Raw genomic sequence first — 56,100 nt, 5'->3', positions numbered from 1 at the left:
ATGCCCACTCCGCAGCCACCCGGCCTGGCCGCGCAGTGATCCGGCTGCTGGAAAACGCCACGGGCCGGCTGCAGCTGATCCGCCGGGCGGCGGGCTATGAGAAAGACGTGGCCGCGGGGCGCAGTTTCTGGTCGGTTATGGCTGAGCGCTACGGGCTGACCCTGGATGTGATCGGCGGTTCATTGGGCAATATTCCCGAAGACAAGCCTCTGATCCTGATTGCAAATCACCCTTACGGCATTCTCGATGGGCTGATGATGGGGCACATTCTGGCCGAAACCCGGGGGGATTTCCGGATCCTGGCGCATCAGGTGTTCCGCAAAGCAGAAGACTTGAACAAGGTGATCCTGCCGGTTGCCTTCGATGAGACCAGGGACGCCGTGCGCACCAACCTGGAAACCCGAAAGGAAGCTCTGCGGTACCTGGGGCAGGGCGGCGCAATCGGCATCTTCCCAGGAGGTACCGTGTCAACAGCAGTCAAACCCTTCGACCATCCGATGGACCCGGGCTGGCGCGGCTTCACAGCACGGATGATTGCGAAATCGGATGCCGTGGTAGTTCCGGTTTTCTTTGATGGCCACACCTCCCGTCTGTTTCAGATCGCCAGCCATTTGCACAGCACGCTGCGCATGGGGCTGCTGATCAAGGAGTTCCGCAAGCGGGTCGGCACCTCCGTGAAAGTGGTGATCGGCGAACCGATCACCCGCGATGTTCTTGCCCCGCTTGAAAAAGACTCCAAAGCAATGATGGATTTCCTGCGCAAAGCCACGTATGACCTGTCACCGGTACCGCTCAAATCCTATGGTTACGGGTTTGAGTTCGAGGAAAAACACCGCGTGTGAGAGAGCTTTATGGCTGTTGGCATCTTTGATTCAGGACTGGGCGGGCTGACCGTCCTCAACGCGGCGCAGGCGCGCTTGCCGGATGTGAACTTCCTGTATTACGGCGACAACGCCCGCGCGCCTTACGGCGTGCGCGATGCTGAAGATGTCTATCAGCTGACCAAAGCAGCTGTTGAGAGCATGTGGGACAAGGGCTGCGATCTGGTGATCCTGGCCTGCAACACCGCGTCTGCTGCGGCTCTGCGCCGGATGCAGGAGGGCGGCCTGCCCAAGGGCAAGCGTGTCCTGGGAGTTTTTGTGCCATTGATCGAAGCGCTGACTGAGCGGCAATGGGGCGACAATTCGCCGCCGCGGGAAGTCGCAGTGCAGCATGTGGCGCTGTTTGCCACCCCGGCCACCGTGGCCAGCCGGGCGTTTCAGCGGGAACTGGCCTTCCGGGCGATCGGGGTGGATGTCGAGGCGCAAAGCTGCGGCGGCGTGGTGGATGCCATTGAAGACGGCGACCTGATCCTGGCCGAGGCGCTGGTGCGCAGCCATGTGGATGCTCTGAAGCGGAAGATGCCGCATCCCGAGGCGGCCATCCTGGGCTGCACCCACTATCCTTTGATGGAGCAGACCTTCCAGGAAGCCCTGGGACCGGATGTCCAAGTGTTCAGCCAGGGCAATCTGGTCGCAGAAAGCCTGGCGGATTACCTGCAGCGCCATCCGGACATGTATGGCGCGGGCGAGGGCGGCTATTTCACCACCGGTGATCCCTCTCGCGTCAGCGACCGGGCGACCCAGTTTCTCCGACGGGAAATGACCTTTCAGGCGGCCTGACAGTTTTCGGCCTGTAACATTGTTCCAGGTCAAAGTGCGCCGCCCCGCACTCCATTACTTCTCTCCGCAGATGGCTGCGGAACCGGCATATCATATGAAAGACGAGGTCTGACATGACCCACAAAGTGGCTATCCTGGGCGCATCCGGCTACACCGGCGCCGAACTGGTGCGGCTGATCGAACAGCATCCGAACATCGAAATCGCAGCGCTGTCGGCGGAGCGCAAGGCGGGCATGACCATGGCCCAGGTGTTCCCGCATCTGCGCCATATGGAGCTGCCGGTTCTGTGCAAGATCAATGAGATCGATTTCTCCGGCATCGACCTGTGCTTTTGCGCGCTGCCGCATAAGACCAGCCAGGAAGTCATCGCGGCGCTGCCTAAAACCCTGAAAATCGTCGACCTGTCGGCGGACTTCCGGCTGCGCGATCCGGCGGAATACGAAAAATGGTACGGCAACCCGCATGCCGCACTGGACCAGCAGGAAGAGGCGGTCTACGGCCTTACCGAGTTTTACCGGGATGAGATCAAGTCAGCGCGGCTTGTTGCCGGCACCGGCTGCAATGCGGCGACCGGCCAGTTTGCCCTGCGGCCGCTGATTGAAGCTGGCGTGATCGATCTGGATGAGATCATCCTGGACTTGAAGTGCGCCGTCTCCGGCGCAGGCCGCTCGCTCAAGGAAAACCTGCTGCATGCAGAACTGAGCGAGGGCTACAACGCCTATGCCATCGGCGGCACCCACCGGCATCTTGGCGAATTCGACCAGGAGTTCAGCAAGCTTGCCGGCCGCCCGGTGAAGGTGCAGTTCACTCCGCATCTGGTGCCGGCCAACCGGGGCATTCTGGCCACCGTTTATGTCAAGGGCGATGCGCAGGCGATCCATGATGCGTTCGCCAAGGCGTATGCGGATGAGCCCTTCATCGAGCTTCTGCCCTTTGGCGAGGCGCCCAGCACCCATCATGTGCGCGGTTCGAACTTCTGCCATATCGGCGTGGCGCAGGACCGGATCGACGGCCGTGCCATCGTGATCGCAGCATTGGATAACCTGACAAAAGGTAGCAGCGGCCAAGCCTTGCAGAACGCCAACCTGATGTTAGGTGAGGAAGAGACCGAAGGCCTTATGATGGCGCCGCTGTTCCCGTAACCGGGGGCGGCGCTGGCTAGGGGCTGAAATGAGGACACCATGAAGAACCTGAAGAAACAGCGCCGTATCCAGGTCATCGCGGTTGCCGCGGTGGCCCTTGTCGTAGCCACGTCTTTGATCGGTTATGCCATGCGGGACGGGATCAACTACTTCCGCTCGCCCAGCCAGGTGGCCGAGGCGCCGCCGAAACCATCCGAAGTGTTCCGTATCGGCGGGCTGGTTGCTGAGGGCTCGCTGCAGCGGGGCCAAGGTGAGACCGTGCGCTTTGCAGTGACCGATGGCGGGGCAACGGTTCAGGTCGCCTACACTGGCGTTCTGCCGGATCTGTTCGAAGAAAACCAGGGCATGGTCGGCACCGGACGTTACGTGGATGGGGTTTTCGAAGCCTCTGAAATCCTGGCAAAACATGACGAGACCTATATGCCGAAGGAAGTCATGGATGCACTGAAGGAACAGGGAGTCTATCAGGAACCCGAGACCTGAGATACCTTTTGCAAAAGGTGCTCCCGCCCCAAGAACGCCTCCCTGCCGGGAGGCGTTTTGCGTTGGGCCCGGCGCCGCGCGTTGCGCGGCGCTGCAGCGCACTTCACAAGGCGTTGCGCATCCGGCGTACGGCGGTGCCGCCCGATCTTAGCACTTTTCCGGCAGGGTTGCGGGGCTGAAAACGGGTGAGATGCGATGCTGAGTGTGAAAGAAATCGCCGCGGAGATCGTGGCGCGCGAAGGCGGTTATGTGAATGATCCGGATGATCCCGGCGGCGCCACAAAATACGGTGTGACCATTGGGACCTTGCGGCGGCTGGGACTGGACCTGACCGGTGACAGCCTCATCGACACCAGGGATGTGCGGGCGCTGAGCCGGGACCAGGCGTCGGATATCTTCATTCGCCATTACTTCGAGGCGCCCAGGATCGCCAGCCTGCCCCCGTGCCTTCAGGCGACGGTGTTTGACATGTACGTCAATGCCGGCGGCAATGCGGTGCGGATCCTGCAGCGGCTGCTTCGGGAAATGGGCTATGCGGTTGCGGTTGACGGCGCCATCGGGCCGCAGACCGCCGCAGCCGCGGGGCAAGCCGCACGGGTCGGCGGGGAGGCGCTGTGCGATGCTTACGGGATTGCCCGGCGCAACTATTACTTCCGCCTGGCGGACCGCCGTCCCGCCAGCCGAAAATATGCCCGCAGCCGCAGCGGCGGCAAAGGCGGCTGGATCAAACGGGCGGAAGAGTTCATTTCGTCCGGATATCATCTGAGCCCGCAGGAGTTTCAACAGAGGACCGCGTCATGGGGCTGATTACCGATGTTATGGCGCTGATTTTCGGCAGCCGCCGCAATGTGCTGCGCGAAACGGTTGAAGTGTTCCGGGAGAACTCCGAAGCTGGTGCCGCGCGGGCGCATGAAGTCCAGATCGCTGCACTGAGCCAGCTTGGCGCAGAGTTTCAGCAGCCTGAGAAAAGCCGCTTCGACCGCTTCATGGACGGGGTGAACCGGCTGCCGCGTCCGATGCTGGCGTTGGGTACGCTGGCTCTGATGGGGGCAGCACTGACCGACCCCGTGTGGTTTGCAGCGCGGATGCAGGGGCTGGCATTGGTGCCCGAACCGCTGTGGTGGCTCTTGGGGGTGATTGTGTCCTTCTATTTCGGCGCCCGGCATCAGTTGAAAACGCAGGAATTCCAGCATGGCCTGGCTGCCAGCATGGCGCGGGTGCCGCAGGCGGTAGAGAATATCTCGGCTTTGAACCGGCTGCGGGCGGAAACTCCTGGAGCGGCCTCCGCCGGCACCGATGCCTCTGCTCTGCTGGAAGCAACCGAAAGCGGCAGCAACCCGGCGCTGGAGGATTGGAAAAGCCGCCGGGGCTGATCACATTTTGCCCTCTGCGGCGGCTTGGCGCGGGGATTGCCATTGGCGCCCCGCGCGGACAGGCGTATATGGGGCTTATGATTACAGAGCTCGGCCATTTCGCCCTTATCCTCGCCTTCATGATTGCGATCGTGCAGGCCGTTATCCCCTTGATCGGCGCACAGAAACGCTGGCCCGGCTGGATGGCCGTGGCTGAGCCTGCGGCGCAGGCGCAATTCCTGTTCACGGCGTTCTCATTCGGAGCGCTGATGTGGGCCTTCATCACCTCGGATTTCTCGCTGAAGCTGGTGACGCTGAACAGCCATTCCGCCAAGCCGATGCTTTACAAGATCTCGGGCACGTGGGGTAACCACGAGGGCTCGATGCTGTTGTGGGTGCTGATCGTCAGCCTGTTCGGGGCGCTGGCCTCGGTGTTTGGCGGCGGGCTGCCGCCCACGCTGAAGGCGCGGGTTCTGGCTGTGCAAGCGGCCATTGGAGTGGCGTTTTTCGCTTTCATCCTGTTCACGTCCAATCCGTTTCTGCGGCTCACGGTGCCGCCGTTTGACGGGCAGGATCTGAATCCGCTGCTGCAGGACCCGGGCCTCGCCTTCCATCCGCCGTTCCTCTATCTCGGCTATGTGGGCCTTTCGATGGCATTTTCCTTTGCCGTCGCCGCCCTGATCGAAGGCCGGATTGATGCCGCCTGGGGCCGCTGGGTGCGGCCTTGGACGCTGGCGGCCTGGATCTTCCTGACGATCGGGATCGCACTGGGCTCCTGGTGGGCCTACTACGAGTTGGGCTGGGGCGGCTTCTGGTTCTGGGATCCGGTCGAGAATGCCTCTTTCATGCCCTGGCTGCTGGCGGCTGCGCTGCTCCACTCAGCCATCGTGGTCGAAAAACGCGAGGCGCTGAAAAGCTGGACGATCCTGCTGGCAATCCTTGCCTTCGGTTTCTCTTTGGTCGGCACCTTCATCGTGCGGTCCGGCATCATCACCAGCGTGCATGCCTTTGCCAATGATCCGGAACGCGGGGTGTTTATCCTGTTCATCCTGGCCTTCTTTACCGGCGGGGCGCTGACCCTGTTTGCAGCCCGGGCCCAGGCGATGGAGGCCAAGGGCATCTTTGGCGTTGTCAGCCGCGAAAGCGCGCTGGTGGCCAATAATATCCTGCTGGCGGTGAGCTGCTTTGTGGTCTTCTTCGGCACCGTTTGGCCAATTGTGGCCGAGATGGTGTTTGACCGGAAACTGAGCGTCGGTCCGCCGTTCTTCAATTCCGCTTTCACGCCGTTCATGGTGGTTCTGGGGCTGCTGCTGCCGATCGGCGCAATGCTGCCCTGGAAGCGCGGCCGGATCGGCCGGACGGCCTGGCAGCTGCGCTATGTGTTCCTTCTGGCAGTCTCGCTCGGTGTGCTGGCCTGGTCGATGCAGACCGGCCGTTCCGCCCTGGGGCCGGTGGGCCTGTTTCTGGGGTCCTGGGTTGTCTTTGGTGCGCTGGCCGATCTGTGGCTGCGCAGCGGCAAGTCCGGCCGCCTGCAGCGGATGCTGCGGCTGCCCCGCGCAGACTGGGGCAAGGCGACGGCACATGCCGGTCTTGGCATCACCATTTTTGCCATTGCCGGGCTGACCGCGTGGGAACAGGAAGACATCCGTGTTGCACGGATGGGTGAACCCTTCCAGGTCGGCGCCTTTACCTTGGTGCTGAAGGACGTGAGCCGAGAGCAGGGGCCGAACTACTTTACCACCAAGGGCCGGGTCGAAGTGACCCGCAATGGACGCCCTGAAGCCGTTCTGTTCCCCGAAAAACGCGACTATCCTGTGGCACGGATGCCGACCACCGAGGCCGCAATCGACTACCGCGTAACCCGCGACCTCTATGTGGTGCTGGGCGATCAGCAGGCGGATGGCGGCTGGACCATGCGGACGTATATCAAACCCTTCGCCAACTGGATCTGGGCCGGCTCGATCCTGATGGCGCTTGGCGGGCTCCTCAGCCTCAGCGACCGGCGGTTCCGCGTGGCAGCGGGTGCGCGCAAAACGCCTTCAGCGGGAGTGCCTGCCGAATGAAACAGATCCGTGTTCTGATCGCTGCCCTGGCCGGGTTGATGGCTGTTTCGGCCTTTGTGCCGTCCATGGCTGTGGCCGTGGAGCCTGACGAAGTGCTGGAAGATCCGGCGCTGGAGGGCCGTGCGAGGGAGCTGTCCAAGGACCTGCGCTGCCTGGTCTGCCGGAACGAGAGCATCGACGAGTCCAATGCCGAGCTGGCGCGCGACCTTCGGGTGCTGCTGAGAGAGCGGCTGGTGGCCGGCGACAGCGACCGGGAAGCGATGGACTTCATCGTGGACCGCTATGGCGAGTACGTGCTGCTGCGTCCGACGGCCAGCGGAGCCAACTGGCTCTTGTGGGCAGCGGGGCCTTTGATGCTTCTTGCAGCCTTGCTGATTGCGGCGCTGTACGTGCGCGGCCGGGCCCGGGCGCCCAAAGGGGCTGAGCAGGGCTTGAGCGCGGAAGAGCAGGATCGTCTCCGGAAAATCCTGGAGGATTGACGCCGGGTCTGCCTTTCCGGCGGAGCGGCTTTGCGTCACGATGCCTGGAACCGGGCGGGCAACGCCTTTAGCACAAGTTACGTGAGGCAATCCCATGGAATATAAGGAAATCCTGTTTTCGCTGCAAAGCGGGCTGGCGGTCATCACCCTGAACCGGGAGGAGCGCAAAAACGCGCTGACCAGCCGGATGCGCGCGGAAATCACCCATGCGATGCGCCTGGCAGCTGCAGAAGCGCGTGCGGTTGTTCTGACCGGCGCCGGAGATGCGTTCTGCTCTGGCCAGGATCTAAGCGATGCCGCCAGTGCAGGAAGCCTGGATCTGGAGCGCACGCTGCGGGATGAATACCTGCCCATGCTGCAGGCGATTTATGACTGCCCGGTGCCGGTGCTGGCCGCAGTGAATGGTGCGGCTGCCGGGGCCGGGGCCAATCTGGCGCTGGCGGCGGACGTTGTCATAGCTTGTGAAAGCGCGTTTTTCATGCAGGCTTTCACCAAGATCGGCCTGATGCCGGATGCCGGCGGCACGTGGTTCCTGCCGCGCCAGATCGGCCTAGCCAAGGCAACGGGGGCGGCGCTGTTTGCCGACCGGATCACCGCCCGGCAGGCAAACGATTGGGGCATGATCTGGGAAGCTGTTCCCGATGCCGGTTTCGAGGACCACTGGCGGGAACGTGCAGCCTATCTGGCGCAGGGGCCCAGCAAAGCGTTTGCAGCCACTAAATCGGCACTGCGGGAAAGTTTCGGCAGAACCCTGGCAGAACAGCTCTCGGAAGAAGCGCATATGCAAGGGCAATGCGGCAAAACACGGGACTTCCTGGAAGGCGTCACCGCCTTTATGGAAAAACGCCCCGCGAAGTTCGAGGGACGTTAAATCAATAAGCTCCGCGCAACCGTTTTGCGCGGGGCTTGGCTAGATTTCTGCGAAGGATGCGACGGCTCTGACATGCACGTCGACGCTTAAAGTCCCGCCTGTGCCATTGATCCGCATGATAGCAGAACCATCGGCATACAAAACTGAATCCTGGCCGCCTGATCCGTTGTCTTCGATTTCCACTGTCAGTTCAGGTGCGCCCTCGGCTTCCGGGTAGTAGTAAAGCAGCGCGTCTTCATCCAAATCAAAGTCGGTCACAACCGCGGCGGTGTTTCCTTCAGCCCAATAGCCCGTCACAAAGTCATTGCCGCTTCCGCCGCCGCCGGTCAGCACATCACCGTCTCCCGCGATCAGGGTGTCAAGGCCGTCTCCGCCGACGAGCGTATCACTGGCACCGTCATCTGACACCGAAGAAAACTCGGGCGTGAATCTGACATCCAGCCCGCTTTGAAAATCATCCAACGCATCTGCGGCCTGATCCTGCGGAACTTCGTACATCAGACCGCCGGACAAAAGGTCATCGCCAGCGCCGCCGCGCAGCCGCTCGTCTCCGTTTCCAGCACTGATCGCATCATCGCCAGCACCGCCCTGAATCGTGTCGTTCTGGCCGGTTCCGGTCAATTCCTCCTGATCATCGGTTCCAGTGATGCTCTCGCCTTCAGGCACCACCGTCATCATCACTCAATGCAACAGCGCCGATGGTGAGGCCTAAGCCAAGCAAGACTAAAAATTCCATAAATGAGTCCCAATGTATCAGGCCACTAGAGCAGCAAGGACTAAGCCCTGAACCCCGTGGCTGCAAATAGCGTTAACAATTCCCCCCTATGTGGCTGAAGAATTTGAGTCAAATTCGTCAAGATAATGTTTCCGCCATTGAAACCGGAGAAAGCCCGCGGCGGAATTGTTTCCAAAGACTTCGGGAAACGGGGTCACGTGATCGGAACTGCGCTGTTTTCCACGCAGCCCAAATGAAAAACGCCCCGTGAGGACGGGGCGTTTCAGTCTATTTCAGAGCATTGGAAGGTCAGCGCTTTTCGATGTCTGTGTAGTCGCGCATGGTCTCACCCAGATACAGCTGGCGCGGGCGGCCGATCTTGTTCTGAGGATCGGCGATCATTTCTTTCCACTGCGAGATCCAGCCGACGGTGCGCGACAGCGCAAAGATCGGGGTGAACATCGAGGTCGGGAAGCCCATCGCCTCCAGGATGATGCCCGAATAGAAGTCGACGTTCGGGAACAGCTTCTTCTCAATGAAATAGGGATCGTTCAGAGCGGTCTGTTCCAGCTCCTTGGCAACCTGCAAAAGCGGGTTGTCTTCGACGCCCAGCAGTTCCAGCACTTCATCCGCGGACTGCTTCAGCACTTTGGCGCGCGGGTCGGTGTTCTTGTAGACGCGGTGGCCAAAGCCCATCAGGCGGAACGGATCGTTCTTGTCCTTGGCGCGTTCGATGAACTCCGGGATGCGGTCGACGGAACCGATTTCCTTGAGCATTTCCAGGCAGGCCTGGTTGGCGCCACCGTGGGCAGGGCCCCAAAGGCAGGCAATGCCGGCCGCGATACAGGCAAACGGGTTTGCGCCTGAAGAGGAGGCGAGGCGGACGGTCGAGGTCGACGCATTCTGCTCATGGTCGGCGTGCAGGATGAAGATCCGGTCCATCGCGCGGCTCAGGATCGGGTTCACATGGTATTCTTCGGAAGGCACCGAGAAGCACATGTGCAGGAAGTTTGCCGAATAATCGAGGTCGTTCTTCGGATACACAAACGGCTGGCCAATCGAGTATTTATAGGCCATCGCGGCGATGGTCGGCAGCTTGGCGATCAGGCGCACGGCGGCCACTTCGCGCTGCCAGGGGTCGGTCACGTCCAGCGAGTCGTGATAGAAGGCCGACATGGCGCCAACCACGCCCACCAAGGTCGCCATCGGGTGCGCGTCGCGGCGGAAGCCGCGGAAGAAGTTGTGCATCTGCTCATGCACCATGGTGTGACGGGTCACACGCGTCTCGAAGTCTTCAAGCTGGGCTGCGGTCGGCAGTTCACCGTAGAGCAGCAGGTAGCAAACCTCGAGGTAATGGGATTTCGACGCCAGCTGGTCGATCGGGTAGCCGCGGTGCAGAAGCTCGCCCTTGCCGCCGTCGATATAGGTGATGGTGCTGTCGCAGCTGGCGGTCGAGGTGAACCCCGGATCGTAAGTGAACACACCTGCCTGCGCATAGAGCTTGCGGATGTCGAGAACATCGGGCCCGGCCGTTGGCGAGAAAATGGGCAGCTCATAGGTTTCGCCGTTCAGGCTGAGCGTGGCAGATTTCTGTGTCTCGGTCATGGATGTCCCTTCCTGTTACAGGCACGAAAGCTGCCGCTCGGGGCCTCTTCATGCGGGCAGCACCTGCGCGAGTTCGCGCAGGGGTTGTCGTATCAAAACAGGCTTACCCGGGAGTTAATGACCGGTTTCAGCCCGTTGCGTCTGCGAGCCGGGCCAAGGTTTCCTCGCGGCCCAGAATCAGCATCATGTCAAACACCGAAGGCGTTACTGCGCGGCCCGCGAGCACAGCCCGCAAGGGGCCGGCCAGCTTGCCGAACTTGGTACCCTGGGCTTCCGCGAACTCGTTCAGAAGCGCCTCCAGATCGTCTCGGACCCAGCTAGCATTTTGCAGCTGCGGCGTCAATTCACCCAGTATACCATCGGATACAGTAGACAGGGCTTTTTCTGCCTTCGCATCCCGGTCAATTGGCCGTGAAGCAAGGATAAAATGCGCTTTTTCAAGCAGTTCAGGGAAGGTGCGGGCGCGGTCCTTGAGGCAATACATCGCAGTTTCCAACCCCTGTGACTGCGCGTCATTCAGACCGTCCTGGCCAGCGGCCGCCAAGTAGGCCTCAATCTCTTGCCGCAGTGCGGCGTCGTCGCTAACGGCGATATGCTGGCCGCAGAGGTTTTCCAGCTTCTTGGTGTCGAAACGGGCCGGGCTTTTGCCGATACCGTCAAAGTCAAACCACGCTTTGGCCTGTTCGTCCGTAAAAAATTCGTCATCGCCGTGGGACCAGCCGAGGCGGGCCAGATAGTTCCGCATACCGGCAGCCGGATAGCCCATTGCCTGGTATTCCTGCGCCCCCAGCGCGCCATGGCGTTTGCTGAGCTTTTTGCCGTCCGGCCCATGGATCAGGGGGATATGCGCCCAGACCGGCACGTCCCAGCCCATCGCCTCATAGATCATCATCTGCCGGGCGGCATTGTTCAGGTGATCGTCGCCGCGGATCACATGGGTGACGCCCATATCGTGGTCGTCCACCACAACCGCCAGCATGTAGACCGGCGTGCCGTCCGACCGCAGCAGGATCATGTCGTCCAGCTGCTCATTCTTAATGGTCACATCGCCCTGCACCTGATCTTTGATAACGGTAACGCCGCTTTGCGGCGCCTTGATGCGGATCACATAAGGCATGTCAGGATGGCTGGAGGCATCCGCGTCCCGCCATGGCGAACGGTAAAGGGTGGATTTTCCCTCGGCCTTGGCCTGCTCGCGGAAGGCGGCGATTTCGTCCTGGGTGGCAAAGCATTTGTAGGCTTTGCCCTCGGCCAGCAGTTGTTTAGCCACTTCGGCATGGCGGTCCGCGCCTTCGAATTGGCTGATCACGTCACCGTCGTGGTCCAGACCGAGCCATTCCATGCCTTGCAAAATCGCCGCGGTGGCTTCCGGAGTGGAACGCTCCCGGTCGGTGTCTTCTATGCGCAGCAGGAACTTGCCGCCGCGGCCGCGGGCAAACAGCCAGTTGAACAGCGCGGTGCGGGCGCCGCCAATGTGCAGAAAGCCGGTGGGAGAGGGCGCGAAACGGGTGACAACCGGTTGGGTCATGTGCGGGATTTACCTTTTGGAAACCATCAGAGGCTTAGTGTTTCCGCCTGTCTACCGGGCCAGAAGGCGGGGGGCAAGCATGCGGCTCAGCGCAACCATCGCAGACTCGCTGCAGACGCAGCGGGGGTATTTGTTTCCGTGGATTCCGGTGTTTCTCGGCGCCGGGATCGGGGGCTACTTTTCTCTGAAATCCGAACCGGGTATCGCAGCCTTTGCCGCAGCCGCAGCGGTTTCGCTGCTGTGTGCATTCTTTGCGTTGCGGCCCCGGCCTTTTGCCTTTCTGTGCTGGGCGCCTGCTTTTGCGGCTGCCGGGCTGTGCCTTGCCGGCGCGCGCGCGCATTGGGTCGCGGCACCAGTCCTGGACTTCCGCTACTATGGCCCGGTTGAAGGACGGGTCGTGTCGGTGGACCGGTCACCGACCGATACACTGCGGCTGACACTTGACCAGGTCCGGCTGGCCCGGGTGGCGGCTGAGGACACACCTGCCCGGGTCCGGATTTCGCTGAAGGGGCCGTCCGAGGTGCCGCCTCCTGGCGCATGGGTAATGACCACGGCGCATCTGCTGCCGCCGCAAGGGCCTGCAGAGCCTGGCGGCTTTGATTTCCGCCGTCATGCCTGGTTCAAGCAACTGGGCGGCCTTGGCTATACGCGGGTTCCGGTTCTGCTGAGCGAGGCGCCTGGGGACGGGATGCCCGTCGAACGCCTTCGGCGCAGTTTGGCGCAGTACTTGCAGCATCGTATTCCTGGCGACACAGGCGGCTTTGCGGCAGCAATTACCGCGGGCGACCGCAGTGGTGTCGGCGACCAGACACTGACAGCGTTGCGGCAAAGCAACCTAGCCCATCTGCTGGCAATTTCCGGCCTGCATATGGGGCTGCTGACTGGTTTTATCTTTGCCGCCGTGCGCGGTGCGTTTTGCCTGGCTCCACCGCTCGCCCTGCGCTGGCCGGTAAAGAAACTGGCTGCCCTTGCAGCACTGGCCGCAGGAGCCGGCTATTTGGCACTATCAGGCGGGAATGTCGCGACTGAACGGGCCTACATTATGGTGGCTGTGATGCTGGGAGCAGTGCTTTTGAACCGCCGGGCCATCACCTTGCGGGCAGTCGCGGCGGCGGCGGTGATTGTCTTGCTGCGGCGGCCCGAAAGCCTGTTGAGCCCAGGATTTCAGATGAGTTTTGCAGCTACTGCTGCCCTTGTGGCGGTCTTTGCCGGGTTGCGTGACAGTGATGTTCCGCTTGGACCGCGCTGGCTGCGTCCTGTCACCGCTTTGGTGATCTCATCAGCAGTGGCCGGCGCGGCAACAGCCCCCTTTGCGGCAGCCCATTTCAACACCATTCCGCACTACGGGCTGCTGGCCAACTTGCTGGCGGTGCCGGTCATGGGGTCTGTTGTCATTCCGTCAGCTGTGCTGGCAGTATGTCTCGCGCCCTTTGGGCTCGAGGGCATCGGCCTGAAAGTGATGCAATGGGGTTTGGACTGGATCCTAGGTGTGGCGCGCTTTGCCTCCAGCCTGGATGGCGCCTTGTCCCATGTGCCGGCGCCGGGCATCTGGGTGCTGCCGCTGCTTACGTCGGGCGCGCTGATTGCCGTGATCTGGCAGGGACGGCTGCGCGCGGCGGGCCTTGTGCCTGCGGCTGCTGCTCTGGCTGTCTGGGCAGGCGGCGAGCGGCCGGACGTTCTGATTGCCGACTCCGGGGGCCTGATCGGGGTGATGGAGGCGGACGGCCGGGCCCTTTCGCGGGCAAAAGGGCAAGGGTTTACAGCAGGAATCTGGCTCGAAAATGATGGGGATCCGGCCATCCAGGCAGATGCTGCCGCGCGCTGGCAGGGTTTCGCAGCAGAATTGCCCGCGTGGCAAGGGCCGGGGTTTCAGCTGATTCACGCGCCAGGAGAGCGCAAGCTTTCTGCCATAGAAGATTGTAAAAACGAAGAAATAATCGTTTCGACTGTCGAGGCAAAGCAGCTCCAGGACTGTCTGATACTCACACCCAAAGTAATGTGGCAGACAGGCAGCATTGCGCTGAGCAGGAACGCCGGCATGCTGACGGCCCGCGATGTTGCAGGGGAGAGATTATGGACGAACTGGCAGCCGGAAGGCGAGAAGATCGCCCGCCTTCGAAGGCTGTTCCGCCGTCCGGGAAACTCACGTCAATAGGTTCGGATCAAACCGACAAGACGGCCCTGAACCTGAACTTTGTTCTCGGGGTAGCGGCGGGTTTCATAGGCCGGGTTGGCGGCCTGCAGTGCGATCGTGCCGCCTTGACGGTGATAATATTTCAAAGTGGCTTCCTGACCCTCTACCAGGGCGACAACGATATCACCGTTGTCTGCTGCTCCGGTTTCCCGGATCACCACGATGTCGCCGTCATTGATCCCGGCTTCGATCATCGAGTCGCCCTTCACTTCCAGCGCAAAATGCTGGCCATTCGGGGCAATCATACCGCCAGGCACGGCCACCTGATGAGAGACCTGGCTGATTGCCTCAATCGGCACGCCAGCGGCAATCCGGCCCATCACCGGAAGTTCCACTGCAGCCTGGCGCATCGGATCCGAAGCGGCCGGAGCAGGGGACATGCCTCTGCTTTGTCCGCCGTCGACTACCTTTGGGGAGAACCCTTGCGCTTCCGGATCGCCGCCTAGGCTTTCGGGCAGGCGGATGATCTCAATGGCACGCGCCCGGTGCGGCAGGCGCCGAATGAAACCGCGTTCTTCCAAAGCGGTGATCAAACGGTGGATGCCCGACTTGGAGCGCAGGTCCAATTCGACCTTCATTTCATCAAAACTGGGCGGAACACCGTCGCGCTGCAGGCGTTTATGAATGAATTCCAGCAGTTGAAGTTGCTTTTTTGTGAGCATCGCCGCTCCCTCCAGGCCTCAAGTTTTCTTTTGTTCTACGCATGTTCACGTTTTGTGTCAATATGGAGGTATCATGAAGCCGTTATCAAGCGGCGCACGAAAGTGCACGCACGCGAAAGAGTGCAAATTCGCACAGCAAAACCTGGGCTAGATAGGGATGTATTGCACTTCTTCGCCTGCTTCGCGTGCAGGATCGTTGGGCGGGCGGATCAGCAGGGCATTGGCGCTGCTCAGCACCGTGAGAAGCGAGCTGTCCTGATTGGCGAAGGCCTTGATAGATCCAGCTTCAGCCAGTGCCCGCATGTAATGTTCCCGAGGACCATTTGCAGCCAGGGACTCCGTCAGGATTGCTGTCCTTGGGTGCTGGTCTTCAGCAGCCAGCCCGAGCAAAGCGCGGATCATAGGAGCGAGGAAAATGTGGCCGCAAACCATCGCCGACACCGGATTTCCGGGAAGCCCGGCCATGGCTGCACCATTGAGCCGGCCCGCCATCAACGGCTTGCCGGGGCGCATGGCGACCTTGTAGAAACTGCGCTCCATGCCCAGATCCGCCGCAACTTTTCCAACCAGATCATGATCGCCGACGGAGGCACCGCCAATCGTCACAATAAGGTCGGCACCTTCGGCGAGTTCAAAGGCAGTGCGCAACGAACTCTCTGTATCGCGCGCGATCGGCAGGATGCGGGCACGGGCGCCAAGGTCTTCCAGCATCGCTTTGAGGCCGAACGTGTTGGAGGCGATGATTTGATCCGGGCCAGGCGTGCCGCCAGGCATCACCAATTCGTCGCCTGTGGAAATCAGGGCGACTTCCGGGCGGCGGGTAACTGGAACTGTGGCGATGTTCATGGCAGCGAGAAGCGCCACATCAGCCGGGGCCAAAAGCTTGGGGGCGCCAATGATCTGGCCGTCCTGAAAATCACCGCCGCGGGGACGGATGTTGGTGTTTGCGCCGGGCTCATCCGTGATGGTGATCAGGTCGCCGCTGCGTGTCACATCCTCTTGAATAACAACAAAACTTGCGCCTTCCGGTACGGGTGCGCCAGTAAAGATCCGTACGGCTTGCCCTGCGCCGATCTTGCCCTCGAACCCATGCCCGGCGGCAGCTTCGCCGATCACCTTGAACATCGCGTGCAGCTCGACCTCGGCGGCATTCACCGCATAGCCATCCATGGCAGAAGCCGAAAACGGAGGCTGGTCGCGGCGGGCTTGCACATCGTGTGCCAGAACACGGCCGGAGGCTTCGGCCAAGGGAACATCTTCAGTTTCCAGCCGCTCAACAAGCGATAGAAGATGCGCGCGGGCTTCGCTGACCGGAATCATTTATGCCTCGTACCTGCCTGATTTTCCGCCATCTTTTAGGGTGACGCGAATGCCGCCGATCTGCATGGCCTTGTCCACGGCCTTGGCCATGTCATAAACGGTCAATGCAGCGGTTGAGACCGCAGTGAGCGCTTCCATCTCCACGCCGGTCTGGCCAGTGGTTTTGACGGTGGCTTCGATCCGGACTCCGGGAAGATCCGGATCCAGTGTCAGTTCGACCGCTACTTTGGTGACCGGCAACGGATGGCAGAGGGGGATCAAATCGGGTGTTTTCTTGGCCCCCATGATGCCCGCCAGCCGTGCAACCGACAGCACATCGCCTTTCTTGGCGCGGCCTTCGGAGATGATCGCATAGGTCTCCTGTGCCATGGTGACATGGCCCTCTGCGGTCGCGATGCGGGAGGTCACGGCCTTGTCAGAGACATCAACCATATGGGCGTCGCCCTTGGTGTCAAAGTGGGTGAGGCTCATGGCCTAACTCCTTGAATTACATTGCGCCGGGCATCAGTGGGTTGGCCAGCAACGAACGGGTTGCGCCGGCCACGTCATCCTGGCGCATCAGGCTTTCGCCGATCAGGAAGGTGCGGGCGCCGTAGCGGGCCATATCGCTCAGATCCTCTGGCGTGAACAAGCCGCTCTCGCAGACAATGGTGCGGTCTGCGGGCACCATGCGGGACAGTTCGCGGGTGGTGTCCAGCGTGGTCTCAAACGTTTTGAGATTGCGGTTATTGATCCCCATCAGCGGCGACTTGAGGGCGCAGGCGCGCTCCAGCTCTTCGGCGTCATGCACTTCCAGCAGCACATCCATGCCCCATTCAAACGCGCTGGCCTCCAGTTCCTGAGCCTGTGCGTCGGAAACCGAGGCAAGAATGATCAGAATGCAATCGGCGCCCAGGGCACGGGCTTCCGCGACCTGGTAGGTGTCATACATGAAGTCCTTGCGCAGCGCAGGCAGGGCGCAGGCTTCACGGGCCTGGGTGAGGAAGTCCTTCGCCCCTTGAAAGCTGGGGGTGTCGGTGAGGACCGAAAGGCATGTGGCGCCGCCGGCCTCATAGGCTTTGGCCAGTTCTGCGGGTTCGAAATCGGGCCGGATCAGGCCTTTGGAGGGGCTGGCCTTTTTGATCTCGGCAATCAGCCCGTAGCCATCGCGGCTGGCCCGCATCAGGCTTTCGGCGAAGCCGCGCACGGGCGAGGCTTCGCGGGCTTCCGCTTCCACCGCTTCAAGCGGTTTAGCGGCCTTGTCTGCGGCCACTTCCTCAAGCTTGTAGGCCTTGATCTTGTCCAGCACATTTTGGGTCATGCCAGTGCCTCCGTTCATGCGTTCCAGTCTATGGCAGTTTCACCGCGGGCGGCGAGCCAATTGTTCACTTTTGAGAAGGGCCGGGACCCGAAGAAACCGCGCCGCGCCGACAAGGGCGAGGGATGCGCGGTTTTCAGGATCAGGTGATCGCCCGGTTTGATATGTTTTTCAAGCTTCTGCGCCGCATTTCCCCAGAGAATAAATGCGGTGGGGCGCTCTGAGGTCAGTTCCAGAACCTGATGCACCAGGTGATGCCATCCCAAATGTTTGTGCCCATTGGCCTCGCCGGCGGGAACCGAAAGCGCCGTGTTGAGCAACAGCACGCCCTGACGGGCCCAGCCGCGGAGATCGGCGTTAGCACGGATAACGCCAAGATCTTCTTCCAGCTCTTTGTAAATGTTGGATAAAGAGCGTGGGAACGGCCGCACATCCGGTTCCGCTGAAAAGGCAAGCCCATGGGCATGGCCCGGCGTCGGATAGGGGTCTTGTCCCAGAATGACCACGCGGGCATTTTCAGGCTGCGTCAATTCCAGCGCTGCAAATCGCTGGTGTTCGGGCGGCAGGATCTCCCGCGGGTCATCCTGCAAAGCCAACCGGATCCCAGGCCATTCACGGGCAAAGAAGGGCAGGCCGGACCAAGCGCCCAGCCCGGGAGGAAGATCAGTCATGCGGCGGAAGTGATCCTGGCGAGCGCCTCGACCTTCGCCTTGGCAGCACCGCTGTCGATAGCCTCTGCTGCTTGCGCGACACCTTCCTTAAGATCAGACGCTTTACCGGCAACCAGCAGAGCGGCGGCCGAGTTCAAAAGCACTGCATCGCGGTAGGCGGACGGGGTGCCTTGCAGAAGCACCCGGAACGCCATGGCGTTTTCCTCGGGTGTTCCGCCGACAATCATGTCGAAGGGATGAACCGGAAGGCCTGCGTCTTCGGGGTGAATTTCCATGTCGCGGACATCCCCGTTTTCTTCAAGTGCCGAAACCCAGCTGACGCCGGTGATTGTCAGTTCATCGGTGCCATCGGACCCGTGCACAAGCCAGGCGCGGTCGGAGCCCAGTGCATTGAGCGTCTCTGCCATTGGCCGGATCATCTTGCGGCTGAAGGCGCCAGTGAGCTGGCGTTTCACGCCGGCCGGGTTCGTCAGCGGGCCGAGGATGTTGAAAATGGTGCGGGTGCCCAGCTCCTGCCGGGTTGGCATCACATGCGCAACAGCCGGGTGATGCATCGGCGCCATCATGAAGCCGATACCGGCCTCATTGATTGCCTTTTCAACCACTTCCGGGCCAACCATCACGTTGATACCCATCTGCGATTGCATATCCGCAGTGCCGGACTTGGAGCTAAGGTTGCGGTTGCCGTGCTTGGCCACGGTCACTCCGGCACCTGCAACAACAAAGGCTGTTGCGGTGGAGATATTCAGCGTGTTCTTACCGTCGCCGCCAGTCCCTACGATATCCATGGCGCCTGCCGGGGCCTTCACCGGGTTGCATTTGGCCCGCATCACGGCCGCCGCCGCGGCAAATTCGTCGACGCTTTCGCCCCGGGTGCGCATAGCCATCAGCAGGCCGCCGATCTGACTGGGCGTGGCTTCACCCTCAAACAGAAGGGTAAAGGCGGTTTCGGCTTCCTCACGGGTCAGCGGGCGTTCGGCAGCAGCTCCGATGAGCGGCTTCAGCTGGTCGCTCATGCGGGCACCTTCATGACATCAAGGAAGTTTTTCAGCAGCGCGTGGCCATGTTCAGAGGCGATGGACTCAGGATGGAATTGCACCCCGTGAATGGGCAGCTCCTTGTGCTGCAGCCCCATGATGGTGCCGTCTTCCAGCTCGGCAGTGATTTCCAGGCAATCGGGCAGCGTTTCGCGTTCGACAACCAGGGAATGATACCGGGTAGCGTCAAAAGGCGTTGGCAGCCCCTTGAAAACACCCGTATCCTTGTGATGCATTTTACCCATCTTTCCGTGCACGATTTCGTGGCAGCGGATCACCTTGCCGCCAAAAGCCTGGCCGATGGTTTGGTGGCCAAGGCAGACACCCAGCAACGGTGTGCCGGTTTCGGCTGCGGCTTCGGTCAGGGCAAGGCAGATGCCTGCCTGATCGGGGTCGCACGGGCCGGGCGACAGCAGGATGCCGGAGGGGTTCATCGCCATCGCTTCCTGCACATTTATGGCGTCGTTTCGGTGCACTTCCATTTCCGCACCCAGCTCGCCCAGGTAGTGGACAAGGTTGTAGGTAAAGGAATCATAGTTGTCGATCAGCAGCAGCATCGGGACGGGCTCTTTTAAGGGTGGCGGGCAGGATGCGCGCCGCAGTATAGTGGTCGCAACATACATGTTCAGGGATACGGGGCAGCGTCAAGGGCAGGAGAGGCGATTGCCTGGGCAAGACCGCTGGAGGCGGCGTTCAGGCAGGCCGGATGACGCAGCACGGCAGATAGGATTTGAGAGGCAAAACAGGCATGCGTGGATTTCTGGGCGGCGTGAGTGTCGGAGCATTGCTGGCTGCTGGCGGGCTGGCGATGTGGTCTTTGTCGGTGCCAATGCAGCCGCCGGCTCCTGAACCTTCGAACGAAGCAGCCGAAGACGGGGTGCAGGCAGCTGTGCAGCCTGAACAGGTGGATCCCGGTGCGGCGCCGCAGATGCCCAACGGCGGGGAGGAAGCTTCGGCGGCACCCGGGAGCGATCCGGGAATAGATGCGGATCTGGTTGAAGCGCAGCCCTATGCGCCCGAAACGTCGAACGGCAGCGACGATCTGAGTGCTTTGGCTTCCGCGGACACGGACCCGGCGCGGAAACCGGATGTCGGGCTGGAAACTGCCGGCGCCGGCTCCGATGGCCCCGTCAGGGCTGAAGCGCCGGGACTTGTGCAAGCAGGCAGCGAAAGCCAGCCCGCGTCGCAGCAGCCGCTGGTGCCGGAAGCGCCGGGTGCAGAGGATGCCATCGTCGCGGCTACGGAGCCGGCAGCAGCACCGGAAGAGCCTGCCGAAACGGCCTCTGCAGAAATTGCAGCTGGCACGGATGAATCCGAACCGCAAGTGCCCCTTCAGGAACAAGCGGAGGCACCTGGCACTGCGTCCGCTCTGGTGCCGGATATCGGCAGCGCACCGCAGGCAACCACCCTGCCGGTGATTGGCACCGTGCCCGCACTGCCGGCTGCTGCTGACGGGGACGGAGCGGAAGGTGCTGAAGACATCGCTGCGGCTGACGAACCTGAAGCCGCGGCAGACGCCGGGCAAGAGGAGGCCCTGGCACCTCAAATCGGAACTCCTGTTGTGCCTCTTACCGAACGGGACAAGCCCGGGAATGCAACTCCGTCCCCGGCAGGGCTGGCGGAGAGCCGTCCCTTTGCGGACTTTGCCGAGCCCTTTGCCAACCCGGATGGCCGCCCGCTGATGTCGATTGTGCTGATTGATGATGCCGGCGCCGTCGGAGCCGAGGCGCTGGCAGAGTTTCCTTACCCTTTGAGCTTTGCAATCGACCCGGAAGATCCGGAAGCGGCAACCAAGATGGCGGCGCGGCGTTCGGCCGGGTTTGAAGTTCTGCTGCTGGCGGATCTGCCGCGCAGCGCCTCGCCTCAGGATGCTGAAACAGCGCTTGAGGTCTGGCGCGGCAAACTGCCAGAAGCCGTAGCGATCCTGGAAGGCGTCGAGAGCGGTGTGCAGGGCAACCGGCCGCTTGCGGACCAGGTGTCCGCGGTGGCGGCTTCGGCCGGGTTCGGTCTGGTCACGCAGAACAGCGGTCTCAATACCGTGCAGAAACTGGCGCTGCGTGACGGCGTGCCTGCAGGCGTGGTGTTCCGGGACTTCGACGGTGCCGGCCAGAACCCCAGGGCAATCCGGCGCTTTCTGGACCAGGCAGCCTTCCGGGCCGGGCAGGAAGGTGCTGTGATCATGCTGGGCCGGCTGCGGCCCGACACGATTTCGGCGCTGCTGATCTGGGGCTTGCAGGACCGGGCCTCCCGCGTTGCACTGGCGCCGGTGTCGGCAAGTTTGGAAGCCAAACTGCCCAAGTAACAGAAACGGCGCCCTGAGCGGGCGCCGTACCTCCGGCGGGGGTATTTCTGACCAGAAAGAAGCCGTTAGGCTACTGGCTTCATGTCAGCGGTTGCCGTTGCCGGTGAAGCGGGCGGCGTCGGCAGCAGCGCGGCGGATGGCATTGGATTTATGGACGGTCTCCATATATTCCGCCTCCGGGTCGCTGTCGTAAACCACGCCGCCGCCTGCCTGGATATAGAGGTTCTGATCCTTAACGATGGCCGTGCGCAGGGCAATGCACATGTCCATGTCTCCGCCTGCCGAGAAATAGCCGACGCCGCCGCCGTAGATGCCGCGTTTTTCCGGCTCCAGCTCGTCGATGATCTCCATCGCCCGCACTTTTGGAGCGCCGGAGACAGTGCCTGCGGGCATGCCCGCAAAGAACGCATCCAGCGCATCCTTATCTTCGGCCAGTTCGCCGACGACGTTGGAGACGATGTGCATCACATGGCTGTAGCGCTCGATGATGAACTTTTCTGTCGGGCGCACAGTGCCGATTTTGGCAACCCGGCCGGTGTCGTTGCGGCCCAGATCCAGCAGCATAAGGTGTTCGGCCAGTTCCTTTTTGTCGGCCAGCAGGTCGGCCTCAAGCGCCTTGTCCTCTTCCGGCGTGGCGCCGCGGGGGCGGGTGCCGGCAATCGGGCGGATGGTGACTTCCTGGCCGAAGACCCGGACCAGGATTTCCGGGGAAGCACCGACCACCTGGAAGCCGCCGAAGTTGAAGTAGAACATGAAGGGCGACGGGTTGGTGCGGCGCAAGCTGCGGTACAGCGCAAAGGGCGGCTCGCGGAATTCCTGGGTCCAGCGCTGTGCCGGCACCACCTGGAAGATGTCGCCTGCGCGGATGTATTCCTTGGCCTTCTCCACGGCCGCCTTATAGCCGTCCTTGGTGAAGTTCGACACCGGCGGCGCAACTTCGTGCGCTTCCCCGAGGTCGCGGCTTTCTGCAGGCATGGCCCGTTCCAGATCGCGCACCGCGTCCATCACCCGCTCAGCAGCCTGGGCATAGGCGGCCTTGGCGGTCTGCCCGTCGCTGGACCAGACAGGAGAGACCACCGTTACCTCGCCCTTGACCCCGTCCAGAACGGCGATCACCGAAGGGCGGAGCATCAGCGCGTCGGGCAGGCCGAGCGGATCCGGATTCACATCAGGAAGATGCTCCACCAGGCGGATCATGTCGTATCCGAGGTAGCCGAACAGGCCCGCCGCCGCCTGCGGCAGATCATCGGGCAGGTCGATTTTGCTTTCGGCAATCAGTTTCCGCAGATTGTCCATTGGATTGCCAGGCTGCGGAGTGAAGTTCTCAGCGTCGAATCGCGCCGTGCGGTTCAGCGATGACTGTTCGCCATGGCAGCGCCAGACCAGATCCGGTTTCATGCCGATGATCGAATAGCGCCCGCGCACCTCGCCTCCGGTCACCGACTCCAGCATGAAAGCGTCTTTTTGCGCTCCGGTCAGCTTAAGCATCAGTGACACCGGCGTGTCGAGGTCCGCGGCAAGGCGGGTATAGACGACCTGATTTTCACCAGCCTCATAGGCCTTGGAGAATGTGTCGAAATCGGGGGTCAGGGCCATGGGTGCTTGCCTTGATTATTGGAAGTTTGCATGCGCTGCGTTCAGCGCCTGCTGGTCAATGCGGGGTTCGGCCCGGGCCTGCACGTCCTGGATATAGGCCTGGAACAGTGCCTGAGCCAGGGTTTGGTCCATCTGCGCCTGCAAAGCTTGTGTGAGCAGCTTCATGTCGTCGCTGTCTTCCGGCGCCAGGATCGCGTCGAGCCGGACAACAACAGCGGAGTCTGCATCCTGCACCAGGCGGAATGCGCCATCTTCCATCTCGAACACCTGGGTGACCAGTTCCGCCGGAACCGTGTCGATATAGGCGGTACGGGTTAGGCCGGTTTCAGTCTTGACCTCTGCACCTTCCGGAAACCCGCCTGCGGCTTCTGCTTGCGCCAGCAGCTCTTCCCCCTGAGTGCGCAACGCAGTGGCCAGCCGCTCGGCCTGCCAGGCGGCAAGGACCTTCTCCTTGGCGTCAGTAAAGGGTTCAGGACGTTCAGGAAGCGTTTCGTCGAGACGCAGAGCAAACAGGCTGCCATCATCCAGGAAATCCACGGCAGGGAAATCATCGGCAGAGACGGACGCAGCCGCAGCGCGGAAGCCTTCGTAAGCAGCAATGCCGCCGCTGGCTTCGCTGGTCCAGTTGATCTGGGCAAGCTCCAGCCCGCTTTCGGTTGCCAGCTCCTCAAGCGTGGCACCGCCTGCCAGCAGGTCGTCGATGTCTTCAGCCTGGGCTTCGACCATACGACGGGCGCGGTCGGAGGCAAGTTCGTCGCGCAGCTCTGACTTGGCCTGTTCAAAGGTGGTGATCTGCGCCTCCAGGCGGCCGTTCACCCGGAAAAGCGCGGGGCCAAGATCCGAGGGCAGGGGGCCGGCCACATCGCCAACCTGCGCGGTAAAGACGGCAGTGCCGGCAGCACCGAGATCGCCCATGGTCACATCGCCCAGGTCAATGTCCTGCAGAGTCAGCCCACGGTCGTCGACCAGGCTTTCAAATGTCGCGCCGCCGGTTTCCAGCTGCGCCTTGGCGCTGGCAGCAGCGTCCTCGTTCGCGAAAACCAGACGCTCAACCAAACGGCGCTCGGGCACCTGGTATTGGCTGGAGCGGTCATCAAACAGCTGGCGCAGCTGAGTTTCGTCAACCTCCACTTCGTCCAGCAGCATCGACGGCCGGAGCGCGGCATAGGTGATCACCTTGGCTTCAGGCAGCAGGAACTGGTCCTGGTTGTCCTCGTAAAACGCCTGCAGATCCGAATCCGAAGGCACCTCCGCGGTCAAGGCAATGTCCCCGGCGGCGATCTGCACGTAGGAGAAACTGCGGCGGGCGCCTATAAAACCGGTCAGCGTGTCTGTCAGCGTCTGCGGCATTTTGGTGCCGGCAAGCACGGCATTCTGCACGATCGTGCGGGCGGCCTCGCGGCGCAGGTCTTCTTCGAACTGTTTCTCCGACATACCCGCATTGCTGAGTGCAAACCGGTAGGCTTCGCGGTCGAACCCGCCGTTCACGCTTTGGAATGCGTCAATGGCGGAAAGCTCCTGGATCAGGTTTTCATCACCGATAGACAGGCCCAGATCCTTTGACTCATGGTCCAGCGCGGCAATCGAAATCAGGCGGCCCAGGACAACACGGTCGAGGCCAAACGCTGTCAGTTGCGACATCGGCATGGTTTGGCCGGTCTGCGCTTGCAAGGCGCGCTGTTCGCGCTGCAGTTCACGGACATAATCTCCGATGCTGACTTCTTCATCGCCGACCTGGGCAACAGAGGATCCTGAACTGGTGAAATTCACCGCGCCAAACCCGGCAAGGCCGACAATCAGCATCCCCATCAGGATCCAGACAAATGTTTTTGATAGCTTCTGCATGCCTGCGGCCATGATGCCCTCTTTATTGTTCTGCCGCGCGGGGCCAAGGCCCGGCGGCGGGAAATGCCGCTGACTGAATACGCGGCTGCCCGCAGAGGGGCAAGACGGTTGCGGATCAAACCGCTGGATGTTCAGGGATTAAAGGCGGTCAGGCGTTCGAATAGCGTCTGAATGCCTGCCCGGTCCACATTGGCAAAGGCAATCCGGAACTGGCGCGCGCCTTCGGGGTCGCCCTCGGGCATGAACATGGAGCCTGGCAGCATCAGAACAGAAGCTTCGCTTACCAGTTTCCGGGCCACGTCCTCTGATGCGAGATCAAAAGGATGCTCCACGTAGGCGAAGTAGGCGCCGCATCCGAGCAGCCGCCAGCCTTTTGCCGCAAGCGCCGGAAACCCCTCTTCGATGGCGGCCCGGCGGTCAAGGATTTCAAGCCGCTCGCCCGCCAGCCACTCCTGCAGATTTTCAATTCCCCAAAGAGCCCCGGCCTGGCCAAGCTGCGAGGGGCAAATTGTAACAGTGTCGAGAAACTTCTCCATTTCGAACATCATTTTTGGGGAGGCAGCGATGGCGCCGACCCGGTGCCCGGTCAGACGGTAGGCCTTGGAGAAGGAATAGAGGTGGATCAGGGTTTGATCCCAGTCTGCGGTCCGGAATAGATCATGCGGCGCGCCGTCCCTGCTGTCGAAGTCGCGGTAGGTCTCATCAACGATCAGTGAAAGGCCGTTGGCACGGGCAAGATCAAAGAAGGCACGCACCAGCCCGTCCGGATATTCGACGCCGCAGGGATTGTTCGGCGTGACCAGAACAAACGCCCGGGTGCGCTCCGTGATCAAGGCCGCCGCCGCGGCCGGGTCCGGCAGCATTCCTTCGCCGACATGCAGCGGCACAGCGGTGACTCCAGCCATATCCAGCCACATCTTGTGGTTGAAGTACCAGGGCACCGGAATGATCACCTCATCTCCTTCGCCGCAGAGCGCAGCAATGGCGGCGGCAAAGGCCTGGTTGCAGCCGGATGTGATGCCAACCTGGTCCGGAGCCACCGAAGCCTGGTAATGGCCGGAGATCTGCTGCGCCAAGGCTTTGCGCAGCGGATCATTGCCCAGCACCGGTCCATAAAGATGCGCGTTCACATCATTGAGCGCGGCATCGGCCAGCGCCTGGCGCAATCCTTCCGGCGGCGCTTCAGCAGGAGCGGCCTGGCTGACGTTCAGCAACGGCCGGTCCGGCGGGAACACCGTTCCGGCCACCCAGCGGCGCGATTCGACGATGGGTGAGACAAAGGTGGCCTGAGTGCGTGGACGGGGCATGCGGGGCTCCTGGCGCCGGAATACGGAAAAAGCTTAGGCGCGCCTGAAAACACGCCGGACTATGTCTGGCACGGGCTTTGCCGCAGCTCAAGCCGGCAAGCAGGCAATTGCGCCGGCGCCTGCCGGCCCATGAAAAAAGGCGCGCTTGTTCTGCGCGCCTTTCGGGAAGCTCCTGACAGGGCTGGTTCAGTCCTTGCCGCGGTAGGGCTCGACGTATTGCAGCGCCATGTCCCACGGGAAGAAGATCCAGGTGTCCTGGCTCACCTCGGTGATGAAAGTATCGACCATCGGCCGCCCCTGGGGCTTGGCGTAGACGGTGGCGAAATGCGCCTTGGGATACAGCTGGCGAACCAGCTCCAGAGTTTTGCCGCTGTCGACCAGATCGTCGATCACCAGCACGCCCTCGCCGTCGCCCATCAGCCCGGCATCCGGCGACTTCAGCACTTCGGCTTCGCCCTGGGCCTGGTGGTGGTAAGACTTCACCGAAATGGTGTCGACGGTGCGGATATCCAGCTCGCGGCTGACAATCATTGCGGGCGCCATGCCGCCGCGGGTGATGGCCACCACCGCGCGCCAGGCGCCGTCATCAGGGCCTTGCCCGTCCAGGCGCCAGGCCAATGCCCGCGAGTCGCGGTGAATCTGGTCCCAGCTGATATGAAAGCCTTTTTCGTGCGGCAGGCGGTCGGTCATGTTTCTTGCTCCCGGCGAAGTCGCGTCAGCTTGCCGGAACCCGGAAATCGTCCGGGCTCCGGAATTTCAGGTTATTTCGAGATGTCCGGCGCATCGACCGCCTTCATGCCCACCACATGATATCCTGCATCAACGTGCAGGTTCTCACCGGTCACGCCGGAGCTGAGATCCGACAGCAGGTAGAGCGCGGAATTGCCGACATCATCGATGGTCACATTGCGGCGCAGCGGCGAGTTGTATTCGTTCCACTTCATGATGTAGCGGAAATCGCCGATCCCGGAGGCGGCCAGGGTCTTGATCGGGCCGGCCGAAATTGCGTTGACCCGGATACCGTCTTTGCCCAGGTCTTCAGCCAGGTATTTGACCGATGCTTCCAGCGCCGCCTTGGCGACACCCATCACATTGTAGTGAGGCATGACCTGCTCGGCACCGTAGTAGGTGAGGGTCAGCAGCGAGCCGCCTTCGGTCATCATCTTCTCGGCGCGCTTGGCGACAGATGTGAAGGAGAAGACCGAGATGTCCATGGTCATCTGGAAATTGGCGCGGCTGGTGTCGACATAACGGCCGCGCAGCTCGTTCTTGTCGGAAAAGCCGATGGCGTGAACAACAAAGTCCAGCTTGCCCCATTTGCCTTCCAGCTCGGCAAACAAGGCGTCGACCGAGGTCTCATCCGAGACGTCGCAGGGCAGGACGATGTCGCTGCCCAGTTGTTCGGCCAGCGGGCCGACACGCTTCTTCAGGGCATCGCCCTGATAGGAAAACGCTAGCTCGGCACCGGCATCGGCGCAGGCCTTGGCGATCCCCCAAGCAATCGATTTGTCATTGGCAAGGCCCATGATGAGGCCGCGCTTACCGGCCATCAGTTGACTAGACATGCAGGTTCTCCGCCTGTGATCTCTTGAATTAGACGGTGTTTAGTATGACGCGCGGGGCGCTTCAAGGGTGCACGCCCTTGCCGGCGGCCGGGAAGCTGCATAGGTTGCATTCAATTCCGCTAAGAGGTGACAGGATGTCCGACCGTACAGGTATTTTTGCAGGCGATGATCCCTTTGCCATTGCCCGGTCCTGGCTGGCTGAGGCAGAACAGGCCGAACCCAATGATCCCAATGCGATCGCTCTGGCGACGGTGGACGAGACCGGCCTGCCCAACAGCCGGATGGTTCTGCTTAAGGAAATCGAGGACGCAGCCTTTGTGTTCTACACCAACTACGGGAGCGCCAAGGCGCAAGAGCTGGATCACGCCGGCAAGGCGGCCTTTGTGATGCACTGGAAATCGCTGCGCCGACAAATTCGCGTGCGCGGCGAAATCACCCGCGAGGACGGCCCTCAGGCAGATGAATACTACAAGTCCCGTTCGCTCAAGAGCCGTCTTGGAGCCTGGGCGTCGCAGCAGTCGCAGCCATTGGAAAGCCGCGGCGCGCTTATGGCAGAAGTGGCAAAAATCACGGCCACCAAAGGGACTAATCCCGACCGGCCGCCGTTCTGGGGCGGCTACCGGCTGGTGCCGGTGGAAATCGAATTCTGGGCCGATGGCGCATTCCGGTTGCATGACCGGTTCCGCTGGCGGCGCAAGGATGCAAGCGCAGCATGGGAGATCATGCGTCTCAACCCCTGATGCAAATGGTTAAGGTTTACCTAGGGTCAATAGCAGTTTCGTGACAATTTCAGGACTTTTTAGCTTGAATTCCAAGGTCAGAATCGCGCATCAGGTCATCATCAAAATAAAAAAAACGCGGTGGGAATAAATAAGTGGCAGAAGATCTCAGCAGCTTGCAGCAGGTACAAGGGCTGGTGAAGTGGTTCGACCCGGCCAAAGGGTACGGTTTTGTCGTATCTGACGAGGGCGGGCCGGACATTCTTCTCCACGTGAACGTGCTGCGCAACTTCGGCCAAAGCTCTGTTGCTGACGGAGCCCGGATTGAGGTTGTGACCCATCAGACCGGCCGCGGCGTTCAAGCCGTCGAGGTTCTGTCGATTCTGCCGCCCGAACGCGACGACACTCCAGTTCTGAGCGATTTTGCCGAACTGGACATGGATATCTTGCAGAATGAACCGCTGGAACCCGCCCGGGTCAAATGGTTCGACAAGGGCAAGGGGTTCGGCTTTGCCAACGTGTTCGGCCGCGGCGAGGACGTGTTTCTGCATGTTGAAGTGCTGCGCCAGTCCGGCCTTGCGGACCTGCAGCCCGGCGAAGCGCTGGCGATGCGGGTGATCGACGGCAAGCGCGGCCGCATGGCCGTGGAAGTGCTGGCCTGGGAAGCCGCGCTGATGCCCGGCAGCCTGGACTAAGGCTGATGAGGCGGCGCCTGCTTTCCTTGAGCCTTGGCGCTGCATTCTCTATCCTGGCCTGTGCGGCAGCGGCGTCCGAATGCCGGCCTGACCGGGTTGATTTGCGGGGCTCCTGGGGGCAAACCGCATTTTCCGTTGAAATCGCTGATACTGAGCAGGAGCGCGCCCAAGGGCTGATGTTCCGTGAGAACATGCCGCGCGGGGCAGGGATGCTGTTTGTCTATGAGCATCCGCAACCCGCAGCTTTCTGGATGAAGAACACGCTGATCCCGCTGGATATCATCTTTCTGGATGAAAACGGGCAAGTGACTTCGGTGCATGAGAACGCTGTTCCCGGTGACCTGACTCCGATTCCGGGAGGCGATTTTGTGTTTGCGGTTCTTGAGATCAACGGCGGGCTGGCCCGCAGGTACGGCATCTCGGCAGGCACAGAGATGCGTCACAAAATTTTTTCGCGCACGGCAGCAGTTTGGCCCTGTTAGGGCTTTTCAAATCAGTTTCACGGTTATAGGAAGGCGCACGGTCCGGGGCGTGGCGCAGTCTGGTAGCGCACCTGTTTTGGGTACAGGGGGTCGTGAGTTCGAATCTCGCCGCCCCGACCACTTCTCAAGAAAAATGAAGACGAATCCGGTGGCAGCGGTTTTGCCCCCGGGATTCGTTTCGCCTTTTTGCTGAGCGCCGATGATGCTTCACAATCTTAACTTTTAATACTTCCTTAACCTTTTGTTAAGGCGCTGTTAACCAACTGCCGCTGCCCCGCATCAGAAGGTTAACCAAGCCGTCTCTGCGCGTGGGTTCACAACGTGATGGCACAGCAATATCTCCATCAAGTTGAAGAGCTGGCACCAACTTCCTCGCTCACCGGCTCCCGTGTATGAAATCATAATCTGGAGACGGCGAAGAATATTCCGCACAGCAGCAAGTCATTACCTGAGCGGCAGAAATTTGAGGAATACGGGACACCACCCAAACGGCACCGGCGGACCCCGGGCTGTGGATGAATCATTGCCCTCCCGGAGACCCTGCAATCCGCGGAAAGCGTCAACAGCAAAGATCGTTACTAGGATGTAAATTTTACGTTGACCCTTTGTGTCCTAATACGTCAAATTGTGGACACCGGTTGCGATGGCACTAGATCTGGTGGATTACGGAGCCACAGCAACAACGCTGAAAACAGCAGACAGTCCTTTGGAGAATGGCCGGCGAGGGCCGCAAGCACGCTGAATACGGCGTGCACGGGGATTTTGCGTGTTCCGCAACCGGGGCTGCTTGGTGCGGGGGCACCGCTGAAAAAATGAACGATGAGTGCTTGAGAAGGGGCAGAGCATGAAGATCGAACGGAAATACACCAAACCCGGCCAGGATGCCTATGCGGATCTGGCTTTTGTCTCTGCCACCTCGGAAATCCGCAACCCGGATGGCACGATCGTTTTCCGGCTCGACAATATCGAAATCCCAGCTTCGTGGAGCCAGGTGGCCAGTGACGTCATCGCTCAAAAGTACTTCCGCAAGGCCGGGGTGCCGTCGCGCCTGAAGAAGGTCCGCGAGAAAGGCGTGCCGGAGTTTCTGTGGCGCTCGGTTCCTGCTGATGGTGCGGTCCTGGGCGGTGAGACGTCCTCCAAGCAGGTTTTTGACCGTCTGGCTGGCGCCTGGGCGTATTGGGGCTGGAAGGGCGGCTATTTCTCCTCCGAGGAGGACGCGCGGGCCTATTACGACGAGATGCGCTTTATGCTGGCGACCCAGCGCTCGGCACCGAACTCGCCCCAATGGTTCAACACCGGCCTGCATTGGGCCTATGGCATCGACGGCCCGGCCCAGGGCCATCACTATGTCGATTACAAAACCGGCAAGCTGACCAAATCCGCCAGCGCCTATGAGCATCCCCAGCCGCATGCCTGCTTTATCCAGTCCGTGTCCGACGACCTGGTCAAGGACGGCGGCATCATGGATCTTTGGGTGCGCGAGGCGCGGCTGTTCAAATACGGCTCCGGCACCGGCACCAACTTTTCGCACCTGCGCGCCGAGGGCGAGCCCCTGTCCGGCGGCGGCAAATCTTCCGGCCTGATGGGCTTCTTGAAGATCGGTGACCGTGCAGCTGGCGCAATCAAGTCCGGCGGCACCACCCGGCGTGCGGCCAAGATGGTGATCGTCGATGCTGATCACCCGGATATCGAAGACTTCATCCAGTGGAAGGTGATCGAAGAGCAGAAAGTGGCCTCGATCGTGGCTGGCTCCAAGATGCACGAGAAGATGCTGAACGGCATTTTCGAGGGTATCCGCAGCTGGGACGGCGCTGAGGCGGATGCCTATGACCCGGCGGTCAATGAAGGCCTGAAGAAGGCCATCCGCGAAGCCAAGAAAGTGGCGATCCCGGAAACCTACATCAAGCGGGTGCTGGATTACGCCAAGCAGGGCCACACATCGATCGAATTCCCGACCTATGACACTGACTGGGATTCCGAGGCCTACAGCTCCGTTTCCGGCCAGAACTCCAACAACTCGATCCGGGTCACCAACGCCTTCCTGCACGCGGTCGAAAAAGACGCGGACTGGGAGCTGATCAACCGCACAGACGGCAAGATCTCCAAGGTGGTGAAAGCCCGCGACCTTTGGGAGAAGGTGGGCCATGCTGCCTGGGCCTGCGCCGACCCGGGCATCCAGTTCCATGACACTGTGAACGAATGGCACACGTGCCCGGAAGACGGTGAAATCCGCGGCTCAAACCCTTGTTCAGAATACATGTTCCTGGACGACACCGCCTGCAACCTGGCGTCTCTGAACCTTCTGAGCTTCCTGAAAGGCGGTCTGTTCCAGGCGGATGACTTCATGCATTCCTGCCGCCTGTGGACGCTGACGCTGGAAATCTCGGTGATGATGGCGCAGTTCCCGTCGCAGGAAATCGCGCAGCGTTCCTATGACTTCCGCACCCTGGGTCTGGGCTATGCCAATATCGGCGGGCTGCTGATGAACATGGGCTACGGCTATGACTCGGACGAGGGCAGGGCGCTTTGCGGGGCACTGACCGCGCTGATGACCGGCGTGTCTTATGCCACTTCGGCGGAGATTGCCTCGGAGCTGGGCCCGTTCCCTGGTTATGCGAAAAACGCAGACCACATGCTGCGGGTGATCCGCAACCACCGCAATGCTGCAAAGGGCAACGCCGAAGGCTACGAAAACCTGTCGGTGAAGCCGGTGCCGCTGGACATCGCAAACTGCCCGGATGCGCTGCTGACCGATCTGGCAGCCAGCGCCTGGGACGAGGCGCTGGAGCTGGGTGAAAAACACGGCTACCGCAACGCCCAGACCACTGTGATTGCTCCCACCGGCACTATTGGCCTGGTGATGGACTGCGACACCACCGGCATCGAGCCGGACTTTGCCCTGGTGAAGTTCAAGAAGCTGGCCGGCGGCGGCTACTTCAAGATCATCAACCGCTCGGTGCCTTCGGCGCTGGAAGGGCTGGGCTACAGCTCGGCTCAAATCGAGGAGATTGTCTCCTACGCGGTGGGCCATGGCTCCATCGGCAACGCGCCGGGGATCAACCACACCTCGCTGGCCGGTCACGGCTTTGGCCCCAATGAACTGGCCAAGGTGGATGCGGCGCTGGAATCGGCTTTTGACATCCGCTTTGTGTTCAACCAATGGACCCTGGGCGAAGATTTCTGCACCGGCGTTCTGGGCATCCCGGCACCCAAGCTGAACGACCCGACCTTCGACCTGCTGCGCCACTTGGGGTTCACCAAGGCCGACATCGAGGCCGCCAACGACCACGTCTGCGGCACGATGACTTTGGAAGGTGCGCCGCATCTGCAGGAAGAGCACTATTCGATCTTTGACTGCGCCAACCCATGCGGCAAAAAAGGCAAGCGTTTCCTGAGTGTTGACAGCCACATCACCATGATGGCGGCAGCGCAAAGCTTTATCTCGGGCGCGATTTCCAAGACCATCAACATGCCCAATGACGCGACCATCGAGGACTGCCAGAAAGCCTATGAGCTGAGCTGGAGCCTGGGTGTGAAGGCAAACGCTCTGTACCGCGACGGTTCCAAACTGAGCCAGCCTCTGGCCGCAGCCCTGGTCGAAGATGACGACGAGGCCGCCGAAATTCTGGAGAGCGGCTCGACCCAGGAAAAAGCCGCTGTTCTGGCCGAGAAAGTGGTCGAGAAAGTCGTGGTCAAGGAACTGGTCCGCAGCCACCGCGAGAAGATGCCGCAGCGCCGTAAGGGTTACACCCAGAAGGCGGTTGTCGGCGGCCACAAGGTGTACCTGCGCACCGGTGAATATTCCGACGGCACCCTCGGCGAGATCTTCATCGACATGCACAAGGAAGGCGCAGGCTTCCGGGCAATGATGAACAATTTCGCCATCGCGGTCTCGGTTGGCCTGCAATACGGCGTGCCGCTGGAGGAGTTTGTCGACGCCTTCACCTTCACCAAGTTCGAACCTGCGGGCATGGTCCAGGGCAACGACTCGATCAAGAACGCAACTTCGATCCTCGATTATGTGTTCCGCGAGCTGGCGGTCAGCTATCTGGACCGCACAGATCTGGCGCATGTGAAGCCTGAAGGCGCAACGTTCGACGACCTGGGCCGCGGTGAGGAAGAAGGCGTGTCGAATGTCTCCGAACTGAGCGAAAGCGCCGCCACGCGGTCGCTGGAAGTTCTCAAGCAGATTTCCTCGACCGGCTATCTGCGCAAGCGTCTGCCGCAGGAACTGGTGGTGCTGCAGGGCGGCCAAACCGAAGCGGGCGCCTTGGGCACTGGCACCGATCCGGTTGCCGCACTGCAGTCGCTGGTGCCGGAGACCAGCGAGGCAACTGTGCAGCCCAACAGCGGCATGGACGCTCGCACCAAGGCAAAAATGCAAGGCTACGAGGGTGAAGCCTGCGGTGAATGCGGCAACTATACGCTGGTGCGCAATGGCACTTGCATGAAGTGCAACACCTGCGGCGGCACCTCGGGCTGCAGCTGAAGAATACCGTCTGGGCCGCTGGATTTTTCACGGCGGTTCAGACGGCAGCCAGAAGCTTGATTGACAGCTTCTGACACCATCCGGAACGGGTGCGCCTGTTCTGAACACTGAGAAGGCCCAGGTAAGAATACACTCGGGCAGTCAATGAAGGAGCCTGATCGGTGATAACTGGCTTCCTCTGTAACTCAGAGGAGGCCTTTTTCTTTTCCCTTGGTACCGCTTGGACCTGATTAGCGCAGATCTTATAATCAGAATTATGTTATTATTTATAATGGCGCAGAGACCGGAGGCTTTACACACGCAAAATAAGATGAAGCGTTTTCAGGTGCTTAAAGGGCGTAATAAACCTTCCTGTGCCACGCTGGCGACGAGTTTACCGCCCTCTGTATAGATGGCTCCGCGATTGAAACCGCGTCCATGGCCCGTGAATGGCGCATCCATCGTGTACAGATGCCAATTCTCAAATTGCACCGGCCCATGAAACCACATTGCGTGATCAAGACTTGCCGTCATCGCGCCAGGTTTGTGAAACGTCAGCCCGTGCGGCCGCAAGGATGAGCCAAGCAAACCAAAGTCGGACACATAAGCCATCAGAATATGCTGCAATTCAGGACCCGCACCTTTGGCAGCTTCCATTCGCACCCACATGTTGTTCAAATCACTGGTCTTTTCCGGCGTCAGAGGGTCGCGCGGCTCGACCTCCCGGATTTCAAACGGACGTGGCCGGATGAACTCTCCGCGCTTGCCGCTCTCCACCCGGAAGGCATTGCGCAACAGGATCTCATGCCGCGGCTCAAGCCCGTCCGGCGGCGGCACAACCGGCATAGTATGCTGGTGGTCCCAGCCTGGCTCCGGAGCATGGAAAGAAGCAGCCAAGTTCAAAATCTGTTTGCCATTTTGCATGGCAACAACGCGGCGCGTAGTGAAACTGCGGCCATCGCGCGCCGGATCAACTTCGTAAATCACCGGCCGTGACGGATCACCGGGACGGATGAAATACGCATGAAGTGAGTGGCATAACTTTTCGGAAACAGTAACATAAGCCGCAGCCAATGCCTGCGCAATCACCTGGCCGCCATAGATCCGAGTTGGCGTTTCTCCGCCCGACCCGGACCCTCGGTAAAGGTTGCTGTCCAGTTCCTCCAAATCAAGCAGATCCAAGAGAATTTTCGCGGTGTCTGTCATCCGGCCGGCTTTCCTCAATTACAGGCTGCCCATCTTAAACCGATGCGCCGGAGTTGGAAATCATGCCGTCACGGCGCCGTGAACCAAAGCCTTGAGTTCCGGGCGTGACGGATATGAGCTTGACGGGGCCAGCTGGGTCAAAAACACGACCGACAGGTCCAACTGCCTGTCGATCCAGAAAAAGGTCGAAGCAATGCCGCCCCAGCTGAAATCCCCAACCGAACCCGGACAGCGGGCCCGTGCCGGATCCAGCACGACAGCACCGCCTAGACCAAACCCCATTCCTTCCATCGGCTGCTCCGCAAAACTTTGCGGCCCCATTGAGGAAATGTCACCAGGCAAGTGATTAGTCATCATGAAATCAACAATTTGCGGGCTGATGATGAACCCTCCGTCATAGGCGCCGCGGCGCCGCAGCATCTCTGAAAACCGCATATAGTCATCAATTGTGCCCACCAGCCCGCCACCGCCAGAATGCATCTGAACCTTCGCAAAAGAACTGACTCGATAGCTGTCTGTCAGACGCAGGCTTTCGGCCCCGGTCTCAGCAGAGTTAAGTTCCATCGCATCGCCTGCCAGCGGAGTATAGAGCGACGCAAAGCGGTTCCCTGCCCTGCACGGGAGTTGGAAACCCGTTTCCTTCATGCCAAGCGGCTCCAGGATTTCTTCCGCAAAAAAGCTGCCCAAGGATTTTCCGGACACCACCTCGGCCACCCGGCCGAGCACGTCCGTCGCTACCGAATATTCCCAGCGGCTGCCGGGCTGAAACGCCAGCGGCAGCTCTGCCAGCTGCCCAACCATCGGCGCCAGCTCACCTTGGTCAGGCCTGAACAAAATACCCGTTTCATTCATGGCCAATGGCAAAACACCGGGATTGAACGAATAGCTCAGCCCGCTGGTGTGGGTTAGCAGCTGGTGCAGCGTTGGAGGGCGGCTGGGTTCGGTTTGCTCAATTGTTTCTGCCCCTGGCACCAACGCCTGAATTCCATTGAACTCGGGAAGGAACTCGCTGACAGGCGCATCCAGATGCAGCAATCCGCGTTCCAGAAGAATCATCAGGGCCACCGACGTCACTGGCTTGGTCATCGAGTAGAACCTGACAAGCGTGTCGCGGGAAAACGGCAGGTTTTCCTCGATATTGCGCAGACCGGCGGAATGAAAATAGATCTCTTCACCGCCATGCCGGATCATCAGTGCGCTGCCCGCATACTTACGCTCATCCACGTACCGGCGTTGCCAGGAGCGAATGCGGTCAAGACGTGCAGAATCCATGTTTGCCCCGGAATGTAACCTGAACATCTTCGGTATCATGATCCGCTTGGCAGCGAAGGTCGAGAAGAATGAGCGCCGGCGTGCTGTTTGGCAAAAAACTGAATTGCGGCCTGCCCGGGTTAATTAAATTCTTTTTCCGAAAGCGGAAAGCTCTTCTGAATTAATCGGAGCAAACCGATGAAAAATCACTTTTTTGTCAGCCTCCTGCACAGCCACGGCTGAACTGCGTCATTATTTACCTCAAAACCGGTTTTTCGGTTTTACGCGTCTTTGGGTATTCGCTTTCGGAGTGAATTTGCCTTAGAAGTTCAAGAACAGACACTGTGAGGAAAACTGCCGATGCCAAGTATTCTGGTTTTGAACGGACCGAACCTGAACCTGCTGGGAACCCGCCAGCCGGAGGTCTACGGCTCGGTCACGCTGGAGATGGTTGAGCAGTCCTGTGCGGCCCACGGCAAGACGCTGGGCTATGAGGTCGAATGCCTGCAGTCAAACCATGAAGGCGTGATGATCGATGCGATTCACGCCGCCAAAGGCCGCCATCAGGGGATTGTCCTGAATGCCGGCGCGTATACCCATACATCCATTGCCCTTATGGATGCACTCATTTCTGTCGAGGTTCCGGCCGTTGAGGTGCATCTTTCGAATATTCACGCGCGTGAGCCGTTCCGGCACAGCTCCTTCATCGCCAAGGCAGCACTAGGGCAGATTTGCGGATTTGGCGCCCAGGGATACCTGCTGGCACTGGATGCGCTGGCGGCACATCTGAAAGAGGCCGGAAAAGCATGAAAGTTAAAAAGTACCTGCATTTCGTTTGCGGCGCCGAAAGCCTCGAACAGCTTTGGCACGGCCATGTCCAGCAAATGGCAGAATTCGGCTTCGACAGACTGATCTACGGCTACACCCGGTACAAAACCGAGACCTCGTTGGGGGATCCGGATGACTTTGTCATTCTCTCCAATCATGAAAGTGAGTATCTGAACGGCTTCCTGCACCAAGGACTCTATTTCCATGCACCGATGCTCCGCTGGGCTTTGGAGAACGAAGGTGCAGGCAGCTGGCGCATTGTACAGGATATGGCGGCAAGCGATACCCTGACTCCGCAAGCCAAAAAAGTTCATGAGTTCAATCAGAAGCTGGACATGAACGCGGGTTACACCGTGAGCTTTTACTCCGCTTCCAAACGGTACAAGGGAGCGATTTCCCTGGCTGCCCAGCCAGGTATGACCCAGGACGAAGTTGATGCACTTTGGGAAGAGCGCGGTGAAGACATCGTGCTGATGAACAATGTTGCGCATCTGAAGATCCTCACCCTGCCCTATACTGCCCCCAACCGCAGCCTGACCAAACGGCAGCGTGAAGTTCTCCAATGGGTCGGTGACGGCAAGACCACGCAAGACATTGCCTTGCTGATGGGCCTGACCCCGGCAACGATCGAAAAACACCTCAGGCTTGCCCGGGAATCCCTCTCTGTCGAGACAACGGCCCAGGCTGTTTTGAAAGCAGCGCTCCACAACCAAATGTATGTGGTAGACGCCTGATTTCCCCGCAACTCCGGCGGAAAAATGCAAGGAACGCCGGGTAAGATACTGCAAATAATTACCTTTTTACGATGTGCGTTATGCGGACTTTCCGCCGGTGGCGAACTGTAAATCAGCGCTAATCAGCAGACGCCAAACAGCGTCAAAAAAGGTAAGGAATTCTATACTACCGCCTGAGTTTAATCCGCTGCATGTTGCACATGTTCCGTGAGTGGTGGCTTTGGCCAAGGAACTTTGGGTATCGACCCTTGCGATTACAAGGCTCTCCTACCTGGTCGGGGATAGGCGCGTATTGATCCGCGCCTATTCCAGATACCAGAGGGGTCCCACCCATCCCCATCAGTGGGGCCCCTCGCCTCTCAACCTTCCTGGCACACCGAATCCGGAACTCAAGTCACAAGGCCTGCCCGACTCGGGAGCCTAGGCAATCACCTGTCCCTAGCTGGCAATGCGCGCACAAAAAAACCGGCGGGAACTCCCGCCGGTTTCGATAACAGAATGCAAAGGGGCAGATCAGCCCTGAGCGGCCTTCGCCACTTCTGCCGCAAAGTCTTCTTTCTCGACTTCGATGCCTTCGCCGACTTCCACGCGGACAAAGCCGGTTATGGTGGCGCCGGCTTCCTTGGCAGCTGCTTCCACGGTCAGGTCCGGGTTCACAACGAACTGCTGGTTCAGCAGGGTCGATTCCGCAACGAACTTCTTCATTCGGCCGACGATCATCTTCTCGATGACCTGCTCCGGCTTGCCGGATTCACGGGCGATGTCCATCTGGACTTGCTTTTCTTTCTCAACCACGGCTGCGTCCAGGTCAGCTTCGGACAGAGCTGCCGGGTTCACGGCTGCAATGTGCATCGCAACCTGCTTGCCGAAGGCTTCGTCGCCGCCATTCATGGCAACCAGAACGCCGATCTTGCCCATGCCTGCGGTGGCTGCGTTGTGGACGTAGGACACGACGGTCTCACCTTCGATCTGAGCCATGCGGCGCAGCGACATGTTCTCGCCGATGGTGGCGATCTTGTCGGTCAGGGTGTCTGCAACGGTTTTGCCGCCCAGGTCGGCTGCTGCCAGAGCTTCAACGTCAGCGGCGCCCAGAGCTGCTTTGGCGATGCCTGCAACCATTTCCTGGAATTCGCCGTTCTTCGCAACGAAGTCGGTCTCGGAGTTCACCTCGACAGCAACGCCTTTGCCGCCTTCGACAACAACGGCAACCAGGCCTTCAGCGGCGGTGCGGCCGGATTTCTTGGCAGCTTTCGCCAGGCCTTTGGTGCGCAGCCAGTCAACAGCGGCTTCCATGTTGCCGTCGTTTTCGACCAGTGCTTTTTTTGCGTCCATCATGCCTGCGCCGGTGGATTCGCGCAGTTCTTTCACCATTGCTGCAGTGATTGCCATCTTAGGCTCTCCTCAATTCAAAAACAGATATGGGGCAGGTGGTACCCTGCCCCGCATGTCATTTCCGTGACAGGACGGATCAGGCGTCAGCGGCTGCTTCTTCAGCAACGGCTTCTTCTGCCGGTGCTTCTTCCAGCGCGCCCAGGTCAACGCCGGCGGCGCCCAGCTGAGCCGACATGCCGTCCAGAGCCGCACGGGCCACCAGGTCGCAGTACAGCGAGATGGCGCGCGATGCGTCGTCGTTGCCCGGGATGATGAAGTCAACGCCGTCGGGGGAGCAGTTGGTGTCGACAACAGCCACAACCGGGATACCCAGTTTCTTGGCTTCGGCGATGGCCAGTGCTTCTTTTTTCACGTCGATGACGAACAGCAGGTCCGGCACGCCGCCCATTTCGCGGATACCGCCCAGGGAGGCTTGCAGCTTCTCCTGGTCACGCTCCATGCCCAGACGCTCTTTCTTGGTCAGGCCTTCGGCGCCGCCGGTCATCTTCTCGTCGATTTCCTTCAGGCGGTTGATCGACTGGGAAACGGTTTTCCAGTTGGTCAGGGTGCCGCCCAGCCAGCGGTGGTTCATGTAGTACTGAGCCGATTTTTCCGCTGCTTCTGCGATCGGGCCTGCGGCCTGGCGCTTGGTGCCGACGAACAGGACGCGGCCGCCTTTGGCAACGGTGTCACGGACAACCTGCAGAGCCTGGTCCAGCATCGGAACAGTCTGGGTGAGGTCCATGATGTGGATGCCGTTGCGCGAGCCGTAGATGAACGGCGACATGCGCGGGTTCCAGCGCTGAGTCTGGTGGCCGAAGTGAACGCCAGCTTCCAGCAGCTGACGCATGGTGAACTCGGGAAGAGCCATGCTATTCTTTCCTTTCCGGTTTCTATCCTCGGCGGGGGTTCAGAGCAAAAGCTCCAACCGGGGGTCCGTCAGGGATGTCTCCCCTGATCAGGCCAAACCCCGCCTGCGGGTTCGTAGGCGCGCCTATAGATCAGTTCCGGGAGCGTGGCAAGGGCCGAACAGCTGAAATTGCGCTTCAGCTTGTGTTTTCAGGCTTTCAAAGCCTCTTCGTGGCCGGCACGGACCAGTTCCTCTGCCCGCGCTGCCAGGGCCTTGCGGTCCGGAAAGTCCGCCACTTTCAAAGGCGGGTGGTAGATGAGTTCCACCGAGCCCTGGCGTAGAGTGCCCAAGACCTTAAGGAGGTGCGGCCCGAAATCCATGTCGCCCCACCAGCCATAGAAACGGTGCGGAGCGCCTTGGGGCGGATGATAAACCACCGACACCGGCTGAACATGCAGGGAATTGCGCAGACGCTCCGTAAAGAAAGCGGCAAAGAGTGTTGTTTTAAAACGCAGAACTCTCAATCCATCGGTTGAAGTTCCCTCAGGAAAGAACAACAGCTTATGGCCTGCGCCCAGCCTTTGCTCAAACAGTTCCGCTTGCTCCCTGGCCTTCTTGGGATTGCGTTCGATGAACACTGTGCCAGTTGCACGTGCCAGCCAACCGATCCCCGGCCACTTGGCCACCTCGGCCTTGGAAACAAAGTAGATCCGCTTGCGCGCATTCAGCGCAAAGATGTCCAGCCAGGAGGAATGGTTGGCCACCACAGGACCGCGTTCCCGCATCAGGCTTCCGCGAGTCTTGTAAGCGATCCCCATAATGCGGAATGCGTTGCGGCAAACGAACTGGGTGATGAACGGGGTTACCGGGCGCTGCAAACCGAAAAGAGGCCGCTCGATCAGCCGGGCTGCCAGCAAAACCAGGAGCCCGCCAAAGACGAGAATTGCCAGAGGCAGCCCGCGCACGACCACCAGCACCCACCCCGCAGGCGTGATCCGGGCCGGATCCGGCGCCTCCTCGCTTTGCCAGCTCATGCTCATTCCCGGCCGCGGCCTCCCGCATAGATCTTGCGCTGGCGCTCATTCATCCGTGCTGTATCCAGAATGAGGCAAACGTCTGTGGTGTTGAATGTGTGATCGATAAAGGCACCCTCACCGACAAAACCGCCAAGCCTCAGGTAGGCCTTGATCAGCGCTGGCGTTTCAACCATCGCACGCTTCCGGTCTAGGTCAGCCTTGTCCACCAAGTCCATATTTTGAAACGATTTTGACCGCACCCGAAGTTCGGAAGGCGCAAGGTGGTTATGGTGAAGCATTGCAAGCGGGTTGGCCAGGGATTGGGGGTTCGTTCCATGAAAGCTTGCCACCCCGAACAACACGTCGATCCCGTGTGCTTCGACATAAGCCGCCAGGCCGGACCAAAGGTGAAACATTGCCATGCCGCCGCGGTAATCCGCGTGCAGGCAGGAACGCCCAAGTTCAAGCAGCCTGCGTCCCGAAGATTTCAGCACCGACAGGTCATATTCATCTTCGGAATAGAACTGTCCGATCTTCGCAGCCTGGTCACTCCGCAGCAGCCGGTATACGCCAACCACCTGCCCGGCGGTCTCATCTGTCACCAGCATATGGTCGAAGAAAGGATCAAACCGGTCGCGTTCCAGCCCCGCGTCGTGGTCAACCAAGTCGCCGCCGCCGCCAAGCTCCCGGACAAACACGTCATAGCGCAAGGCCTGAGCAGCCTGCAGCTCAGCCTCGGTTTCTGCTATTTTCACGGAAAATTCCGGAGCACGGTCTTGCATTCGGTAACTCTGCGTGGTTCAGGCTTGCGCGCAACTAGCCCATACGGCAAAGAAAGCGCAAGATTTCAGGTAAGTTTGAAAGAGTTCGTTAACCCTTCATAAACCGTTATGGCTCAAAGACGGGGATAAGGGAGACGCGCGCTCCATCAATCACAAGCTTTCCCTGATCGGGGAAATTCACGGTGATCTTGCCGCCTGCGTTTGATTGCACCTGGCCGACGCCCCATTCGGGGTGGTCCGGGTGCCGGACAAACATGCCGGGGGCTAGAATAGCGTTGAGGTCATTCATTGGCGGGTGGCCCAATTCGGAGGACGTAAAAGTTATGGGTGTAGATAACGCCAATCTGGCCGCTTTGGTAGGGTCTCGGATCTGCCATGATCTGATCAGCCCCGTCGGCGCCATCAACAACGGGCTGGAACTGCTGGGCATGGCCGGCAGCATGTCCGGACCTGAACTGGAACTGATCTCCGACAGCGTCGCCAATGCCAATGCCCGTATCCGCTTCTTCCGCATTGCCTTTGGCGCCGCCGGCAATCAGCAGACACCTCGGGCCGAGGTGGTTTCCGTGCTTGAAGATGTCAGCAAGGGCGGACGCATCCAGTATCAATGGTCCCCGCTGGAGGGCTGTACCCGCAGCGAGGCGCGTCTGGCACTGCTGTCCGCACTGTGCCTGGAATCGGCCCTGCCCTATGGCGGCACGGTCAAAATTTTCTGTGCCGACAGCAAATGGACCGTGGTCGGCGAAGGCCGCAAAGTCACGGTCGATGATGAACTTTGGGCGCGGGTCAGCGGCGGAAGTTCAAACGCCGAGATTACTCCCGCACTGGTCCAATTCGCGCTGCTGCCGGAGGCGGCCAAGGAAGCGGGCCGGACCGTGCGGCTGGAACTGAACCTTGAAAATATCACGATGCAGTTTTAAGCGCTGCAATTTGCACAAAGAAACGCCGGGCTACTTGCCCGGCGTTTTGCATTTTTGGGAGTCAGGCGCGGGTGGTTCCGTTGCCGCGCACCAGATATTTGAAGCTGGTGAGCTGGGTTGCGCCCACCGGGCCGCGGGCGTGCATCTTGCCGGTAGCAATGCCAATCTCTGCCCCCATCCCGAACTCGCCGCCGTCGGCGAACTGGGTTGAAGCATTGTGCATCAGGATAGCGCTATCGAGCTCAGCAAAGAATTTATGAACTGCGGCCTCATCCTCGGTGATGATGCAATCGGTGTGCTGCGAGTGATGGGTGCGGATGTGCTCAATCGCTTCATCAATGCTTGCAACCTGTTTGGCTGCGATGATCGAGTCCAGGTATTCCTTGCCCCAATCCGCGTCGCTGGCCGCCGCCATGCCGTCAGGGCCAGGCAATCCTGCCTCGGCACGGATTTCGACCCCGGCACTCGACAGCGCTTCCAGAACAGCCTTGCCCAATGTGCCGGCGATGTCCTGATGGATCAGCAGGCATTCGGCAGCGCCGCAGATGCCCGTGCGGCGGGTCTTGGCGTTCAGTACGACGTCCAACGCCTTCTGCGGATCGGCGGATTTGTCGAGGTAGATGTGAACGATACCTTCGAGGTGGGCAAAGACCGGCACACGCGCCTCGCGCTGCACCAGGCCGACCAGCCCTTTGCCGCCGCGCGGCACGATGACGTCAACGTAATCGGTCATTGTCAGCAGTTCCTGCACTGCTGCGCGGTCACGGGTCGGCACCAGTTGCACCGAATCTTCAGGCAGGCCCGCAGATTTCAATCCTTCTGCCAGGCAGGCATGGATGGCTTGCGAGGAATGGAAGCTTTCCGAGCCGCCGCGCAGGATCACAGCATTGCCAGATTTCAGGCACAGTGCGCCGGCATCGGCCGTCACATTCGGGCGGCTTTCATAGATCACGCCAATCACGCCCAGAGGAGTGCGGACGCGCTGGATCTTGAGGCCGGTGGGCTGTTCCCACTCCTCCATCACTTCGCCAACCGGGTCGCGCTGCTCAGCCACCGCCCGCAGGCCGTCGACGATGCCCTGGATGCGGGCCTCGTCCAGCATCAGCCGGTCCATCATTGCGTCGGACAGACCCTTGTTCCGGCCGAACTCCAGATCCTTGGCGTTCTCCGCGATGATTTCAGCCCGGCGGCTCCAGACCGCCTCAGCGGCGCCGATCAGCGCCGCATGTTTGCGTTCCGCACTGGCTGTGGCCAGGATCTGCGCCGCTTGCTTTGCACGTTTGCCAAGCTCCGTCATCATGGCGGGGATGTTCTCATTGTCTTTCATATGTCTCGCACCCTTGCCGGTCCCTGTCTGGCCCGTCTTCGGCCTGCCGGCTGGAATAAACTATCTGTCCAGTCTCTCAAAGCGCCATATCATCGCGGTGGATCAGCGCGGCACGGCCGGGATAGCCCAACGTGGCCTCGATCTCCTGCGACTGGCGCCCTTGGATGGCACGGGCCTCGTCCGCAGTATAGCGTGACAGCCCTTGCCCCAGTTTGTGCCCGTCTGGGCCAAGGATGGCCAGCGGATCTCCGCGGCCAAAGTCACCCTCCACATGACGGACGCCTGCGGGCAGCAGGCTCTTGCCCGACTTGAGCGCACGTGCCGCGCCTTCGTCGATTGTGATGACCCCGCGGGTCTTCATTGCGCTGATCCAGCGCTTACGGGCGCCTTGCGGATCACCCTGCCCCGTGAACCAGGTGCTGGTCGCACCTTCCTCAAGTGATTTCAGTGGGTTCAAAGGCGAACCTTCAGTGATCGCCATGGCGCAGCCGGCTGCTGTTGCCATTTTGGCCGCCAGCAGTTTGGTGATCATGCCGCCTTTGGACAAGCCGGAGACGCCATCGCCGGCCATCGCCTCGATCTCCGGTGTGATCTCGTCAATCCGGTCGTAGCGCCTGGCATCGGGATCCAGCGCGGGGTTGGCGCTGTAGAAACCGTCGACATCGGACAGCAGGATCAGGCAATCAGCGCCAACCGTCACTGCAACCTGTGCTGCCAGCCGGTCATTGTCGCCATAGCGGATTTCGTCCGTTGCGATGGTGTCGTTCTCGTTGACGATCGGAACCGCGCCCATGCTCAAGAGCGTCTCAAGCGTTGCCCGCGAGTTCAGGTAGCGGCGGCGGTTTTCGCTGTCTTCCAGCGTCACCAGCACCTGCGCAGTGGTAATCCGGTGGGGCGCAAGCGCTTCTTCATAGGCGCGGGCCAAGCGGATTTGCCCAACCGCGGCGGCGGCTTGGGACTGTTCCAGCGGCAAATCCGCACGCGGCAGCCCAAGAACACCGCGGCCCAAGGCAATTGAGCCAGATGACACCAGAACAACATCCGTGCCATGCGATTTCAGCCAGGCAACATCATTGGCCAGGGAGTGCAGCCAGCCGGCCCGCAGCTCGCCTGTGTCCCGGTCGACCAGAAGGGCGGACCCGATCTTGACGACAATCCGCTTGGCAGAACTCAGGGCTGCCAAGGCTTTTCCTCCTCGGCGGGTTTCATACGCAGGCGGTCGTCGTCAATCTCGTTCCGCAGAGCCCGCAGCACCTCGTTCACGCCTTCCCGGCTGACACCGGACATCAGCAGCACCGGCCCGCCGACAGCTTCCTCAAGCGCGGCGCGCTTTTCCTGCAGCTCGTCGGGATCAATTGCATCAACCTTGTTCAGCGCAGTGATCCGGGTTTTGGTGGCCAGTTCGCCGCCGTAAGCTTCCAACTCGCCGATGATGGTCTCGTAATCCTCGACCACAGTTTCCGAAGTGCCATCCACCAGATGCAGCAGCACCGCGCAGCGTTCGACATGGCCCAGGAAACGGTCGCCAATGCCGCGGCCTTCATGGGCGCCTTCGATCAGTCCTGGAATGTCGGCAACCACAAATTCGGTGTTGTCGATGCCAACCACGCCGAGGTTCGGGTGCAGCGTTGTGAACGGGTAATCGGCAATCTTGGGGCGGGCGTTAGAGGTTGCCGACAAGAAAGTGGATTTTCCCGCGTTGGGCAGCCCCAGAAGGCCCGCATCTGCAATCAGTTTGAGCCGCAGCCAGATAGTGCGTTCAACGCCTTCCTGGCCGGGATTGGCCCGCCGCGGCGCCTGGTTGGTGGCCGATTTGAAATGCAAGTTGCCAAAACCGCCATTGCCGCCCTTGGCCAGCAGCACGCGGGCACCGGGTTCGGTGAGGTCGGCCAGAACGGTTTCTTCGTCCTCATCCAGGATCTCGGTCCCCACGGGGACACGCAGAATAATGTCGTCGCCGTCCTTGCCGGTGCGCTGGCGGCCCATGCCGGACTGGCCGTTCTTGGCAAAGAAATGCTGCTGGTAGCGGAAGTCGATCAGGGTGTTCAGACCCTCGGTCACCTCAGCCCAGACAGAACCGCCCTTGCCGCCATCGCCCCCGTCCGGCCCGCCGTACTCGATGTATTTCTCACGGCGAAAGCTGACGCAGCCGTTCCCGCCGGCGCCCGAGCGGATATAGACTTTTGCCAGATCGAGGAATTTCATGACAGCTCCTTAATGCGGCAGGCACCCTGCCCTGTCCGCGCAGTACAAGTGTCCCGCAAGCGCTTGGGACACTTGCGGGATGTTTGGTTTGCCTTACCGCAAAGCGCGCGCCGCGCCAATCACAGTTTTCGGCTGTAGGTCCAGGTTGGGACAGTTGCGTCGCGGGCCACCGAATAGCTTTCGGCGTCGCCCAGGTAGTCAAAGCCGCAATGGATCAGCACCCGCGCCGAGGCCGGGTTGTCCTGAAACACCACCGCAAACATCGCATCGTTGCCTTGCGGATTTGCCTCGACCAATGCCTTCAAAGCGGCGGACGCAAGGCCAGTGTTCCAAAACGGCGGTGCCGTCCAGTAAGAGACCTCGGACTGGTTGCGGTCCATCCGCTTGAGCCCGATCACCCCTTTCAGTTCGGCATCGCCATCAGCAGTGCCGTCGATTACCCAGACATCCTCGTCACGGTCTTCAGCCATGGCGCGCGCAACATAAGCTTCAACAGCGCCAGGCGGCAGCGGATGCGGCACCGACCGGGTCATGCGCGCCACACGTTCTTCACCGGCATAGTGGGAGATCAGCCCGGCATCGGATCTGCGCAGCGGGCGCAGAATAAAACGCTCAGTTTCGATGACCTGCTGGGTCACGATCTGCTCCAGGTTCATGGACGTGCTCCTCCTCTGCCAAAAGTCTTCCGGCGGCATCTGCCCTTGTTGTTGCGGCGCTTCGTTTCAGATGTGCATGCGATGCCGGTGCGGCAAGGCATAGCGCCTTCAAATTTCACAAAACTTCCCGTTGATGCAGCGTGAGCACCGGGCCGGCGCAAAGCAGCAGACGGGGCCTTCATCGTTGCTGGGGAAACCATGGTTCACTCGCATTCGGAAAACAGAAAAGGGGACCGGCTGTATAGCCGATCCCCCTAAAGATTTCTTTACCGTTCGGGTCGGCTTACTCAGCGGCCTCCGCCACTGGGAGAACCGATACAAAGGTGCGGCCTTTCAGGCCTTTGCGGAAGCTTACAGCACCGTCGGCAGTTGCGAACAGGGTGTGATCCTTGCCCATGCCCACGCCTTCGCCGGCCCAGAACTTGGTGCCGCGCTGACGCACGATGATGTTGCCTGCGATGGCCGCCTGGCCACCATAGAGTTTCACGCCAAGGCGGCGGCCCGCGGAGTCGCGGCCGTTACGTGAGGAACCGCCAGCTTTCTTATGTGCCATTCTCTCTCTCCTTAGCCTTTGGCCAGCTCTTTGGCCTGCTCAACCCACTCGGGCTTCACTTTGATTGCTTCGATACCAGCAATGTCGTCTTCGGACAAGGCTGCGATCTGGGCAAAGCTGGTGAGGCCTGCTTCTGCCAGTTTCTTGGCAGCTGCGGGGCCGACGCCGGTCAGAGCGGTCAGGTCGTCCGAGGCAGCGGCTTCAGCGGCAGCAGGTGCAGCTTTGGCAGCAGCTTTCGGAGCCGCTTTGGAAGCGCCGGACGCCAGGATCTCGGTGATCCGGACCAAGGTCAGCTTCTGACGGTGGCCGACGGTGCGCTTGGAGGAGTGCTTCCGGCGGCGTTTGACGAAGTTGATGACCTTGTCGCCTTTGATCTGGTCGATGACTTCTGCCTTAACAGCAGCGCCTTCGATCAGCGGAGCGCCAACAACCGGTGCGTCGCCGCCCAGCATCAGAACTTCGTCGAATTGGATGGTTTCGCCAGCATCAGCAGCCAATTTTTCAACGCGGAGCACGTCGCCCGCCTGAACTTTGTACTGCTTGCCGCCAGTCTTGAGGACCGCAAACATGTGCGTTTTTCCTTTTCTAACCGCGTCCTACGGCCCCCTTGCGGGTGTTTCGGCAGATGCCGCCTCGAACAGCGCGCCCATTAGCGGGGCGTATTACAAATGAACCCCGGCACGCGGATTCCGGGCCGGGATGCGGGCTTATGGGGCGGATTGGCTGTGCTGTCAACTGTTTTCCACCAAGGCAGCGGCCTGCTGCCTGGATCAGATATCCTGGCCTGGCGTAAGCTCTGCCATCCGGTGCGCCAGCTCCTCGAACCGGTTGGCTGTGATCTCATACTGGACGGCATTCAGAAGTTCATAAACCCGCTGCATCGGTGCCTCCTCCAGCGCTTCCACATAGGCTTCCACTTCGGCATCGGAGAACTCTTGATAAGTATAGGCAGAGGCCGCCAGACTGGAGGCCTGAAGGCTGAGGCGCAAGTCCCCCTCCTGCTCTTTCATCAGCGCCCGCAGCGCGTCCGTGTCCAGCTCCAATTCGATCACACCCGCGTCGGCAGCCGCCATCAGGAAACGGAACTGAATCTGCTGCAGCGCTTTTACCCCGGTGCCAGCAGCATCAATTGCAGTGCCCATGCGCCGGTACATGGCGACGCGCTTGCTTCCGGCTTTGACCAGGTCGGAAATGATCCTATTGCCGGCAATTTGCTTGACCTCGTCATCCTCGATCAGATGCGAGGCATTCTCGGCCCGCACCAGTCTTTGCCCAAGGTCGCTTGCATAAAAACCAGCCGCAAAGTCCAGCGCCTCATCATCCAAGGTCTCCTCCAGGATTTCCAGCGCCAGGACGCGCATCTCCGAGGTATCAAACACTTCTTCGGACATTTTGGTCCATTGGCTTCCGAAGGCCCCCGCATCAAAACCCAGCATCAGCGGTGCGCTTGAGGCAGACAGAGCGATACTGTCCAGTGCAACGTCAAAGCCGGTCACTTCCAGGAAAGCTTCCAGACGGTCGCGATCCGCTGCATGAGCCGGCTGCAGGGCGGCAATGAATGCCCAGCTGAAAAACAGAAGGGCACGGGTCAGGACGGCGGGCATTCGGGCTGTGTTGCGCATAAGGTAAATCTAGGCAAAAACCTTTGGCTGACAACGGGAAACCGGCTTTTTTTGCCAAAGCTGCATTTCCCCCTTGCGCCCTACCGGAATCAACCTTAAACGCTGCCCCACCAGACCCCCGCGGAGAGGTGCCGGAGTGGTCGAACGGGGCGGTCTCGAAAACCGTTGTGGGTGCAAGCCCACCCAGGGTTCGAATCCCTGTCTCTCCGCCATTTACCCCTAAGATCGCTTCGACGAACGCCCGAGCCGAGAGACGCTCACGCCCCTCGCGGAAGGCGAGTCTGGCCGGGTTTCTGAGCCAATCCGCATCCAAGCCCTGCTGCCGCGCCGACAATTTACCTGCCGGTGCACCTGCCGCACTTGCCAGGCACCTCGCAAAAGAAGAGTTAAAATTCACCTGACAGATGGCGGCCCTCTTGCGTGCGCAACTTATAGGGTAGCGGCACCTCCAAAAGGACGCCAATGTGAATGCATTCCAAATTTTGGGAAGGCTGAAAACATGGATAAAGTTGTTGATCACGGACCGCTTGCTGAAAATTTTGCCGAGACGGCAGCAAGGCTTGGAGTGCTTTTTGCAGAAAGAGCCGCCGATCTTGACGAAAATGACCGCTTTGCCGAAGCCAACTTTAACGACTTGAAGGAAAGCGGCCTGATCAGCGCAGCGGTTCCGGCTGAACTGGGCGGAGGCGGTGCCGATGTGCGCACCCTAGCCAGGGTATTGCGGACAATTGCACAGTCCTGCGGCTCTACCGCCCTCACGCTTTCCATGCATACCCATCAGGTCGCCATTCCTGCCTGGCGATGGCGGCACCAGGAAGAAGCACAGCCACAGGTCGCGCCGCTTTTGCGCAGGGTGGCGAAGGAGAAGCTTTTACTTTCGAGCTCAGGCGGGTCGGACTGGATTGGCGGATCCGGCAAGGCTGAACGGGTCGAAGGCGGCTACCGGGTCACGGCGCACAAGGTGTTTTCCTCTGGCGCGCCCGCAGCGGATCTGCTGATGACGGGCGCAATCTGCGGCGAAGGCAGCGAAGCAGCCTTTCTGCATTTCGCCGTCCCGATGACAGCGCCGGAAGTTACAGTTCTGGACACATGGCGCACGCTGGGCATGCGGGCAACCGGATCTCAGGACATCAGGATTGAGGGGCTGTTTGTCCCAGACGGGAACATTGCCCTCAGGCGCAAGGCAGGTGAATGGCATCCCGCGCTTCAGTTGGTTTCATCCATTGCCACACCGTTGATCTACTCCGTCTACCTTGGCGTGGCGGAAGGCGCCCGTGACATTGCTGTCGGCATGGCACGAAAGAAACCGGCAGCACCGCGGCTGCAATCGCTTGCGGGACGCCTGGACACTGCGCTTGCTGCCGCAGGCATGGCCCACGAGACGATGATCGCCGCCTCTGAGCGCAATGCGCCTTCGGCAGAAACCGTCAACGATGTCATGATCGGCCGCCGCCTGGTTGAAGAAAATGCAATCCGTGTTGTTGAACTGGCTATGGAACTGGCCGGCGGAGCAGGCTTTTACCGCAAAGCGGAACTTGAACGCCGGTTCCGCGACATTCAGGCAGCGCGCTATCACCCGCTGCAGAAGGAAGCTCAAACGGAATTCACAGGCGCCTTGGCGCTTGGACAGCCGGTGGACAGGATTTACTGAGGCGGCAAGGTGCCAGGGATCCAGTCAAACTGCCCTCGCCCCTCTTAGGATTGCCGCTTTCCGCGCCGGGCCAGGCGCTCCAGCTGTTCATCCTGCAGCAGCTGAGCCAATACTCTTACCGTTTCTTCCTGCGAAAAAGACGGATAGACCGCCTTATCCGGATAGCTCGAAAAATCCGCGTGGAACAAGGTCTCGCGATCAGGGAAGTACCTGGCCCGAACAGCTTCATTGCCATCTTCAAAGGCTTCTAGGAACTTCTGCGCCTGCTCGCGGGACGGAGCCACTTTTGTTTCCGATGTGGCGCTTACCGACATCAGTATCTTCATGGCCCGTTTCCAGGCAATAGTGATTTGATCAGGGTTTCTGTCTGGCCAAAGCCGATTCAATTGGCGGATCAGCTCAATGGCCCTGCCATCAACAGCCGGGTTCCGGGGCGGTTCAGATGCCAGGCTTGCATTGTACAACCCGTCAAGGCCGGCAGCAGAGCAAAAGTCGGCGATCAAATCCCTGTTCTCTTCGACACTGTCAGGAAACAGCAGCGGCTTGATATTGCCCTTGCCAAAGAAATGCTCATAAGGAGCCAAAAGCCTGTCCAAATGAAGGCTTGGAACCGTTTGCAGGCAGTTCTGCTCTGTGGAGCCGAGGTTCTTTACTGCATTCTTGTAACGGCTTACCGCCCGCTTGTCCTGACGCCTGCAAACCGCGACGACTGTGACGCTATCAAAAAAGCGTTGCAGCCATCGTTTCATAGCCTGAACGGCCGGATCGCGAGGCTCTCCCGTTCCGATATTCGAGATACTCTCGCAAGATATGATGCAGACTTCGATACCCTCTGCAGCCGCCTGTTCGATCTGCGCTTGAATTTTCCGCCGCAGGTCCTTCTGTTTCCTTGGAAAATTTTTCGCTGTGACGCCGATGCGGACAAAAGAAGGCCGGGCCTCATACTCGTGGCTGAACGCCACGGCGAATTCAAACATTGCAGCCTGCGTCAAGCGGATCACCCGCGCATTCAGTGCCGCAAGGGTGTCAGCGCTTTGTGTCAGGAAATTCTGAATATAAGAACTGCCTGTTTTTGACGGGCCAATGTGCAGAACACACCGCATGCAAAGTCCTATTTTTGAACAGCTTTATGTATGGCAGCGGAAATGGCGTCAAGGCCGCCGCCATTGCATACGGCAAAAGAAAACCCCCAAGCCGGAGGCTTGGAGGTTTTGAAAGCTTACAGAGCTGCCTTAGGCGCGGCGGCGGCGTCCGCCAGAACGGCCGCCACGACCGCGGCCTTCTTCGCCTTCAGCAGCCGGTGCTTTGTTGAACTTGATCCAGTCGCCGCCGTGCGGGTCGTTGTTGGTCAGCAGGTTGGCCGCGCGGATGGCTTCCATTTCCTTGCCGGCCTTCGGCTTGGTGGAGCCCATTCCGAACATGGTTACGAAAGCCTCGTCGTCCATGCCTTCCGGCAGGATGATGCCGGCAGCTTCGACTTCGGCTTTTTTCTCGGCGATCTTCTTCTGGGTGATCGGCAGAGCAACCGGGTTCATGATCGCGGAGGTCATGCCAGCAGCCATTGCCATAGGCAGGAAGGCGTTGTTGATGCCGTGGCGGTTCGGCAGGCCGAAGGAGATGTTGGAGGCACCGCAGGTGGTGTTCACGCCCAGCTCCAGACGCAGCTTGCGGACCAGTTCGAACACCTGCTGGCCGGCGGTTGCCATGGCGCCGATCGGCATCACCAGCGGGTCAACCACGATATCATGCGCCGGGATGCCGAAGTCGGCTGCGCGCTCAACGATCTTTTTGGCAACGGCAAAGCGGACTTCCGGATCTTCGGAGATGCCGGTGTCGTCGTTGGAAATCGCCACAACCGGAACATTGTACTTCTTGACCAGCGGCAGCACCATTTCCAGGCGGTCTTCTTCGCCGGTCACGGAGTTCAGCAGCGGACGGCCTTCGGCCGCGGCCAGGCCGGCTTCCAGTGCACCCGGAACCGAGGAGTCGATGCACAGCGGCACATCGGTCAGGCCCTGCACCAGCTCGACGATCTTGGTCATCAGCGGCGGCTCGGTCTCGTTCGGGTTCGGGTTGGAGTTGTAGACAACGCCCGCGTTGATATCGAGGATATTGGCGCCAGCCATCACCTGGGCCAGCGCGTCTTTCTCAACGGTGGAGAAGTCGCCGGCTTCCAGCTCGGCCGCCAGCTTTTTACGGCCGGTGGGGTTGATACGCTCGCCGATCACGCAGAAGGGCTCATCAAAGCCCAGGATCGCGGTTTTTGTTTTTGATTCTACGACTGTACGGGTCATATTTGATCCTCAGGGTGTCAGGAGTTAACCGGCTTGGCGGACTCGCCGCCGTTGTTGATCGCCCAGGTGGCATTGGTCTTGATGCCGCCCAGCGGGAAGAAGTGGACCTTCTCGATCTGGAAGTCCGGGTTAGCTGCTTTGTGAGCTGCCAGATCCGCCAGAATCTCGCCCGGCTCATGCGGCAGCAGCAGCTTGGAGACGTCTTTGGCGCGTTTCTGCAGCACTTTCAGCGACGGGCCAACGCCGCAAGCGATTGCAAACTTGATCATGGTCTGCAGCTTGGCCGGGCCTGCGATGCCGATGTGCACAGGCAGGTTCATGCCGCGCTCTTTCAGCTCGTTCACCCAGTCGATCACCGGCTGCGCTTCAAAGCAGAACTGGGTTGCCAGCGCCATCTCGGCGTCGGTGCGCTTGGAGAATTCCTGTTTCCAGTCCAGCGCCGAATAGGTGTTGGCGCGGCCGCCGTTGGGGTCGATGTCCAGGTTCGGCTCCGGGTGGCCGGCAACATGCAGGTTGGTGAAACCCGCTTCGTCGAACAGGCCGGTTTCAAGCAGCTGCATGGAGCTGTCAAAGTCGCCGTGCGGCTTGGCAACGCCGCCAGCCAGGATCAGGCCCTGCTTGACGCCCGCTTCGCCCTGGTAACGGTTGATCCAGTCACCCAGAGTCGCCTTGTCTTTGATGATGCGCGCCGGGAAATGCGGCATCACGTCATAGCCTTCGCCAGCGATCCGCTTGGCGGTGGCGACCATGTCCTCGATCGGGGTGCCTTCGATATGCGCGATATAAACGCGGGTACCGGCCGGCAGCAGGTCGCGGAAATCTTCGACCTTGGCGGCAGTACGCGGCATCACCTCGATGGAATAGCCCTTCAGGAAGGCCTCCATTTCCGGGGTGACAGCCTGGCCTGCGCCAGAATCGCGTTTCTTAAAGTTCAGCAAAGCCATAACGGCCTCCCATAAGTGGTGTCAGGCTCACGCCCATCCGTCGTTTGCGATCAGCGCTTTCAGGCGGTCCTGATCGTATTCTGTCTCCAGGCGGGTTGCCTCGGCTTCGGCGATATCGGCCGCTTCGCCTTCTGCGGCAAAGGGGGCTGCCTTGCGCCATTCGGCAAGATAGGCGTCGGCGTCCTTGGCGTTCACCTTCATCGCCGCACGGTCGATGGCCTGCTCAAACCGCTCTTCCAGCTGCCGTTTGGCGCCGCGGCGGCCTTTGCCAACGATGACCTGCGCGGGGATGTCGCGCCAGTATACGATCGTAACGTCGGGCATACCCTGATTTCCTCCTCACCTGGATAGACCACGTTCTAGAGTGGCAGCCGCCGGCACGTTGGTCGAATTTCGACAACGTGAAGAGATAGAGCGACGTTTTTCCTGCCGCGACCCTAGCTTTGTACACCTGCGAATGCCACAGGGCTCAGGCGCAAAAATATTCATCTGGATTATGAGATATCCGGTACCGGGCGGAAATTGCTCTGCTTCTGCTGCCCGGTGCTTGCGCCGCTGCGCGCGCCCACCTATTGTCATCCTTAACACGATAATCGGAGGGCGTGAATCATGGCGCCCAGGCGCTCGAAAGGTGCGGGCGCGTTTCCCAAGGCGGTTGAGACCCCTGCACCGGCCCGGCCCGATCCCGATGCGCTTTATGCGGCGCTGGATCTGGGTACAAATAGCTGCCGCATGCTGATCGCCCAGCCCAAGGGCAGCGGTTTTCATGTGGTCGACAGTTTCTCCAAGTCGGTGCAGCTCGGCGCCGGGCTGGAGCGGACCGGACGGCTGTCGCGGTCTTCGATGGCGCGCACCATCCAGGCGCTGCGGATCTGCCAGCAGAAACTGAAGCGCAACAAGGTCAGACGGATGCGGCTGGTCGCGACGGAGGCCTGCCGCCGCGCCAAAAACTCGCGTGAATTCATCCGTCAGGTCAAACGGGAAACAGGGCTGACGCTGGAAATCATCCAGCCGGAGGAAGAAGCCCGTCTTGCGGTGATCTCCTGCGCACCGCTGGTTTCCACCAAAACCACTCAGCTACTGGTGGTCGATATCGGCGGCGGCTCGACCGAACTGGTCTGGATCGACATTTCCTCGGTGCCGCGCCGGGACCGGCCCTCTGCGATCATGCGTCTGCACAACGGCTTTCATCCGGGCGAGAGCCCCTTCCCTGCCGCCAAGGTCGTGGACTGGATCTCGGTCCCCCTGGGCGTGGCCACTTTGCGCGATCAGTTCAACGACGTTGAAGACGACTCTGCCCGCTTTGCCTTGATGAGCTGGTTCTTCGAGGAGAACCTGGCCGATTTTGCGCCCTACAAGGATGAGCAAGCCCGGGCCGGTTTCCAGATTGTCGGCACCTCCGGAACGGTGACAACGGTGGCCGCATCGCATCTTGGCCTCAAGCGCTACGACCGCACCAAGGTCGATGGCCTGCGGATGACCAGCGACCAGATCGACAAGGTGATCCGCGGGTATCTGGAGCTTGGCCCCCAGGGCCGCCGCCGCGATCCCCGCATCGGCGAGGACCGCCAAGCGCTGATCATGTCGGGTTCTGCCATCCTGCAGGCCTTGCTGCGGTGCTGGCCGACCGATCGCCTGTCTGTGGCGGACCGGGGCCTGCGCGAGGGTCTGCTTTATGCGCAAATGAGTGCGGACGGGGTTCTGGAAGACGGCCCCTTCTAAATCCTGTCGAAATACCCTATGTCCCATGGCTTGGAATTCTGAAGTCCCGGGCCCGGCCCGGAAGGCGGAAAAATGGCAAAGACACCAACTGGCAAAAACACCTCCGGAC

General features: G+C 60.4%; 54 protein-coding genes and 2 tRNA genes (2 of these 56 running past the window's edge). 23 read left to right on the top strand and 33 right to left on the bottom strand.

The features are described from left to right. From RA20_RS01555 to RA20_RS01515, 9 genes are all read left to right on the top strand, one after another. Positions 1–842, top strand: the 3' portion of a protein-coding gene (locus RA20_RS01555) for a lysophospholipid acyltransferase family protein (protein ID WP_039123897.1). Its footprint begins 37 nt before the window's first position; the window shows 842 of its 879 coding nt (coding positions 38–879); its start codon lies off the left edge, out of view; it ends in the stop codon at positions 840–842. A gap of 9 nt (positions 843–851) precedes the next feature. Next, positions 852–1,661 carry a glutamate racemase gene (locus RA20_RS01550; protein WP_039123894.1) on the top strand — a complete coding sequence of 270 codons (810 nt, stop codon included), beginning with the start codon at positions 852–854 and terminating at the stop codon, positions 1,659–1,661. A gap of 113 nt (positions 1,662–1,774) precedes the next feature. Beyond that, a complete protein-coding gene (gene argC, locus RA20_RS01545) occupies positions 1,775–2,803 on the top strand; it encodes an N-acetyl-gamma-glutamyl-phosphate reductase (protein ID WP_039123891.1) in 1,029 nt (342 codons plus the stop codon). A gap of 39 nt (positions 2,804–2,842) precedes the next feature. Beyond that, positions 2,843–3,286, top strand: coding sequence for a cytochrome c maturation protein CcmE (ccmE, locus tag RA20_RS01540; RefSeq protein ID WP_039123890.1), 444 nt, complete (start codon positions 2,843–2,845; stop codon positions 3,284–3,286). A 195-nt stretch (positions 3,287–3,481) separates the two neighbouring features. Then, positions 3,482–4,093: a holin-associated N-acetylmuramidase gene (locus RA20_RS01535; protein ID WP_039123887.1), complete on the top strand. Its 612-nt coding sequence runs from the start codon at positions 3,482–3,484 to the stop codon at positions 4,091–4,093. After that, positions 4,084–4,659: a holin family protein gene (locus RA20_RS01530; RefSeq protein WP_039123886.1), complete on the top strand. Its 576-nt coding sequence runs from the start codon at positions 4,084–4,086 to the stop codon at positions 4,657–4,659. The genes RA20_RS01535 and RA20_RS01530 overlap by 10 nt, the downstream gene beginning before the upstream one ends. A 77-nt stretch (positions 4,660–4,736) precedes the next feature. Next, positions 4,737–6,701: a heme lyase CcmF/NrfE family subunit gene (locus RA20_RS01525; protein WP_039124057.1), complete on the top strand. Its 1,965-nt coding sequence runs from the start codon at positions 4,737–4,739 to the stop codon at positions 6,699–6,701. A 38-nt stretch (positions 6,702–6,739) separates the two neighbouring features. Further along, positions 6,740–7,180, top strand: a complete 441-nt coding sequence (locus RA20_RS01520; protein WP_241482192.1) for a cytochrome c-type biogenesis protein — start codon at positions 6,740–6,742, stop codon at positions 7,178–7,180. A 94-nt stretch (positions 7,181–7,274) separates the two neighbouring features. Next, complete coding sequence (locus tag RA20_RS01515) at positions 7,275–8,051, top strand: enoyl-CoA hydratase-related protein (protein ID WP_039123883.1); 777 nt, start codon at positions 7,275–7,277, stop codon at positions 8,049–8,051. A 39-nt stretch (positions 8,052–8,090) separates the two neighbouring features. On the opposite strand, the gene RA20_RS24505 is transcribed toward RA20_RS01515, so the two are convergent. The 3 genes from RA20_RS24505 to gltX all read right to left on the bottom strand — a co-directional run bounded on the left by RA20_RS24505 (position 8,091) and on the right by gltX (position 11,899). Then, on the bottom strand, positions 8,091–8,726 hold the full coding sequence (locus RA20_RS24505) for a calcium-binding protein (protein ID WP_193748749.1): 636 nt from the start codon (positions 8,724–8,726) through the stop codon (positions 8,091–8,093). A gap of 349 nt (positions 8,727–9,075) precedes the next feature. Further along, positions 9,076–10,371, bottom strand: coding sequence for a citrate synthase (locus RA20_RS01505; protein WP_039123880.1), 1,296 nt, complete (start codon positions 10,369–10,371; stop codon positions 9,076–9,078). A gap of 127 nt (positions 10,372–10,498) precedes the next feature. Then, a complete protein-coding gene (gene gltX, locus RA20_RS01500; RefSeq protein ID WP_039123878.1) occupies positions 10,499–11,899 on the bottom strand; it encodes a glutamate--tRNA ligase in 1,401 nt (466 codons plus the stop codon). A gap of 79 nt (positions 11,900–11,978) precedes the next feature. Between gltX and RA20_RS01495 the strand changes: the two genes are divergently transcribed. Further along, a complete protein-coding gene (locus RA20_RS01495) occupies positions 11,979–14,054 on the top strand; it encodes a ComEC/Rec2 family competence protein (RefSeq protein WP_039123876.1) in 2,076 nt (691 codons plus the stop codon). On the opposite strand, the gene lexA is transcribed toward RA20_RS01495, so the two are convergent. The 7 genes from lexA to RA20_RS01460 form a co-directional block, all read right to left on the bottom strand. Then, a complete protein-coding gene (gene lexA, locus RA20_RS01490) occupies positions 14,048–14,755 on the bottom strand; it encodes a transcriptional repressor LexA (protein ID WP_039123874.1) in 708 nt (235 codons plus the stop codon). The genes RA20_RS01495 and lexA overlap by 7 nt on opposite strands. Before the next feature lie 147 nt (positions 14,756–14,902). Further along, positions 14,903–16,075 (bottom strand): molybdopterin molybdotransferase MoeA, encoded by a 1,173-nt coding sequence (locus RA20_RS01485; protein WP_039123872.1) that lies wholly within the window; start codon positions 16,073–16,075, stop codon positions 14,903–14,905. Beyond that, entirely contained in the window at positions 16,076–16,546 is a 471-nt protein-coding gene (gene moaC, locus RA20_RS01480; RefSeq protein ID WP_039123869.1) for a cyclic pyranopterin monophosphate synthase MoaC, read from the bottom strand. It lies immediately after the preceding gene. Positions 16,547–16,562: 16 nt separating this feature from the next. Then, entirely contained in the window at positions 16,563–17,375 is an 813-nt protein-coding gene (gene trpC, locus RA20_RS01475; protein WP_039124052.1) for an indole-3-glycerol phosphate synthase TrpC, read from the bottom strand. Between the two features lie 14 nt (positions 17,376–17,389). Next, positions 17,390–18,043 carry a uracil-DNA glycosylase gene (locus RA20_RS01470; protein ID WP_039123865.1) on the bottom strand — a complete coding sequence of 218 codons (654 nt, stop codon included), beginning with the start codon at positions 18,041–18,043 and terminating at the stop codon, positions 17,390–17,392. After that, positions 18,040–19,059: an anthranilate phosphoribosyltransferase gene (gene trpD / locus RA20_RS01465; RefSeq protein ID WP_039123863.1), complete on the bottom strand. Its 1,020-nt coding sequence runs from the start codon at positions 19,057–19,059 to the stop codon at positions 18,040–18,042. Before trpD ends, RA20_RS01470 begins: the two co-directional genes overlap by 4 nt. Next, complete coding sequence (locus tag RA20_RS01460) at positions 19,056–19,637, bottom strand: anthranilate synthase component II (protein WP_039123861.1); 582 nt, start codon at positions 19,635–19,637, stop codon at positions 19,056–19,058. Before RA20_RS01460 ends, trpD begins: the two co-directional genes overlap by 4 nt. 191 nt (positions 19,638–19,828) lie before the next feature. Here RA20_RS01460 and RA20_RS01455 point away from each other — a divergent pair, with 191 nt between their 5' ends. After that, positions 19,829–21,382 (top strand): polysaccharide deacteylase family 2 protein, encoded by a 1,554-nt coding sequence (locus RA20_RS01455; protein WP_039123859.1) that lies wholly within the window; start codon positions 19,829–19,831, stop codon positions 21,380–21,382. Between the two features lie 84 nt (positions 21,383–21,466). On the opposite strand, the gene trpE is transcribed toward RA20_RS01455, so the two are convergent. The 5 genes from trpE to fabI all read right to left on the bottom strand — a co-directional run bounded on the left by trpE (position 21,467) and on the right by fabI (position 27,695). Beyond that, a complete protein-coding gene (gene trpE, locus RA20_RS01450; protein WP_039123858.1) occupies positions 21,467–22,978 on the bottom strand; it encodes an anthranilate synthase component I in 1,512 nt (503 codons plus the stop codon). 15 nt (positions 22,979–22,993) lie between these two features. Then, on the bottom strand, positions 22,994–24,835 hold the full coding sequence (locus RA20_RS01445; RefSeq protein ID WP_039123857.1) for a peptidyl-prolyl cis-trans isomerase: 1,842 nt from the start codon (positions 24,833–24,835) through the stop codon (positions 22,994–22,996). Between the two features lie 119 nt (positions 24,836–24,954). Next, the gene (locus RA20_RS01440) at positions 24,955–26,130 is read right to left on the bottom strand and encodes an aminotransferase (RefSeq protein ID WP_039123856.1); all 1,176 of its coding nucleotides are present in this window, start codon (positions 26,128–26,130) and stop codon (positions 24,955–24,957) included. Positions 26,131–26,316: 186 nt separating this feature from the next. Next, on the bottom strand, positions 26,317–26,820 hold the full coding sequence (gene gpt, locus RA20_RS01435) for a xanthine phosphoribosyltransferase (protein ID WP_039123854.1): 504 nt from the start codon (positions 26,818–26,820) through the stop codon (positions 26,317–26,319). Between the two features lie 71 nt (positions 26,821–26,891). Further along, on the bottom strand, positions 26,892–27,695 hold the full coding sequence (fabI, locus tag RA20_RS01430; RefSeq protein WP_039123852.1) for an enoyl-ACP reductase FabI: 804 nt from the start codon (positions 27,693–27,695) through the stop codon (positions 26,892–26,894). Positions 27,696–27,829: 134 nt separating this feature from the next. On the opposite strand from fabI, the gene pdxH reads away from it, so the two are divergent. From pdxH to RA20_RS01405, 5 genes are all read left to right on the top strand, one after another. Then, positions 27,830–28,435, top strand: coding sequence for a pyridoxamine 5'-phosphate oxidase (pdxH, locus tag RA20_RS01425; protein WP_039123851.1), 606 nt, complete (start codon positions 27,830–27,832; stop codon positions 28,433–28,435). A gap of 134 nt (positions 28,436–28,569) precedes the next feature. Further along, positions 28,570–29,109, top strand: a complete 540-nt coding sequence (locus RA20_RS01420; RefSeq protein ID WP_039123850.1) for a cold-shock protein — start codon at positions 28,570–28,572, stop codon at positions 29,107–29,109. A gap of 5 nt (positions 29,110–29,114) precedes the next feature. Next, on the top strand, positions 29,115–29,591 hold the full coding sequence (locus tag RA20_RS01415) for a DUF192 domain-containing protein (protein WP_039123849.1): 477 nt from the start codon (positions 29,115–29,117) through the stop codon (positions 29,589–29,591). 43 nt (positions 29,592–29,634) lie between these two features. Then, a tRNA-Pro gene (locus RA20_RS01410) sits at positions 29,635–29,711 on the top strand. A gap of 724 nt (positions 29,712–30,435) precedes the next feature. Beyond that, positions 30,436–34,080 carry a vitamin B12-dependent ribonucleotide reductase gene (locus tag RA20_RS01405; protein WP_039123848.1) on the top strand — a complete coding sequence of 1,215 codons (3,645 nt, stop codon included), beginning with the start codon at positions 30,436–30,438 and terminating at the stop codon, positions 34,078–34,080. A 321-nt stretch (positions 34,081–34,401) separates the two neighbouring features. Here RA20_RS01405 and RA20_RS01400 read toward each other — a convergent pair whose 3' ends face one another. Together RA20_RS01400 and RA20_RS01395 are read right to left on the bottom strand one after the other, a co-directional pair. Beyond that, positions 34,402–35,265: an acyl-CoA thioesterase gene (locus RA20_RS01400; RefSeq protein WP_039123847.1), complete on the bottom strand. Its 864-nt coding sequence runs from the start codon at positions 35,263–35,265 to the stop codon at positions 34,402–34,404. A gap of 60 nt (positions 35,266–35,325) precedes the next feature. Then, positions 35,326–36,537 (bottom strand): serine hydrolase domain-containing protein, encoded by a 1,212-nt coding sequence (locus tag RA20_RS01395; RefSeq protein WP_039123846.1) that lies wholly within the window; start codon positions 36,535–36,537, stop codon positions 35,326–35,328. Positions 36,538–36,876: 339 nt separating this feature from the next. Between RA20_RS01395 and aroQ the strand changes: the two genes are divergently transcribed. Continuing rightward, positions 36,877–37,326, top strand: a complete 450-nt coding sequence (gene aroQ, locus RA20_RS01390; RefSeq protein WP_039123844.1) for a type II 3-dehydroquinate dehydratase — start codon at positions 36,877–36,879, stop codon at positions 37,324–37,326. Next, on the top strand, positions 37,323–38,078 hold the full coding sequence (locus RA20_RS01385) for a helix-turn-helix transcriptional regulator (RefSeq protein ID WP_039123843.1): 756 nt from the start codon (positions 37,323–37,325) through the stop codon (positions 38,076–38,078). The genes aroQ and RA20_RS01385 overlap by 4 nt, the downstream gene beginning before the upstream one ends. 513 nt (positions 38,079–38,591) lie before the next feature. Here RA20_RS01385 and tsf read toward each other — a convergent pair. The 5 genes from tsf to RA20_RS01360 form a co-directional block, all read right to left on the bottom strand. Further along, entirely contained in the window at positions 38,592–39,467 is an 876-nt protein-coding gene (gene tsf, locus RA20_RS01380; protein WP_039123842.1) for a translation elongation factor Ts, read from the bottom strand. Between the two features lie 79 nt (positions 39,468–39,546). Continuing rightward, positions 39,547–40,320 (bottom strand): 30S ribosomal protein S2, encoded by a 774-nt coding sequence (gene rpsB, locus RA20_RS01375; protein ID WP_039123841.1) that lies wholly within the window; start codon positions 40,318–40,320, stop codon positions 39,547–39,549. A gap of 188 nt (positions 40,321–40,508) precedes the next feature. Beyond that, positions 40,509–41,339: a lysophospholipid acyltransferase family protein gene (locus RA20_RS01370; RefSeq protein WP_039123839.1), complete on the bottom strand. Its 831-nt coding sequence runs from the start codon at positions 41,337–41,339 to the stop codon at positions 40,509–40,511. Then, on the bottom strand, positions 41,336–42,097 hold the full coding sequence (locus RA20_RS01365) for a GNAT family N-acyltransferase (RefSeq protein ID WP_039123838.1): 762 nt from the start codon (positions 42,095–42,097) through the stop codon (positions 41,336–41,338). The genes RA20_RS01370 and RA20_RS01365 overlap by 4 nt, the downstream gene beginning before the upstream one ends. Positions 42,098–42,203: 106 nt before the next feature. Continuing rightward, positions 42,204–42,386 carry a DUF3553 domain-containing protein gene (locus RA20_RS01360; protein ID WP_027237671.1) on the bottom strand — a complete coding sequence of 61 codons (183 nt, stop codon included), beginning with the start codon at positions 42,384–42,386 and terminating at the stop codon, positions 42,204–42,206. Between the two features lie 34 nt (positions 42,387–42,420). Between RA20_RS01360 and RA20_RS01355 the strand changes: the two genes are divergently transcribed. After that, a complete protein-coding gene (locus RA20_RS01355) occupies positions 42,421–43,017 on the top strand; it encodes a histidine phosphotransferase family protein (protein ID WP_039123834.1) in 597 nt (198 codons plus the stop codon). Between the two features lie 61 nt (positions 43,018–43,078). On the opposite strand, the gene RA20_RS01350 is transcribed toward RA20_RS01355, so the two are convergent. The 7 genes from RA20_RS01350 to RA20_RS01320 all read right to left on the bottom strand — a co-directional run bounded on the left by RA20_RS01350 (position 43,079) and on the right by RA20_RS01320 (position 49,362). Continuing rightward, entirely contained in the window at positions 43,079–44,344 is a 1,266-nt protein-coding gene (locus tag RA20_RS01350; RefSeq protein ID WP_039123833.1) for a glutamate-5-semialdehyde dehydrogenase, read from the bottom strand. A 76-nt stretch (positions 44,345–44,420) separates the two neighbouring features. Continuing rightward, a complete protein-coding gene (proB, locus tag RA20_RS01345) occupies positions 44,421–45,527 on the bottom strand; it encodes a glutamate 5-kinase (RefSeq protein WP_039123831.1) in 1,107 nt (368 codons plus the stop codon). Beyond that, positions 45,515–46,549, bottom strand: coding sequence for a GTPase ObgE (obgE, locus tag RA20_RS01340; RefSeq protein WP_039123830.1), 1,035 nt, complete (start codon positions 46,547–46,549; stop codon positions 45,515–45,517). Before obgE ends, proB begins: the two co-directional genes overlap by 13 nt. Before the next feature lie 119 nt (positions 46,550–46,668). After that, positions 46,669–47,205 (bottom strand): GNAT family N-acetyltransferase, encoded by a 537-nt coding sequence (locus RA20_RS01335; protein WP_039123829.1) that lies wholly within the window; start codon positions 47,203–47,205, stop codon positions 46,669–46,671. A gap of 283 nt (positions 47,206–47,488) precedes the next feature. Next, a complete protein-coding gene (gene rpmA, locus RA20_RS01330; protein ID WP_019297807.1) occupies positions 47,489–47,758 on the bottom strand; it encodes a 50S ribosomal protein L27 in 270 nt (89 codons plus the stop codon). An 11-nt stretch (positions 47,759–47,769) separates the two neighbouring features. Next, positions 47,770–48,327 carry a 50S ribosomal protein L21 gene (gene rplU, locus RA20_RS01325; protein ID WP_039123822.1) on the bottom strand — a complete coding sequence of 186 codons (558 nt, stop codon included), beginning with the start codon at positions 48,325–48,327 and terminating at the stop codon, positions 47,770–47,772. Between the two features lie 201 nt (positions 48,328–48,528). Beyond that, positions 48,529–49,362, bottom strand: coding sequence for a DUF2059 domain-containing protein (locus RA20_RS01320; RefSeq protein WP_052248768.1), 834 nt, complete (start codon positions 49,360–49,362; stop codon positions 48,529–48,531). A 140-nt stretch (positions 49,363–49,502) separates the two neighbouring features. Between RA20_RS01320 and RA20_RS01315 the strand changes: the two genes are divergently transcribed. Continuing rightward, positions 49,503–49,592, top strand: a tRNA-Ser gene (locus RA20_RS01315). A gap of 287 nt (positions 49,593–49,879) precedes the next feature. After that, entirely contained in the window at positions 49,880–51,031 is a 1,152-nt protein-coding gene (locus RA20_RS01310) for an acyl-CoA dehydrogenase family protein (protein WP_039123821.1), read from the top strand. A gap of 44 nt (positions 51,032–51,075) precedes the next feature. Here RA20_RS01310 and RA20_RS01305 read toward each other — a convergent pair whose 3' ends face one another. The 4 genes from RA20_RS01305 to RA20_RS01290 form a co-directional block, all read right to left on the bottom strand. Continuing rightward, positions 51,076–52,134, bottom strand: coding sequence for a hypothetical protein (locus RA20_RS01305; protein ID WP_039123818.1), 1,059 nt, complete (start codon positions 52,132–52,134; stop codon positions 51,076–51,078). Positions 52,135–52,263: 129 nt separating this feature from the next. Continuing rightward, complete coding sequence (locus tag RA20_RS01300) at positions 52,264–53,325, bottom strand: methyltetrahydrofolate--corrinoid methyltransferase (RefSeq protein WP_039123817.1); 1,062 nt, start codon at positions 53,323–53,325, stop codon at positions 52,264–52,266. 17 nt (positions 53,326–53,342) lie between these two features. Continuing rightward, a complete protein-coding gene (locus tag RA20_RS01295; RefSeq protein ID WP_039123816.1) occupies positions 53,343–54,269 on the bottom strand; it encodes a methylenetetrahydrofolate reductase in 927 nt (308 codons plus the stop codon). Positions 54,270–54,296: 27 nt separating this feature from the next. After that, positions 54,297–54,593: a virulence factor gene (locus tag RA20_RS01290; protein WP_039123815.1), complete on the bottom strand. Its 297-nt coding sequence runs from the start codon at positions 54,591–54,593 to the stop codon at positions 54,297–54,299. Positions 54,594–54,878: 285 nt separating this feature from the next. On the opposite strand from RA20_RS01290, the gene RA20_RS01285 reads away from it, so the two are divergent. Then, a complete protein-coding gene (locus tag RA20_RS01285; RefSeq protein ID WP_039123814.1) occupies positions 54,879–55,991 on the top strand; it encodes a Ppx/GppA phosphatase family protein in 1,113 nt (370 codons plus the stop codon). Between the two features lie 72 nt (positions 55,992–56,063). Beyond that, positions 56,064–56,100 carry the start of an RlmE family RNA methyltransferase gene (locus RA20_RS01280; protein ID WP_039123813.1) on the top strand. 680 nt of this gene lie beyond the right edge of the window, so only the first 37 of its 717 coding nucleotides appear in the window; its start codon is at positions 56,064–56,066; its stop codon lies beyond the right edge, outside the window.

The organism is Leisingera sp. ANG-Vp (assembly GCF_000813725.1).
In the GTDB taxonomy this organism is placed as follows: domain Bacteria; phylum Pseudomonadota; class Alphaproteobacteria; order Rhodobacterales; family Rhodobacteraceae; genus Leisingera.
The sequence above is the reverse complement of the archived record's forward strand: the minus strand, read 5'-3'. Positions and strand labels throughout refer to the sequence as shown.

What these genes read in the sequence shown, in the direction of transcription:
- rpsB (WP_039123841.1), bottom strand. Translation starts at nt 40,320, where the DNA reads ATGGCTCTTCCCGAGTTCACCATGCGTCAGCTGCTGGAAGCTGGCGTT.
- RA20_RS01355 (WP_039123834.1), top strand. Translation starts at nt 42,421, where the DNA reads ATGGGTGTAGATAACGCCAATCTGGCCGCTTTGGTAGGGTCTCGGATC.
- aroQ (WP_039123844.1), top strand. Translation starts at nt 36,877, where the DNA reads ATGCCAAGTATTCTGGTTTTGAACGGACCGAACCTGAACCTGCTGGGA.
- RA20_RS01285 (WP_039123814.1), top strand. Translation starts at nt 54,879, where the DNA reads ATGGCGCCCAGGCGCTCGAAAGGTGCGGGCGCGTTTCCCAAGGCGGTT.
- RA20_RS01295 (WP_039123816.1), bottom strand. Translation starts at nt 54,269, where the DNA reads ATGGCTTTGCTGAACTTTAAGAAACGCGATTCTGGCGCAGGCCAGGCT.
- RA20_RS01365 (WP_039123838.1), bottom strand. Translation starts at nt 42,097, where the DNA reads ATGCAAGACCGTGCTCCGGAATTTTCCGTGAAAATAGCAGAAACCGAG.
- argC (WP_039123891.1), top strand. Translation starts at nt 1,775, where the DNA reads ATGACCCACAAAGTGGCTATCCTGGGCGCATCCGGCTACACCGGCGCC.
- lexA (WP_039123874.1), bottom strand. Translation starts at nt 14,755, where the DNA reads ATGCTCACAAAAAAGCAACTTCAACTGCTGGAATTCATTCATAAACGC.
- RA20_RS01535 (WP_039123887.1), top strand. Translation starts at nt 3,482, where the DNA reads ATGCTGAGTGTGAAAGAAATCGCCGCGGAGATCGTGGCGCGCGAAGGC.
- RA20_RS01550 (WP_039123894.1), top strand. Translation starts at nt 852, where the DNA reads ATGGCTGTTGGCATCTTTGATTCAGGACTGGGCGGGCTGACCGTCCTC.
- RA20_RS01495 (WP_039123876.1), top strand. Translation starts at nt 11,979, where the DNA reads ATGCGGCTCAGCGCAACCATCGCAGACTCGCTGCAGACGCAGCGGGGG.
- RA20_RS24505 (WP_193748749.1), bottom strand. Translation starts at nt 8,726, where the DNA reads ATGACGGTGGTGCCTGAAGGCGAGAGCATCACTGGAACCGATGATCAG.
- RA20_RS01470 (WP_039123865.1), bottom strand. Translation starts at nt 18,043, where the DNA reads ATGACTGATCTTCCTCCCGGGCTGGGCGCTTGGTCCGGCCTGCCCTTC.
- RA20_RS01290 (WP_039123815.1), bottom strand. Translation starts at nt 54,593, where the DNA reads ATGCCCGACGTTACGATCGTATACTGGCGCGACATCCCCGCGCAGGTC.
- obgE (WP_039123830.1), bottom strand. Translation starts at nt 46,549, where the DNA reads ATGAAATTCCTCGATCTGGCAAAAGTCTATATCCGCTCGGGCGCCGGC.
- RA20_RS01405 (WP_039123848.1), top strand. Translation starts at nt 30,436, where the DNA reads ATGAAGATCGAACGGAAATACACCAAACCCGGCCAGGATGCCTATGCG.
- RA20_RS01300 (WP_039123817.1), bottom strand. Translation starts at nt 53,325, where the DNA reads ATGACCCGTACAGTCGTAGAATCAAAAACAAAAACCGCGATCCTGGGC.
- RA20_RS01395 (WP_039123846.1), bottom strand. Translation starts at nt 36,537, where the DNA reads ATGGATTCTGCACGTCTTGACCGCATTCGCTCCTGGCAACGCCGGTAC.
- RA20_RS01460 (WP_039123861.1), bottom strand. Translation starts at nt 19,637, where the DNA reads ATGCTGCTGCTGATCGACAACTATGATTCCTTTACCTACAACCTTGTC.
- RA20_RS01335 (WP_039123829.1), bottom strand. Translation starts at nt 47,205, where the DNA reads ATGAACCTGGAGCAGATCGTGACCCAGCAGGTCATCGAAACTGAGCGT.
- trpC (WP_039124052.1), bottom strand. Translation starts at nt 17,375, where the DNA reads ATGACCCAAAATGTGCTGGACAAGATCAAGGCCTACAAGCTTGAGGAA.
- RA20_RS01400 (WP_039123847.1), bottom strand. Translation starts at nt 35,265, where the DNA reads ATGACAGACACCGCGAAAATTCTCTTGGATCTGCTTGATTTGGAGGAA.
- RA20_RS01515 (WP_039123883.1), top strand. Translation starts at nt 7,275, where the DNA reads ATGGAATATAAGGAAATCCTGTTTTCGCTGCAAAGCGGGCTGGCGGTC.
- trpD (WP_039123863.1), bottom strand. Translation starts at nt 19,059, where the DNA reads ATGAGCGACCAGCTGAAGCCGCTCATCGGAGCTGCTGCCGAACGCCCG.
- gltX (WP_039123878.1), bottom strand. Translation starts at nt 11,899, where the DNA reads ATGACCCAACCGGTTGTCACCCGTTTCGCGCCCTCTCCCACCGGCTTT.
- RA20_RS01440 (WP_039123856.1), bottom strand. Translation starts at nt 26,130, where the DNA reads ATGCCCCGTCCACGCACTCAGGCCACCTTTGTCTCACCCATCGTCGAA.
- RA20_RS01360 (WP_027237671.1), bottom strand. Translation starts at nt 42,386, where the DNA reads ATGAATGACCTCAACGCTATTCTAGCCCCCGGCATGTTTGTCCGGCAC.
- pdxH (WP_039123851.1), top strand. Translation starts at nt 27,830, where the DNA reads ATGTCCGACCGTACAGGTATTTTTGCAGGCGATGATCCCTTTGCCATT.
- RA20_RS01445 (WP_039123857.1), bottom strand. Translation starts at nt 24,835, where the DNA reads ATGGCCGCAGGCATGCAGAAGCTATCAAAAACATTTGTCTGGATCCTG.
- RA20_RS01305 (WP_039123818.1), bottom strand. Translation starts at nt 52,134, where the DNA reads ATGCGGTGTGTTCTGCACATTGGCCCGTCAAAAACAGGCAGTTCTTAT.
- ccmE (WP_039123890.1), top strand. Translation starts at nt 2,843, where the DNA reads ATGAAGAACCTGAAGAAACAGCGCCGTATCCAGGTCATCGCGGTTGCC.
- tsf (WP_039123842.1), bottom strand. Translation starts at nt 39,467, where the DNA reads ATGGCAATCACTGCAGCAATGGTGAAAGAACTGCGCGAATCCACCGGC.
- RA20_RS01385 (WP_039123843.1), top strand. Translation starts at nt 37,323, where the DNA reads ATGAAAGTTAAAAAGTACCTGCATTTCGTTTGCGGCGCCGAAAGCCTC.
- RA20_RS01455 (WP_039123859.1), top strand. Translation starts at nt 19,829, where the DNA reads ATGCGTGGATTTCTGGGCGGCGTGAGTGTCGGAGCATTGCTGGCTGCT.
- RA20_RS01525 (WP_039124057.1), top strand. Translation starts at nt 4,737, where the DNA reads ATGATTACAGAGCTCGGCCATTTCGCCCTTATCCTCGCCTTCATGATT.
- rpmA (WP_019297807.1), bottom strand. Translation starts at nt 47,758, where the DNA reads ATGGCACATAAGAAAGCTGGCGGTTCCTCACGTAACGGCCGCGACTCC.
- RA20_RS01310 (WP_039123821.1), top strand. Translation starts at nt 49,880, where the DNA reads ATGGATAAAGTTGTTGATCACGGACCGCTTGCTGAAAATTTTGCCGAG.
- RA20_RS01350 (WP_039123833.1), bottom strand. Translation starts at nt 44,344, where the DNA reads ATGAAAGACAATGAGAACATCCCCGCCATGATGACGGAGCTTGGCAAA.
- trpE (WP_039123858.1), bottom strand. Translation starts at nt 22,978, where the DNA reads ATGGCCCTGACCCCCGATTTCGACACATTCTCCAAGGCCTATGAGGCT.
- gpt (WP_039123854.1), bottom strand. Translation starts at nt 26,820, where the DNA reads ATGACCGACCGCCTGCCGCACGAAAAAGGCTTTCATATCAGCTGGGAC.
- RA20_RS01415 (WP_039123849.1), top strand. Translation starts at nt 29,115, where the DNA reads ATGAGGCGGCGCCTGCTTTCCTTGAGCCTTGGCGCTGCATTCTCTATC.
- rplU (WP_039123822.1), bottom strand. Translation starts at nt 48,327, where the DNA reads ATGTTTGCGGTCCTCAAGACTGGCGGCAAGCAGTACAAAGTTCAGGCG.
- RA20_RS01320 (WP_052248768.1), bottom strand. Translation starts at nt 49,362, where the DNA reads ATGCCCGCCGTCCTGACCCGTGCCCTTCTGTTTTTCAGCTGGGCATTC.
- RA20_RS01505 (WP_039123880.1), bottom strand. Translation starts at nt 10,371, where the DNA reads ATGACCGAGACACAGAAATCTGCCACGCTCAGCCTGAACGGCGAAACC.
- RA20_RS01530 (WP_039123886.1), top strand. Translation starts at nt 4,084, where the DNA reads ATGGGGCTGATTACCGATGTTATGGCGCTGATTTTCGGCAGCCGCCGC.
- RA20_RS01520 (WP_241482192.1), top strand. Translation starts at nt 6,740, where the DNA reads ATGGCTGTTTCGGCCTTTGTGCCGTCCATGGCTGTGGCCGTGGAGCCT.
- RA20_RS01485 (WP_039123872.1), bottom strand. Translation starts at nt 16,075, where the DNA reads ATGATTCCGGTCAGCGAAGCCCGCGCGCATCTTCTATCGCTTGTTGAG.
- RA20_RS01370 (WP_039123839.1), bottom strand. Translation starts at nt 41,339, where the DNA reads ATGAGCATGAGCTGGCAAAGCGAGGAGGCGCCGGATCCGGCCCGGATC.
- fabI (WP_039123852.1), bottom strand. Translation starts at nt 27,695, where the DNA reads ATGTCTAGTCAACTGATGGCCGGTAAGCGCGGCCTCATCATGGGCCTT.
- moaC (WP_039123869.1), bottom strand. Translation starts at nt 16,546, where the DNA reads ATGAGCCTCACCCACTTTGACACCAAGGGCGACGCCCATATGGTTGAT.